A 57671-nucleotide genomic window follows, 5' to 3' on the forward strand; every position below is an offset into this window, starting at 1 on the left:
TCAAAAAACCACCTCAACCAAACCGCAAAGCCCGGTCGTCTAACTCTAAAAGCTATCCAGATGATTTCAATTGAGCGAAATCAACACTTCCTCAGAAGCGCCGCCTCGTTCGGTGAGGCGGGTTCTAAGCCTACAAACAATACAAGTCAACACGCACCGTTATAAAATTATCATATTTTAGGTAAGATTATGGTTTTAATAGAGAATATAGCAAAGCCGCGCTCCAAGGTGAATTAGCGATATGCCAGAGGGCATCCTCTCACCTAAATCCATTGCGTAGCGCACAGAGGCGGAAAACCAAACAAGGACACGCAAAGAAAAAGGAACACTTTGGGGAAGCTCGGTGGTGCTAGACCGGGAGGTGGGGAGTGAGGGGCAGAGCTTTCTGTCCACTCATGGCGAAGTTCGTCACACTTTGACCCTGCGCTGCTGGGAACCGCGAGCTACTAGGAAAGAAAAACTACAGATAATTTTTAGCCGGATATGTGATCCATCTACGCTGTTGTTGCGTATCAAAAGCCTAAGTTGTGTTTATAAGAAAGAAAAGAGCATATATTACCATGTCGCAACGCTTGACCGGTTTCGGAGATATGGCAGCGGCGCAATGAGCCGTTTTCGCCTTCTCGTCATTGGACGGAAAGATCTTTTTTCGCCCTCCATCAAAGATGCCTGGGAGAAAGAAGGTTTAGATCTGCTTGGGCCATCCGATTTTACGGAGGCAATGGAAATGCTAAAGGTGCATGGCACAACAGATGGTGTGCTGATTGACTTGGCCGAGAGCGCCGAACACATGGTGGCACTGGTTGAATACCTCGAACCTCTTTGCATCCCTTTTTTGTTTGTTGCCCGTGAAGCCGAGCAGGTGAGCCATTATTCACCCTATGAACTGAGCGCCGAGAAAGACGATATTGATACGATCTTTCTCGCCCTCATGCGACAATCCGATACTGCAACACGGCATTGATGTATTGCGCCCTGGCCCGGAGGTTGGGCAAGGCACCCACGCGCTCAAAGTCATGCTCGTCGTTTCGCCTCAATTAGGTGCTATTTTTTTAGCTTGAGCGAACGTTGTCTTTATGGGATGGATGGAGGCAGAAACGTACTGCCGACACTTCTTGGACAGGACAAAAGGGAGAATTGATTTGCAAATCACCGCCCGGCCATGTCATCTGGGCATGTTTGACGTTCAGGACGTTCGCCGGATGCGCTTAGCGGTCACGCTGGCCCGCTCAAAAGCTACAAATGCTGGCGAGGAAGACATTGCCCGCTATATCGTCAAACTTTACAATCTTGGCCTTCGCGACGAGGACAAGCTCGCCTGCGTCACCAATATGCTGGTGCGCGCCAAGTGATCTTGCTGTCGTCGAACTCGTGCGCTGTTTTCAGCGCGATTGTGGTGGCAGGATGGCTTTCCTGAAAAATTAACGTGAATGCAGCGGGGCAAACGGAAACATTTGTTGTCGACCTCGGTTCTGGATGCTTGGAAGCGTCACAAAGGAAAGAACCGAATGAAGCAAAACCAAGACGGACAGCACGATCCCATCGCAACACGGAAGCAGAGATACATAAGAGGTGCTTCGCAACGCCGCACAACAAAATTCTTGATCCTGTTTGCGATTATCGGCCTTCTTGTGCTTGGGCTATCTCTCGTGCCCTATTGATCGAAGCGACTGCATACTTCCTTGAATCAGAGTCGATTTAAGGAGGTATGCAGCAGATTTAACGGGTTAAAGCGCAGGTCTGAAAAGTCGGGCTCAAATTGCGCCCGACTGGATTGCGCCCTACTGGATTGAAAATTGTGATTTTGAGTTCGCGCAATCTGAGCTGCCGTCACTCCTCATGTTTGAAGCACAAGCTCACAGCGAACATCTTTCACGCCCTCGACCCCAAGGGCCAACTCGACGCTGCGGTCGATCTCTTCGGGCGTTTGAACCGCACCAAGCAAAGTAATGACCGATCCGGAGGCCGTGACCGTCACATAGGATGCGTCGATTGATCCTGCGCTGGCGAGAAGAGTTGCCACCTTTTCTTCCAGGCTTGCCTGCGTTGGATTAAGAACCTCAGATTCCGGCGGCCTTGCGTGAAACATTGCGCGTTTGTGAACCATATTCGGTCTCCTTTCTGGCGGGTAGCTTTCGCAAGCTCCATCCTGGTGAAGCTCGACACTCTTTCTCCGTAACCATCCAGCCAAGCGAAGGTTCCTTCATCAGACAGACAAGAGCCGAGATGTTCTAAAGGGCCATGCATCAAATATGGCTTCCAAAGGACGTTGTCGCACTTTTAATCTGCTGCCTATGCCTGGCTTTGCCGCTCCATTTGCATGTTTCGGAACAAACCTCACCCTTTCAGGTTTAGTTCCCATGCTGGCTTAAGGCCTCAGGACCACTGAAACGGGAGCACCTGCCATGGCTGAATATGAAGATCAAAAACATTCCTCGACCGAGCACGACGCAGACACACCTGAATATGGCGGCGCGACCGGTGGCTGGGGTTCGTTGAAAGGGATCTTGAGCATCTATAAGAATGGAGACACGTCTGCTGATGCTCTGAGTATATTGGCCAAACAGAACAAGGCGCATGGCGTGATGTGCACGTCATGCGCCTGGGCAAAGCCCGCCGAGCCTCACGTGTTCGAATTTTGCGAGAATGGAGCGAAAGCCACCCTCTGGGAAGCCACCACCCGTAAGGTCACGCCTGACTTTTTCAACCAACATACCGTGAGCGCGTTGCGCAATTGGCATGATCACGATCTGGAAAGTGCCGGACGTCTAACCGACCCGATGCGCTACGATGCAGCGCAAGATCGCTACATCGCGGTGAGCTGGCAGGAAGCGTTCGACGACATCGGCGGTCGTTTGAAGGCACTCGATCCAAAATCTGCCGTTTTTTATGCCTCCGGCCACGCTGGCCTCGAAGCATCCTTTCTCTATGGTCTGTTTGCGCGTGCCTACGGGCATAATAACCTGCCGCAATCATCCAACATGTGCCACGAGACTACCTCGGTTAATCTCAAGACATTCATCGGCACCCCAGTGGGCACCTGTACGCTTGAAGATTTTGACCATTGTGACGCGATTTTCTTCTTCGGCCAGAATACCGGGTCGAACAGCCCAAGATTTCTGCACAATCTTAAAGCAGCGGTCGACCGTGGTTGTCGTATTGTGACGTTTAACCCCGTGCGGGAAAAAGGGCTGCTTGAATTTGTCGACCCACAAAATCCGCTTCAGATGACCGTCGCCAAAGCCACGGCAATTTCGGAGCATTATTTTCAAGTGCGTCCGGGCGGCGATATCGCCGTCATTGCCGGGATGATCAAATGCCTGTTTGCCGCAGAAGATAAAGCGCTCGGCACCGTTCTTGATCGACAGTTCATCGAGAACCAGACAACAGGCTATGAAGAGATGGCAGCCGCTGTCAGAGCCATGGAATGGTCTGACATCGAACTGCATTCCGGTCTCAGCCGGGAGATGATCGAGACCGCCGCTGAAGTTTACATGAGCGCCAGAAATGTGATCGGCATCTATGGCATGGGCATTACCCAGCACGTGAACGGCTGGTTGAGCCTTGGCATGCTGGTCAATCTTCTGCTGCTCGGCGGCAATATGGGACGACTTGGGGCGGGCATATCGCCTGTGCGCGGCCACTCCAACGTTCAAGGGCAACGCACAGTTGGCATTTGCGAGCGGATAGAATCGGAAACCGTGCCGATCGAGAAACTGGAAAGCCTGTTTGGCATCACGGTGCCACGCGAGAACGGGCGCAATGCGGTGCACGCAGCGGAGGGCATTCTGGATGGTTCCGTCAAGGCAATGATCATGCTTGGCGGCAATCTTGTGCGGGCGCTGCCGGATCGTGAGCGGATAGAGAACGCCTGGCCATCGCTGGACCTCACCGTCTACGTTGCGACCAAGCTCAACCGGTCCCATCTCACTCCAGGCAAGGTCTCCTACATCCTGCCCTGTCTTGGCCGGACCGACAAAGATATTCAAGAAGGTGGCCCGCAGGCGGTCTCCATGGAAGATTCCCTTAGTCACATCTACGGATCTGTTGGCTCTGCCGAACCGCCCAGCAGGCATCTTCGCTCAGAAGTCGCCATTATCTGTGGTCTTGCCAAGGCGACATTGCCTGAAAATCCGCAGCTGAGATGGGATGCCTGGACAGCGCATTACAGCGAAATCCGTGATCTGATCTCGAACACCTACCCGGATAAATTCGCAGATTTCAATGAACGCCTTTTCCAGCCGGGCGGTTTCTATAAGGGCAATTCCGCCCGCGAAATGGATTGGAAGACAGAAAGTGGCAAGGCCCAATTCACGGTCCCGATGACGCTCTCCGCGCTTGGAGAAGATGCCGGACCTTCAGAGATGCAACGGGAGAAGATGACCCTCGTGACGCTGCGCTCAAATGATCAATTCAACACAACTATTTACGGTTTCGAAGACCGGCTGCGGGGTTTGCAAGGCAGCCGTGAGGTGGTTTTGATCAACCGGGAGGAAATGGCGCGGCTGGGCTTGGCGGAAGGCCAGAAAGTCAGCCTGATCAGCGCGATTCATGACGGCATTACCCGGAAAGTCTCCGATTTTGTCGTGACGGCCTTTGATCTTCCAGACGGATGTGTTGCCGGATACTATCCCGAACTGAACGGACTGGTGCCGCTCTCCTATCATGAAAAAAACTCTCAGACACCCGCCTATAAAGGCGCTCCGGTCTATGTCTGCGCGGATTGATTTTGAGAGCAAGGCATGAAAGCAGGTGCAGACATTGGCCCCCGTCTTTCGTGCAGAATGCATTTCTCATCCCATGAGAAAATAGGCCTGCAACAATCGCTTGGCCGTTTGATTGGGGAGCGATATCCGTGCGCGCAAGTGTGTTGATCTCACCCCACAACCAAACGGGCCACAACCAAACGGGCAAGCGATCTCATGCCACGTTGTTCGTGCGTTTGAATGAAGCCGCGAACAACGAGCAATAGCTTTACGCAGGACTTGCGCTTGTGCTACGGGGCACCGAAATCATATGACGAGGCCCTGCCATGCTTCCCTGGATCCAGCTCGACAGTGCCGCCATTCCCGGCGATGGCGGTGAACTGCGCTTAAAGCAGCGTGGAGCCGAATTCTCCATCATGCTTGGCCCGATTGAATTGATGAACAGCCGCCTCAAGGGCTCAGAGGAAGCGCTCGCAACCCTCTCGTGGGAACGGATTAAAGGACGCAGCAATCCCACCATGCTGATCGGCGGTCTTGGCATGGGCTTTACCCTGCGGGCAGCTCTTGCTTCTCTTCCTCAAGAGGCCCGCATTACGGTTGCGGAACTGGTCCCTGCGGTGGTTGAATGGGCGCGCGGCCCCATGGCCGATATTCATCAAGGTGGTCTGGATGATCCACGGGTGGATGTTCACATTGGTGACGTTGGCGCATTGATCCGCTCCCACACCTGCCATTATGACGCCATTCTGCTGGATGTTGACAATGGCCCGGATGGCTTAACCCGCGCCTCCAATGACAGCCTCTATGATATGGCGGGCCTGAATGCCGCAAAAATGGCTCTGCGCCCCAAAGGCGTGCTGGCCGTGTGGTCCTCGGCACCGGATGCTGCTTTTACCCGACGCTTGCGCCAGATTGGCTTTTCGGCGGAAGAAGTCAGCGTACGGGCCAATGGCAAGCGCGGCGGCGCGCGTCATACACTTTGGTTTGCGACCAACACCTGACTCCATTCAATAAGAAGGACTCCGACATTACAAAGTCTCCTGGCTTAACTGCTGCGGCGATGCAAAACGGTGAAACGTGTGTCAATCGTCAGCTTGTCCTGTGATCGGTTCCCCGCCAGATTTTCGATAATCAACCGCGCAGCTTCGCAGCCAATCAAATCGCCAGAAGGGCGAATCGTCGTCAAAGGCGGATTGCAAGCAGCGCTGAAGCTCAAATCACCAAATCCAATCACGGCCAATTGTTTCGGCACCGCAATGTGCAGCCGCTCACAGGCAAACAATGCGCCCAGCGCAATGTGATCGTTGGAGCAGAAAATGCCATCTGTCTGCGGATGCAGGCGCAACGTCTCCTGCAAAAGTGTTGAGCCAACCTCAACCGAGGCGGGGGCGGCATGCTCAACAATCTCCACCTCCACCCCGGCGGCCCGCGCGCAAGCCACAAAGCCATCGCAGCGCATCTTGGCGCGCCGATCCTCATGCATACGCGCGCCCAGAAAAACCAGATTCCGGCGACCTTGCTTGAAAAGGTGCTCGGCGGCAGCAATCCCGACCTGATCATGATGAAAACCAACAGCAGCACCAATTTGCGGGCCGCCAAGTTCCCATATTTCAATGACCGGCACCGAGGTTCTGGCCAAAAGGCGGCGCGTCACAGCGCTGTGAGAAAGACCGGTGAGAACAATGGCCGCTGGAGCCCACGACAGGGCCATACGCACCAGATCTTCTTCCTCGCGCTCATCATATTCCGTATGGCCGAGAATGACCTGAAGCCGCTCTTTGCGCAAAGCCGCCTGCATGGCCGAGACAGTTTCCGCAAAAAAAGCGTTGCGAACCGAAGGCACGAGAATGCTCACCGCACGGGATGAGGCTGCCGCCAATCCACCCGCCATGAAATTCGGAACATAGTTCAGCTTTTCAATAGCATAAGCGATCGATTGGCTGGCGGCAGGCGAGACGGCCTCAGGCTTGCGCAAGTAGAGAGAAACGGTCGAAGGAGACACGTCCGCCAACTGCGCAACATCGGTCATCGTCACACTTTGCATTTTGCGACGACGACGTGGGGCCTTTTCCTGCATCATTGCATCTCGCTCCATAGCGCTCCGATTTCATATTTCTGAAGCATAGGCAGTTTAAGTCTGGCCCATTGGCCTGTGATCGTTGCTACATCACTGTAGCAATTAAATCAGGTCGATAGCAAAGGATAATCACTTTGTGAATTTTGCAGAATTCTTCTTTTTCATCTTGCGTTCAAAAATCGTAGCGCTATGATTTATGCGAAGACGCCAGCATTCACGCGTCTGCTATGGAGGATAAGGGAATGGCATCGATCAGCCTTCGAGGCCTTGAAAAAAGCTACGGTGCAGTGCGCATTGTCAAAGGCATTGATCTGGATATTGCCGACGGTGAATTTGTTGTATTTGTCGGGCCATCGGGCTGCGGCAAGTCCACAACATTGCGCATGGTGGCTGGCCTTGAAAGTATCAGCGGCGGCGAACTGCGGATCGGCGAGAAAATCGTCAACTCACTTGCGCCGCGTGAGCGTGACATTGCCATGGTCTTTCAGGATTATGCGCTCTACCCACACAAGACCGTACGTGAGAACATGGGCTTTAGCCTGAAGGTGCGCGGCATTGCAGCCAATGAAGCGCAGACGCGCATCTCCGAGGCCGCCGAGATGCTCGGCATTTCACACCTTCTCGATCGCAAGCCCGGCCAGCTTTCTGGTGGCCAGCGCCAGCGTGTGGCCATGGGGCGTGCCATTGTGCGCCGCCCGCAGGTCTTCTTGTTTGATGAGCCACTTTCCAATCTGGATGCCAAGCTGCGCGGGCAGGTGCGTACCGAAATCAAGCGGCTGCATCAAAAAATCGGCACCACCATTGTCTATGTAACCCACGATCAGGTGGAAGCCATGACGCTTGCGGACCGCATCGTGATTTTGCGTGGCGGCGAGATCGAACAGGTTGGCACACCGGATGAGGTTTACAACACGCCGGCCAGTGTGTTCGTGGGTGGCTTTGTGGGCTCCCCTGCGATGAATTTCGTCAAAGCGACAGTGAAGAACGGTGTGCTTGCCTTTGCCAATGGCGACACCCTTCCCCTCTCCTCCCTTCAATCCGCCAGCGCGGCTGTTCAGGAAGGTGCGCAACTGATCGTCGGCATTCGCCCTGAACATTTCACCACCCTTGCTGATCACTCCATGGCTCTGAGCGCTCAGGTGCAGGTGGTTGAGCCTTTGGGGTCGGACACGCTGGTGCATTTTGCCATTGATGGCGAAACCTTGACTGCCCGCATGCCGCCCAACATGCGCCCACAGCCGGGTGAAACGCTGAAAATTGGCATTGATCCGACAAAATTGCATCTGTTCGACGCAAAGACCGAGCGCGCCATCCACTGATGCGCCGCGCGCCCTTTGGCAAACATTCACTCCGGGAGGACAATATGAAATACACAGCGATCATGGTAGCTCTGGCCGCCTCGACAATGCTTGGCGGCACCATGCCTGCCTTTGCAGACACCAATCTCAAGGTCTATATCTCCAGCCAGCATCAGCCACAATTGTGGCGCAAGGCGCTTGATAAATACGAGGCCAAGCATCCGGGCGTGAAAGTCACCATTGAAACGGGCGGCAATACATCCGAAGCACAGGCGCAATATCTCAATACCGTCATGTCGGCCAAGGATCCCTCGCTCGACGTGTTGATCCTCGATGTCATCCGCCCTGCGCAATTTGCAGCAGCCGGATGGACTTCGTCTTTTGGTGCCAAGGATATGTCGGCCTATCTGCCAGCCTATGCGGAAGCCAACACCATCAATGGCAAGGTCGTGGCCTTGCCCGCATTTGCGGACTCCATGTTCCTTTATTACCGCAAGGACCTGTTGGAAAAATACGGCATTCAGCCACCAAAGACCTGGGATGAGCTGAAGGCGGCTGCCAAGAAGATCACAGAGGGTGAGCATAACCCCGAGTTGCAAGGTCTGTCTTTCCAGGGCAAGGCGATTGAAGGCGCGGTCTGCACCTTCCTGTTGCCCTATTGGAGTCAGGGGAAAAATCTGGTCGCCAATGGCAAGCTGACCTATGACCTGCCTGCCGCCACCAAATCGCTTGAGCTTTGGAAGAGCTTCGTGGATGATGGCACGGCCAAGAAAAACATTGCCGAAGTGGCCACCGATGACACCCGCAAGGAATTTCAGGCTGGCAATGTGGTTTTTGCCGTCAATTGGTCCTATGCGTGGGCGCAGTCGCAGAGCAAAGATTCGGCCGTGGCAGGCAAGGTTGGCGTAGCCCGCCTGCCCGCCGTTGCTGGCGGAACACAAGCAACCTGCCTTGGTGGTTGGGAATGGGGTGTTTCGGCCTATTCCGCCCATCAGGATGAAGCCAAGGCGCTGGTGGAATACCTGTCCAGCAAGGACGTTTCCAAGTTCATGGCGGCCAATGGTTCGCTGCTGCCGACCTATCCCGATCTCTACAAAGACCCGGAGGTGCTGAAAAACGCACCATGGTTTGCCGATGCACTGGATGTGGTCCAGACCGCAAAGCCGCGCCCGGTGACACCACGCTATAATGAGGTCAGCGAAGTGATCCGCACCACGGTGAATGGTGTTCTGGCTGGCGTGATGACACCGAAGGACGGAGCCGCCCAGATCGAGGCCCGGCTGAAGCGCATCCTGCGCTGATCCCAACCCGTCCACCTTTGCGACTGGCCATTTTCTGGCCTGTCTCCCCCATTTTCGGAGTGGAACAGTGACACGCTCGACGCTGCCTATGACCAATGACATCGAAAAACCGCCCGCCTTCTGGATGCGGTGGCTGGATTTGAACGACAAGGCGCTGGCAGTGCTGCTGTTGGCTCCAACCGCGTTTCTGCTGGCACTGATCATTGTTTATCCCGTTCTCAAGCTTGGCTATACCAGCTTTTTCAATCTGTCGCTTACCTCCGGCCTGCCCGCCGAGTTTGTCGGCCTGGACAATTACCGGCTGATGATCAGCGATCCGGTGTTTTGGGAAACCACATGGAATACGGTGCTGATCACACTGATCACCGTGCCGGGCGCGCTGGTGGTGGGGCTTGCCTTGGCGCTGCTCGCCAATCTGCCATTCCGCACCCAATGGCCGGTGCGCCTGTCCTTGCTCATTCCATGGGCTTTGCCGCTGTCTTTTGCCGGTCTGATTTTCGCGTGGTTTTTCCATTCCGAATATGGTGTGGTCAATGATGTGCTCAACCGCTTCGGCTTTCAGGGCATCATCTGGTTCAATTCGCCAAGCTGGGCCTTTGCCGCCATCTGTCTGACAATCATCTGGAAGACATCCTCTTTCATGGCGTTGATTATTCTGGCGGGCTTACAAACCATTCCGCGCTCGCTTTATGAAGCAGCTGATGTGGACGGCGCTGGCCGCATTCGCCAGTTTTGGGAAATTACCCTGCCGCTACTCAAGCCATCCATTGCCGTGGGCCTGATTTTCAGAACCATCACCTCGCTGCAAACCTTTGACATTCCTTACATGATGACCGGCGGTGGGCCGGGCACCTCCACCCAGACACTGGCCATGTATATTCACCAGAACACCGTGTCCTTCCTCGATCTCGGTTATGGCTCGGCGCTGGCGGTGGTGATGTTTGCCCTATCCATGTGTGTCACTGCCGTTTACCTGCGCGTTATCCGCACCAAGGAGCAGAACTGATGAGCGCTGTTCATACTCGTGGCCTTTCATCGCTGCTGTCTGGCAAGCCTTTGCGCTTTGCAGCCGCCGTTTTGCTGATCGTCAATGGCATGTTTCCAGCATTATGGATCCTGTTCACCTCGCTGAAAACCGAAGCGGAACTGACGGTAAAGCCCATCACCTGGCTGCCGCATGATCCGACACTTGCCAATTACATGCGGGCCTTTTCTGATCAGCCTTTGCATCTGTTTTTGTTCAACAGTTTCATGGTGGCACTGCTCTCCACCTGCCTGACACTGTTTGTCTCGGTGCTGGGTGCCTATGCGCTGGCGCGGCTTAACTTGAAATATCGCGGACTGATCCTGTCGCTGATCATTGCGGTCTCTACCTTTCCGCTGGTGACACTGCTTGTGCCACTGTTTGAAATCATGCGGGCGCTGAACCTGCTTAATACATGGATCGCGCTGGTCTTGCCCTATACCGTGCTGTCGCTGCCGGTCTGCACGCTGATGCTGGTGTCGTTCTTTGAGAGCATTCCGCGCGATCTGGAAAATGCCGCGATGATTGATGGCTGCACCCGGCTGGGGGCCTTGTTCAAAGTGGTGGTGCCGCTCTGCGCGCCGGGCGTGTTTACGGCAGGTATTCTGGCTTTTGTGAACGCCTGGGATGAATTTCTTCTGGCCCTGTCGTTCAATTCCAGCCCAACATTGCGCACGCTGCCCGTGGGTATCCAGCTTTATCAGGGCGAATTTGCCTTTCCGTGGCCGGTGATTTCGGCAGCGCTCGTGGTGGGCATTGTGCCCGTTGCCGTACTGATCGTGATCTTTCAGGAGCGTGTTGTATCAGGCCTGACGGCTGGAGGAATCAAGGGATGAGTGAGAAAACACCAAAGCGCGACCTGAGTGAGCTGCGCAGTCAGCGCTGGTTTGCCTCCGATGACATGCGCGGCTTTGCCCATCGCCAACGCACCCAGCAAATGGGCATGCGCCGCGAGGAATTCATGGGCCGTCCGGTGATTGGCATCATCAACACATGGAGCGACATGAGTCCCTGCCATGCCCATCTGCGCGACCGCGCCGAAGCGGTGAAGCGCGGCGTCTGGCAGGCCGGAGGCTATCCTGTGGAATTGCCAGCGCTGTCGGTCGGCGAAGTGATGGTGAAGCCCACCACCATGCTCTATCGCAATTTTCTGGCCATGGAATGTGAGGAGCTGCTGCGCTGCCATCCGATTGATGGCGCGGTGCTGCTGGGCGGCTGCGACAAATCCACCCCTGCCCTTTTAATGGGGTCGATCTCGATGGATATTCCGGTGATCTTCTGCCCGGCGGGTCCAATGTCCAATGGCCAATGGCGCGGTGTCAAAACCGGGGCTGGCACCCACACCAAGAAATATTGGGATGAATTGCGCGCGGGCAACATCACCAAGGATGACTGGGTGGATCTGGAAAGCCGCATGACCCGCTCCGCAGGCACCTGCAACACCATTGGCACCGCCTCGACCATGACCTCGATTGCCGATGCCATGGGCATGACGCTTCCGGGCGCGTCGTCGATTCCCGCAACAGACTCTGGCCATCCGCGCATGGCCTCAGCCTGTGGTGTGCGCATTGTCGAGATGGTGTGGGAGGATTTGAAACCCTCAAAAATCCTCACCCGCGAGAGCTTCATGAATGGCCTTGTGGCCTATATGGCGCTCGGCGGCTCCACCAATGCTGCCGTGCATATGATTGCCATGGCCAAGCGGGCGGGTGTTGATCTGACACTGGACGATATGTCGGCGATGGCCGCCAAAGTGCCGGTTGTCACCAATGTCTTTCCATCGGGCGAATATCTGATGGAGGATTTCTATTTTGCCGGGGGTCTGAACGCCCTTCTCAACAAGATGTCGCGCCATCTGGCGCTGGATTGCCTCACCGTCAATGGCCTCACGCTTGGCGAAAATATCAAGGATGCATCTTGCTGGAATGATGATGTGATCCGCGATGAAGCCAATCCGGTGGTGCCGCTCTCCAAGGGTAAGACGCTGGAAGTGCTGCGCGGCAATCTCGCACCCAATGGTGCGGTGATGAAATCGTCAGCGGCCAATCCGAAATTCCTCAAGCATCTTGGTCCAGCCATTGTGTTTGATGACCCGGCCACCATGAACAAGACTTTGGACAATCCCGATCTCGACATTACCGAAGACACCGTGATTATCCTGCGCAATGCCGGTCCTGTGGGCGCGCCGGGCATGCCGGAATGGGGCAATCTGCCGATTCCGAAAAAGCTTTTGAAACAGGGCGTGCGCGATATGGTGCGCATCTCAGACGCGCGCATGAGCGGCACCCATTATGGCACCTGTGTTTTGCATGTCTCCCCCGAAGCGGCCATTGGTGGCCCGCTGGCTCTGGTAGAAACCGGCGACATGATCGCGCTGGACATCGCGGCTGGCACCATCAATATGCAGGTGGATGAGGCCGAACTCGAGGCCCGTCGTGCGGCGTGGAAGCCATCGGCCAAGCTATACGACCGCTCGTTTGCCGCCCTTTACCAGCGCCATGTCAGTCAGGCCGATCAGGGCTGCGACTTTGACTTTCTCAGCGGCACAGAGACCGTGCCGGACCCGGTTATTTTCTAAGGATATTCGTCATGAGCATTGTAAACCCTTTCAAATCGTGGCTGTCCGACAAAGAGCGCGCAACGCCGCTTGGCACATGGCTGATGGCCGCAGCCCCCGCCACCGCCGAAGCTTTGGGCTATGCCGGATTTGATTTTCTGGTGGTGGATATGGAGCATGTGCCGATTGAGGTCTCCGATCTTGCTCATATCCTGCGGGCCATTGGCTGCACGCCTGCGGATGCCGTGGTGCGGCTGGCGTGGAACGATCAGGTTTTGGTCAAGCGCTGCCTCGACGCAGGTGCGCGCACCGTGATGCTGCCTTTTGTGCAAAATGCTGACGAGGCCAAAGCGGCGGCCTCCTACACCCGCTACCCACCTGAAGGTATTCGCGGCGTGGCTGCCGTGCATCGTGGCTCGAAATTCGGCTCTGTGCCGGAATACTTAAAAAATGCCAACCGCGACATCTGCACCATTATCCAGCTTGAAACGCCGGAAGCCATTGAAAAATTGCCAGAGATGGCCGCCGTTGATGGCATTGACGCGCTGTTTGTCGGTCCCGGTGATCTCTCGGCGGCCATGGGCCATATTGGTAATATCGCCCATCCTGAGGTTCAGGCGTTGATCGAAAAAGCGGCCAAAGACGCACACGCCGCAGGCAAGCCGATTGGCATCGTTGGACCCAACCCTGAGATGGTCAAGCGCTTCATTGGCTATGGTTATGATTATGCGGCGATTGCCTCTGACATTGCCATGATGACCGGCCGTGCGCATGACTGGCTGGGCCAGTTGAAGGGCGAGGCAAAGCCCGCCACTCAGCCAACAGCAGCCTATTGAGGAGAGTGGCGTGGCGCAAACATTTGAGCTGGTCATTGCGGCCCAGACTGATCTTGGAGAGTGCCCGCTTTGGTCGGTGACGGAGCAGGTTCTCTATTTCGTCGACATCAAGCAAAGCCGCATTCATCGGCTGGACCCTGCCACCAACCGGCTCTCCGCGCTGTTTTTGCCTGAAGAGGTTGGCTGCATTGGCCTTGTTGAAGGTGGTGGCTTTATTGCCGGTTTGCGCTCGGGTGTTTGGTTACTTTCCGCCAAGGGCGAACTGATCCGCAAACTGGCCGACAACCCGGAAGATCAAAGCATCAGCCGCTTCAACGACGGCATGGTTGATCCGGCGGGCCGCTTTGTTGCGGGCACGGTTGATGAAACACGTGAACAGGGCATTGCCAGCCTTTACCGCTATGATGCACGAGGCCTGGAAAAGCTGGCGGGTGGGCTTCTCACCTCCAATGGCACTGCCTTTTCGCCCGATGGCAAGCGGCTCTATCATTCCGATACGCTGCGCTACACACTCTACACCTATGATTATGACGTTGTAACCGGCACAGCCTCCAACCAACAGGTGTTTGCCCGCTTCGGCAGCGAAACCGATAAGGGCCGCCCCGATGGCGGCGCTGTGGATGCCGAGGGCTGCTATTGGACAGCCCTGTTTGAAGGTGGTCGGGTGCAGCGTTACGCGCCCGACGGCACATTGCGGGCAGAATATCCCGTGCCTGCCAAATGCCCGACCATGATCACCTTCGGTGGTCCTGATCTGAAAACGCTTTACTGCACCAGTGCCCGTATTGGGCGGTCTCCAGAAGAGCTGACTGAGTATCCGCTCTCAGGTGCGATCTTTGCCCTGGAAACCGATGTAGCTGGCCTGCCAAAACCCTTCTTCAATCCCGAAATTTGAGCCTTACCATGTCCGCTTCCTATGACACCGTCCGTTATCACTCGCTTGAAAATCGCAATGTGCTGATCACCGGTGGTGCATCGGGCCTTGGTGCGGATATGGTGCGCGCCTACCGCGCCCAAGGCGCAAACGTTGCCTTTATCGATATCGATGACACCGCTGGGGCCGCAATGGCAACCGAGACCGGAGCCGCTTTTCATCATTGCGATGTCACCGACATTGCCGCTTTGCGCAGCACCATTGCCACCATTGAAAGCCAGCTTGGCAGCATTGATGTGCTGATCAACAACGCGGGCAAGGATGACCGCCACGCCATGGACACCGTGGAACCGGAATATTGGCACCGCGCCTTGGCGCTCAACCTCGATCATCAGTTTTTTGCAACCCAGGCCGTGGCCAAAGCGATGGCGGCCAAGGGCGCGGGTTCGATTATCATGCTCGGCTCGATCTCCTGGATGCGCGGACGCCCCGGCATGGTCGGCTACACCACGGCCAAAGCCGCCATCAATGGCATGACCAAAACACTGGCGCGCGAGCTCGGCCCCTCTGGCATTCGGGTCAATTGCATTGTGCCGGGGGCGATCGTCACCGAGCGGCAGTTGGCGCTGTGGACCACGCCCGAGCAAAACCAGCAGTTCATTGATCTGCAAGCTTTGAAATTCCGCCTTGATGCCAGCCATGTGGCGCGTCTCGCGCTGTTTCTCGGCTCGGATGAAAGTTCAGGCTGCACCGGGGCCAATTTCGTGGTCGATGCCGGTCTTACACAGAATTGAAAGCAAACGCTATGAACCTTGAGACCTCAGACAACGGCTTCACGCTTTCCATCGAAGGCCGCGCCATTCTCACCCACCGCCCGGAAAGTCCGTGCCTGTTTGTCGGCAAAGGCCATGAGCGGATGGATATGTATCGCGGCAATTTCGACATTGAGGATTACGTTATCGAGCGCAGCCCGCTCACCCACGCAGAAATTTCTGGCAATGCCATTGCCTTTTCCACAGCGCCCGGCCAGCCAACGCGAGTGGTCTTGACCATCAAGGACAATCACATCCTTTTTGATGCTAAGGACCCTGCCATCAACCGGGTCTGGCTGCGCCTTGTCACTGAGGAGCCGGAGCATGTCTGGGGTGGCGGCGAGCAAATGTCTTATCTCGACATGCGCGGCCGACGCTTTCCGATGTGGACCTCAGAGCCGGGCGTGGGCCGTGACAAATCCACCGAAATCACCTGGAAAGCCGATGTCACCGGCAAATCCGGCGGTGATTATTACAACACCAATTATCCGCAGCCGACCTATCTCACCTCGCGTCGCATTGCCGTGCATGTGGAAACAACCGCCTATTCAGTGTTTGATTTCCGCAATGCCGATTTCCACGAAGTCGAAATTTGGGCTGTACCGGAGCGTATTGAGCTGTTTGCAGCATCCACCTTTGTTGATCTGGTCGGCCAGCTCTCCAGCCGTTTTGGCCGCCAGCCAATACTGCCGGATTGGGTCTATGGTGGAGCGATCATCGGTCTCAAGGACGGCGAAAACTCCTTCACCCGGCTGGAAAAATTCCGCGCAGCCGGAGTCAAGGTTTCCGGCCTTTGGTGCGAGGACTGGGTGGGGCTTCGCCACACCTCTTTTGGTGCGCGCCTGTTTTGGGACTGGCAGGCCAATGAGCAGCGCTATCCGGGCTTAAAAGACAAGATCAAAGACTTGCGCGACGATGGCATCCGCTTCCTCGGCTATGTCAATCCTTACCTCTGCGTCGATGGCCCCCTCTTTCCCATTGCCGAAGCCGCTGGCTATTTCGCCACCGATAGCGAGGGCAAGACAGCGCTGGTCGATTTTGGCGAGTTTGATTGCGGTGTGGTGGATTTCACCAATCCGGCAGCAAGCGCGTGGTTTGCGGAAGAGGTCATCGGCAAAAATATGCTGGATTATGGCCTTTCCGGCTGGATGGCCGATTTTGGCGAATATCTGCCCATTGATGTGAACCTCTCCAACGGTATCGATGCAAAATTGATGCACAATGCCTGGCCAACGCTTTGGGCAGAGGTGAACGCCAAAGCGGTTGAAAGCCGCAATCTCACAGGCGATGCACTGTTTTTCATGCGCGCGGGCTTTACCGGCGTGCAGGCCCATTGCCCACTTTTGTGGGGCGGTGATCAATCGGTCGATTTTTCCCGTCATGACGGTCTGGTCACGGTGATGTCGGGCGCACTTTCGTCTGGCCTGTTGGGCAATGCCTATCACCATTCGGATATCGGCGGCTACACCAGCCTGTTTGGCAATGTCCGCACCGCAGAGCTGATCATGCGCTGGAGCGAAATGGCCGCGTTTACGCCGGTGATGCGCAGCCATGAAGGCAACAGGCCAAAAGACAATCTGCAAATTGATCAAGACCCTGAGGTGCTCGGCCATTTTGCCCGCATGACTCAGGTTTACGTGCATCTCGCGCCCTACCTGAAGGCCTTGTCTCAGGAAGCAGCAGACACGGGCCTTCCAGCACAGCGCCCGTTGTTTTTGCACTATGAATCTGACGTCACCACCTACACCATTCAGGATGCCTATCTTTACGGGGCCGATCTGTTGGTGGCCCCCGTGTGGCAAGCCGGTGAACTGGCCCGCAACCTTTATCTGCCCAAGGGTGATTGCTGGGTGCATGTCTGGAGCGGTGAGGTGTTTGACGGCGGCGCAGATGTAAGCGTCGCAGCCCCCTTCGGAAAGCCTGCTGTTTTCTATCGCCAGGGCTCGTCGTTCACCGACCTGTTTGCCGGGCTCGCCCATCTATGACCATGGATCTGGCCAGTCTTGGCGGGTTGCTGCTGCTTGCCGCAATTGCCGCCTACATGCAGACGCTCACGGGCTTTGCCTTTGGCCTGATCATGATGGGCGGCATCGGCCTCACCGGGGTTATTCCCTTGCGCGAGGCGGCCATTCTGGTCAGCGTTCTGGTTATTGTGAATGCGCTTCAGGTTTTGCGCCGTGGTTGGCGCGATATCGCAATGGCAGAATTTATCCCCATCATCCTCTCAAGCCTTGTGTTCCTGCTGGTGGGATATTGGCTGCTGGGCATTTTGCTTGCCGCATCCCTGCACTGGCTCAAGCTGGTTCTGGGCGCTGTCATTGTTTTGTCCAGCCTACAATTGCTGCTCAAGCCTGCGCCTTTGGAACAGCGCTCAAGCACGGGTTCTTTTGTGTTTTTTGGCGCAATTGCCGGCTTGATGGGCGGGCTTTTTTCCACCGCAGGACCGCCACTGGTCTATCATCTTTATCGTCAGCCCCTCAAAGCCCAAGCGGTGCGTGAAACTCTGGTGGCGGTCTTTGCCATCAATGCCCTCATTCGGCTGCTCACAGTTGCGGCAGCTGGCAATATGCCGTCAGCGAATTTCTGGTGGAGCCTGACAACCATCCCTGTGGTGATCGGCTTTACGTTTCTTGCCAAGCGGTGGCCGCCGCCGCTGTCGCCCGCCACCATGCGCAGACTGGCGTTTTTGCTGCTCTTTCTCTCAGGCGTCTCGCTTGGGGCCCCCGCATTGCTCACATTGATCGGAGACATTTCATGACCCATCCGCTGAAAACCGCATTGAAAGATCCATCGCTTCTCGTCTCGAAAGCCTTTGTTGCCGGAAAATGGGTGGATGCTAGCGACGGCAAGACCTTTGCCGTGACAGATCCGTTTGATGGTGCCTTGATTGCCAATGTGGCCTCGCTATCGCGCGAAGATGTGCATAAAGCCATCGATCAGGCCGAGATTGCACAGAAAGAATGGGCCAAGCGCACCGCCAAGGAGCGCACGAAAGCTTTGAAAGCCTGGTTTGATTTGATCATTGCCAATGCCGATGATCTGGCGCTGATCCTGACCACCGAACAGGGTAAGCCGCTGGCGGAAGCCAAGGGTGAAGTTGTCTCCAATGCCGCCTATCTCGAATGGTTTGCCGAGGAAGCCAAGCGTCTCGACGGCGATATCATTCCCGGTGCCAATCCCGGCCAACGCATCATGGTCATCAAACAGCCGGTTGGTGTGTGCGCGGCCATCACGCCTTGGAATTTCCCCAATGGCATGATCACCCGCAAGGCAGGCCCTGCCCTTGCTGCCGGATGCAGCCTGATTTTGAAGCCTGCCGCCCAGACCCCGCTGTCGGCGCTGGCCTTGGCCGTTCTCTCTGAGCGTGCGGGCATTCCCGCTGGCGTATTCTCGGTGGTACCCGGTGATGCAGAGCCAATCGGCCTCGAATTTTGTCACAATCCCAAGATCGCCAAAATCACCTTTACCGGCTCCACCCGCGTTGGCCGCTGGCTGATGCGTGAGGCATCGGACAACATAAAGCGCCTATCGCTAGAGCTTGGCGGCAATGCACCCTTTATCGTCTTTGATGATGCCGATCTGGATGCCGCCGTGGACGGTGCCATGATCTCAAAATTCCGCAATGCCGGGCAAACCTGCGTGTGCGCCAACCGCATCTATGTTCAAGACAGCGTTGTGGAAGCTTTTACCGAGAAATTGCTGGCCAAAGTCGCCACGCTGCAACTCGGTCGCGGCACGGACACTGGCACCACTCAAGGCCCGCTGATTGATGAGCGCGCCGTTGCCAAAATGGAAGAACACGTCAATGACGCCCTGCAACACGGCGCAAAATTGATGGCAGGCGGCCAGCGTAGCGCGCTCGGTGGCAATTTTTATCAGCCCACCGTGATGACCGGCGTAACACAGGCCATGAAAGTGGCGCGCGAAGAAACCTTTGCTCCCCTTGCCCCGATCATTGCCTTCAAGGATGAGGCTGAGGTGATTGCCATGGCCAATGACAGCGAATTTGGCCTTGCCTCCTATTTTTATGCCAAGGATATGGCCCGGATTTTCCGCGTTTCCGAAGCTTTGGAAGCGGGAATGGTGGGGGTCAATACCGGCATGATCGCCAATGAAATGGCACCCTTTGGTGGCGTCAAGCAATCGGGCCTTGGGCGCGAAGGCTCCAAATACGGTATCGAAGGCTTTGTGGAATTGAAATACATTTGCCTCTCAGGCATCTGATACACCAATAAGATTAGATGATGCTTTTGATAAAAAGCATCATCTAAATCACAATGCAACCAATGCGCGATAAACGATTGACGGATAAATGCGGATTGTTGCTCAGCCGCTGAGCTGGATCTTGTGACAGGGAGCGGCTTCAATCTTGCCATGCGTTGAATACCCTGACCTTAAGCATATCCAAACAATCTAATCTTCTAATACTCTGATTGTGATGGATTATTTCACTATTTTTATCCGAATGTTACCGTTTTTCAGACAAAATTAAGGCAAGCAATTTAATCGTCTTAACCGAGAAACGTGAGGATATTTTATGGTTTTTCGGGCCTTATTTTTCACCATTATAGCGGCTTTAAGCGGAGCGACTGCGGCCAGCGCACAAGAGCCAAAAGTCATCTATTACAACTCCAGCGGCAACAAAGAGAAGACGCTGGGATTCAAGGCTCTTAAACTGGCGTTTGAAAAAATTGGCAATCCTTACGTTTTGAAACCGTCGTCTATTGGTTTCAATACAACCAATGCCATGATTGAAGCCCTTGTGAACGGCGACAAGCTGGATATTCTGTGGGCTTCGGCATCCAACAAGACCTCAGAGAAACTGTTGGCGGTTCCTTTTCCCATCGACCGCGGCTTGCTGGGCATGCGCATTATGCTGATTGACGGTGCCCGTCAAAATGAATTTAACCAGGTTAAAACCCTCGATGATTTGAAGAAATTCATAGCACTTCAGGGGCTTGGCTGGGCAGATGTTGATGTTCTGCGCAAGGCAGGTCTGACGGTTAGAACAGGATCTCCCAAAAATCTCTACAGGATGACGGTGGGAGGACGGGGCGATCATTTTGCCCGTGGCGCTTTCGAAGCCTTTAATGAGCAAGAGCGCGAAGTTGCAAATGTACCCGGTCTTGCTGTCGAAAAGACCATCCTGTTGCAGTACGAATCCAGCAATACATTTTACGTGAAAAAAACGAACACAAAGCTTCGCGACGACATTCTTCGCGGACTTGAGATCGCTTGGAAGGATGGCAGTTACAACGCGCTGTTCTTTGACGATCCGGACGTGAAAACAGCGCTCAGCAAGGGCGACCTCAAAAATCGCACCCTCATCAAAATCAACAATCCGAACTTCCCTGCGGACCTCGCAAAAGCGGATGCCCCCTATTGGTATGATCCAAAACAGTAAGATGAAACAAACACAACCGGGCCGCGGAGCACACGTGCTTTTTTGAACTCGGTCCAATGGCAGCAACACTCTTTGGCATCGTGCTTGTTTGATGACTGTCACGACGCTCTATTCGAACATTTTCGGGATGTGGCAAGATGATGAAAAGCAGATCAATTCGAACCAAAGTCATGGTGCCGTCTCTGGCGCTGATTGTCATCGGCCTTGGCGCTGTGACGGCCTATTCCGGCTGGTCGCGAACCTCCAGCATGGCGGAATCCTTCGAGCAGAAGGTTAAACTGACCTCGGCCATGGCATCATCCGGCGCGGCAACAGCCATGTGGCAATTCGACAAGGAATTGGCCAAAGACACGTTCCTGCCAGCTGCAACAGACCGCGATTTCAGAGCGGCTGTGATTTTGAATGATCAGGGCAAGCCGTTTTTCACAACCGGTCAAGCCGATATCATAAGCGCCGCCACTCTTGCTGCCAACCGCAACCCCGATGACAGCGCTGACCAGACGATCAGTTTTGAGACCGCCCCGCTTAAACATACCGAAGAAGGCAAGGAAATGACCATCGGTACCATGGTCATCGCCTTTGATAAAGCCGCCATTGCTGCGGACGCCAACAAGTCGCTGGCAACCCTTGCTCTGATTGCTCTTTTTGTTCTGCTGCTGGTCGGAGCTGCACTCTATGCCCTGATGCGCACCATCACCGGCCCGATCACGTCACTCTCCGAGGTTATGGAAAAGCTGTCGTCCGGCAAACTGGAAACAATTGTGCCCAATCAGGATCGTGGCGATGAAATCGGCGCCATGTCTCGTGCCGTTGAATATTTCAAGGAGAGCGTCTATTCGGCCTCGAGCCTGCAAAAAGAAGCAGATGAAAGCCGCCGCGCGCAAGAAGAACGCCGCCGCCTGCGCGAAGAAGCCGAGCAGGCCCGTCTCGCCCAGATGACAGCCGCCACAACCAGCCTCGCGAAGGGCTTGCAAACCTTGGCAAACGGCGATTTGACCGCAAGCATCTCCGAGCCATTGCCGGAAGAGTTTGAAGGCTTGCGCCAGAATTTCAATAATGCCGTAGCGCAATTGCGTGAAACATTGTCCATGGTGGTCATTACTGCCAACAACATTGATGCAGGTACCCGCGATATTGCCAGCAACACCAACGATCTGGCCCGCCGCACCGAGCAGCAGGCTGCATCACTGGAAGAAACCGCAGCCGCCTTGAACGAGATCACCACCAATATTACGTCTTCCTTGAAGCTGACGGAAGAAGCCCGCCACGTGGCAATTGAGGCCAGCAGCGGCGCCGACAAATCTGGCGATGTGATGGAAAATGCCGTTGCCGCCATGAGCCGGATTGAAACAAGCGCCGCCCAAATTGCCAATATCATTGGCGTCATTGATGAAATCGCTTTCCAAACCAACCTGCTTGCCTTGAACGCGGGTGTGGAAGCCGCCCGTGCGGGCGAGGCAGGCAAGGGCTTTGCTGTGGTGGCACAGGAGGTCCGTGAACTGGCCCAGCGCTCGGCCAATGCCGCCCGCGAAATCAAGGGACTTATCGAAAACTCCACCCGCGAAGTATCGATTGGTGTCGATCTGGTCTCCACCACCGGCACGGCTCTCAACCAGATTGGCGGATTGATTGGTGAGGTGAACCAGCGAATTGCTTCCATTGCCACCGCAACCCGCGAACAATCCTCGGGTCTCAGCGAAATCAACACTGCGGTCAACCACATGGATCAAAACACCCAGCATAACGCTGCTATGGTTGAAGAAACCAGTGCCGCATCCGGCGCACTCGCCTCCGAAGCCGACAAGTTGCGCATGCTGGTGTCCAAATTCGTGATTGAGCGGTCTGGCCAGACACGAAATTACAGAAGTGCGGCCTAAACCAGAAAGAACGCGCGCCTGACACAATCAGCGTCAGGCGCGCGTAATGGATCATCCTTTGACCCCGGATGAAATCATGATCGCGTCTGTAACCCGGCGCTGGAAAATCAAATAGGCGGCAATCACCGGCAGAGCCGCCAGCATGGCAACAGCCATCAGCTTGGCAAAGTGCAGGCCAAATGTGTCGTGCACTTGCGTAATGCCGACCGGCACGGTCATCATATCTTCCGACGTAATCACCAGAAACGGCCAGAAGAAACTGTTCCACACGCCGATAAAGGTGACAATGGCAAGAGCCGTGGTGATGCCCCAGTTTAGCGGCAGATAGACTTTAAACAGAATGGTAAATTCACCGCCGCCATCCAGCACCACGGCCTCGCGCATTTCTTTGGGCACAGCATCGAAAAACTGCTTGTAGACAATAATCACCACCGGCGCGACCAGTTGTGGCAGGATGATCCCGGCCCATGTGTTGATCAGGTCCAGATTTTTCATCAGGATAAACTGGGTGACAACGAGGGCCTGTGTGGGCACCATAAAGCTGGCCAGCACAACGCCATATAACAGGCCGCGGCCGGGAAATCTGATCTGCGAGAGTGCATAGGCGCACATGACCGAAATCAGCAGCACAACCGCAGTGGCAATAACCGCCGTGCCAATAGAATTGACATACCAAAGCATCAATTTGGTATCGAACAGGGCGCTGGAATAGGCGTGCAGGTCAATCTCGTTTGGCCAGAGGGTGGCGTTGCCAACCACATTTTGCTCAGAGCGGATGGATGTCAAAAAGGCCCAGTACAGCGGAAAAATCCAGATAAGGCCAACACCCAGCGTGGCCAGCGTCAGAATGAGCGTTTCAATTCGCTTCACCAAATTCATGACGATCTCCTGATGCGCAACAGTTGAAATTGCAAGACCGAGATAACCGCGATCAGCAAAAACAGCACGGTGGATACCGCAGAGGCATAGCCGCCCTTGTTGAGCTGAAAGGCGTCACGATAAACCTGCATGAGCAGAACATAGGAAGAGTTGAAAGGCCCGCCTTTGCTCAAAAGATAGACCTGATCAAAAATCTTGAGCTGCAAAATCAGTTGCAGCGTCAAAACCAGTGCCGTCACCGGCCACAGCAGCGGCCATGTTATCTTTGAGAATTTTTGCCACGTCGTGGCACCGTCCAACGATGCGGCCTCATACAGTTCAGGCGGCACATTGCGAAGACCGGCGATGAACAACAGCACATTAAAGCCATTGGTCCACCAGATGGTGACAACGGCAATCATCGGCATCACCCAATAAGGATGTTTGAAAACCGCAATGGGCTTGCCTGCAAAAAACGAAAGCAATGGCTCGGCAATGCCAAATTGCAGATCGGTCATCCACATCCAGATTTGCGTCACAACCGACACCGGCAATACATAGGGCAGAAAAAACAGCGACATTGCCAGCGCCTGCTTGAACCCGGAAAGCCGGTTGACCGAAAGCGCGATCAACAGCGCAATCACCGTTGTTGGCACAACCGTCAGAAGCACGAAATAACCGTTGTTTTTCAGAGATGTGACAAACAGCTTATCGCTCAACAGCCGGGTGTAGTTGTCGATACCGACCCAGTTGCCCTTGCCCACCAGCGGTGCATCGGTAAAGCTCAGATGCACCATTTCCAAGGTGGGATAGAGAAAGAACAGCGTGAATATCGTCAAAAAAGGTGCAACCATCACCAGAGCCGCAAAGCCCTTTTTGCGCCGGTTTTCCAGCATTGCCATCGGGCAATCCTCCCCTGTTTCTTACCGCCCTATTGCCTCTGCATGTGCATGTCTCCCGGCAGGGCAGCCCACCAGGAGACATCCGCTTACTTCAGCATGCCTTGAAGCTCGCTTTTCATCTGCTCGACAGCATCTTCAGGCGTCATATAGCCCTGAACAGCGGGTGCCAGCAGATTGAGCGCCGCGTCATAGGTGGGCGATGCCACGCCGGTGATGACTGATTTCGGATCAAAAGCCGCGGTTTTGACCAAGGGAGCATAGGTCGCATTCGGCTCCAGCTTCTTGTAAGCTTCGCCCTCTGTCACCGGCTTGTAGGCAGGAATATGACCTGCATCAGCCCATTGGAGCGCGTGCTTTTCAATCCACCCAATGGCTTTCATCACCGCAGCACGCTTTTCGCCAGAGATTGTCTTGTCGCCTTGATTGGGGATGGCAAAGGCGTGGGAGTCAGCCCAGGTGGCTGGCTTTCCCATCCACGGTGGAATTTCAATTGCCCCCCATTTGAAACCAAGCTTGTCCTTGTTGACCAGATCCTTATAGGTCGGCACTTCCCACACGCCGTTGATCTGGAACGCTGCCTTGCCGGATGTGTAAAGTGCGACAGAGGATTCATAATCCGCCTGCTCTGGTGCCCAGCCTTTTTCACGCCAATCCGACATGATCTGAACAGCCTTCACCGCCTTTGCGGTGTTATCGCCGGGCAAAACCTGACCATTTTCGATAAAACTGCCGCCTTGTTGTGCTAGAAGCGTATAGAAAACCCGCCAGATACCGGAGGCTGCGCCCGTCTCATAGGTCACAGGGGTTTTAACACCATGCTCCTTTGCCCAGGCCAAGGCTGCCTCAAAATCCTTCATGGTGTTGATGCCGGTCAGCTTGCCATTGCTATCAATATAGGGCGAGCCTTTCAGCAGGTCGGCGTTGTAGTAAAGCACAATGGCATGAATATCGAGCGGCACAGCATAGAGCTTGCCATTTTCGGTGGCCGCCGCCATGGGGGCATCAAAAAAGTCGCTTTTGCTTAAGCCCGCGTCCTTCAGATCCTGATCAGTGATCGGGCTTAGAATGTTCTCCGAGACGGCCAAAGGCACACGCGAGAGGTGATAAGACATGATATCGGGCGCTTCGCCAACAGATGCCGAGGTGCGAACCTTGGTGTAAAACGGCACCCCCCATTCCAGTGTTGTGCCATTGATCTTGATGTCCGGGTGCTCGTCATTAAAGGCCTTGATCAGCGCCTTCATCCGCACGCCATCGCCACCGCTGAAGAAATCCCACCAGGTAATCTCCTGCTGCGCCCATGCCGGAACAGCTGTCAACGCGACAACAGAGCCTAAAAGTAAAGCTTTGATAAATTTCATCTCTTCCTCCTTTTTCTGCCTGACTGTTCCAGCTTGGCAGACCTCCCAGTTTTATGTGGTCCTATCGCAGTCTTTGGCCTTCGCTATCGAAAACCAGTATCTTGCTGGCATCCGCCGTGAGACACACCGTGGTGCCATCCAGCCGTTGGCGTGAGCCCTGGCGTTGCACAATCACCTCACGGCCTCCCACCGTGCGGGCGTACAAATAGGAGACGTCGCCAAGTTCCTCTGCCACCTCGACATTGACCTTGATACCGCTGTCGCTGAGCCGAAAATGCTCTGGCCGAATGCCAATCTCCACCTCTTGCCCGATCTCAAGGGCCTGAGAAATTGGAGCCTCAAGGGTGTGCTCCCCTTCCGAAAGGGTCAGAGTGGCCATTCCATCCGTCTGCCCGCTGATCCGTGCGGGAAGAAAGTTCATGGCGGGCGAGCCGATGAAACCGGCAACAAAGCGGTTGTCGGGATTGTCATACAAATCCAGTGGTGCGCCCGCCTGCTGCAAGATTCCGCCCTTGAGCACAAAAATCTTGTCTGCCAAGGTCATCGCTTCCACCTGATCATGGGTGACATAGATCATGGTCGCGCCCAGTTGACGGTGCAGGCGGGTCAGTTCCAGCCGCATCTGCACCCGCAATTCGGCATCAAGATTGGAAAGCGGTTCATCAAACAGGAAAACCTTGGGCTGACGCACAATGGCCCTGCCAATTGCCACCCGCTGGCGCTGGCCACCGGAAAGCTGCGATGGCTTTTTCTGCAACTGCTCATCAAGCTGCAAAATCCGCGAGGCCTCGCCAACCCGGCGGAGCACATCCTCTTTGGGCGCCCGCGCCAGCCGCAAACTGAAGGCCATGTTTTCAAACACGCTCAAGTGCGGATAGAGCGCATAGTTTTGGAAAACCATGGCCACGCCGCGCTTGGCTGGCTCCATCTGCGTAACATCTTGCCCTTCAATCGAAATTGTGCCGGAACTGGTCTCCTCAAGACCGGCAATCATCCGCAGCAGGGTCGATTTTCCGCAGCCGGAAGGCCCGACGAAGACCGCAAAGCCACCGTCGGGAATATCCATGGATACGTCCTTGATCACGTTAAACGCACCAAAGGACTTGGCGACATTGGTGAGACGGACACTCATGATCTCACCCTACGCTGAAGCGCAGAACATGATAGGAAACAGCCGCCAATGTGCCCTTCACCGCTCCGTCTTCGATGCCAACACCGCTGCCTTGGGTGGGAACAATGTGTTCGGGCCGCTCTGGCGAGTTTACCGCGCGCAAATCATGCCCTTGCATCACCAGATGTTCGTTCAGACGGGCCTTGGGGAAACCGCCGAGCGAGACATCTAGCTCGGCACTTTCCGTCAGATGGCGATTGACGATAAACAGGGTGAGCGTATTGCCTTCGCGATCATGCACACCAGCAACATCGAGATAGCTCACATCATTGGCGGCATCGCAATCATAGGTGAGGCAATCCACCGTGATGTTCAGAGCATCCCCACGCCCGTAAAGCGATGCAAATTGATAGGGGTAATAGATTGTCTGCCGCCATGCTGGCCCGCCCTTTTCCGCGCGAATTGGCGCAATCACGTTCACCAACTGGGCGATACAGGCAATTCTGACCCGATCAGAGCGGCGAATAAACTCGTTCATCAGGCAGGCAACAAACAATGCGTCTTCGAAATTATAGGTTTCTTCCAGCAGTTCAGGTGCTTCCGGCCAATCCCAGGATTTCCAGCGGCGTCCATCCTCTTCAATATTGTGATACCAGACATTCCACTCGTCAAAGCAGATGTAGACGTCATTTTTGGCGCGTTTCTTGGCCTTCACATAATCAATCGTGCCGCCAATGGCCTGAATATAGCGGCCGGTCTCTTCGATCTTGCCGAAGAAATTCAGGGTGTCGCCGCTTTTATTGTCGAAATATTTGTGCAGGGAAATGTAATCAACATTCTCATAGCACTCTTCCAGCACCTGACGCTCCCATTCGGGATAGGTCGGCATTCTGTCATTCGAGCTGCCACACACCACGGCTTCGATGGATTTATCAAACAGCTTGAACGCTTTGGCGGTTTCATTGGCGAGCCTGCCATATTCCACTGCGGTTTTATGGCCAACCTGCCACGGACCGTCCATTTCATTGCCAAGGCACCACATTTTCACATCATGGGGCTTTTCAGCGCCGTGGCTACGGCGAAGATCGCTCAAATGGGTGCCACCCGGAAAATTCACATATTCCAGAAAATCGCGGGCATCCTCCAACCCGCGCGAGCCGAGATTGACAGCAAGCATCATATCAATGCCCGCTTTTTCAGCCCAGATTGCAAATTCGTTGATGCCAACCTGATTGGTTTCCTTGGAGCGCCAGGCGAGATCAAGGCGAACAGGCCGCTGATCTTTCGGACCAATCCCGTCTTCCCAACGGTAAGCAGATACGAAATTGCCACCCGGATAGCGGATCGCCGGTATTTTCAAATCCTGAACGAATTTCAAAACGTCCGTGCGAAAGCCATTGGCATCAGCGCTGGGATGGCCCGGCTCATATATGCCCGAGTAAATGGCCCGGCCCATATGTTCGATAAATGCTGAATAGAGACGATCATCAATCAGCCCGATGCGAAAATCCCGGTGAACCGTGACGCGCGCTTTCATGCAACTTCCTCCCATTGCATTAATACCCGTAAATTCGATATAAATCTATTTATTGGATATTAATGGCAAAGCAACGACTCATTGTCAACGCCGTTATGCTGCTCTGGAAAAGGAAGATCAGGCTTTCGTATGCAAGCGCAGGACAATGTCCTGCGCGTAATTGCCAAAGCCCCGGCCAAAAATATTCAAGCCACCGGGATGTCGAGCGTCCTGCTTCACCTCGATGCGAAGCCGGATGGAGCGATGCGACGACACATCGAGGTCGCGCAAATTGACGTTTGAAATCTTGATTCCATCAACAAAAGCGCCAGCCTCATTGACGCGCCACGTCTTCAACATACCGTATTGAGAACCGGACAATTTCCACCAATCGGGCGTATAGGTGCCGCGTTTATCACCAAAATCGCCGGGCGATGTCCAATCGCCAAGCTCAATTCCGTTCACAGAAATAGTGATATCCGAAGGCCAATTGGTATGGGTGCCAGGTACTTCAGAACTGACTTCCATCGAGAACTCAATTTCCTCAATTTGCCGGCCTTGAATACGGGCGTTATTGGGGAATTGATACTCAACATAGCCGGATGTGAACCACAAAAGCGCGGTTTTCATGCGCTCAGGGTCCATAAATGTCTCCGGCACATCCAAAAGCCCGATGATCCCCTCGGGTGAACAGATGCCGCAAGGGCCGGTTACCGAGCTATGGGTATAGAGCCCAAGCGGCATGGAGACCTCAATCATATTGGCGGCCGCCACCTGCTCACTCTTGTGAAACGTCACAATCAATTCATCGAAGGTCGCAAAACAGATTTTCTGGCTGCCCTTGCGGGCCTTGCGGGTTTCGGTGCGCAAAAGCCCGGCCGCCTCCAGCGAAGCGACATTGGACGACACGGAGGATTGCGGAAGCGAGAGCCTCTCGGCAATTTCATTCACATTGAGACCATCGGACTCATGCAGAATTTTCAAAATCTGAACCCGAACTGGCGATGCCGCCGCCCTCAATATCTCGAAGTCCTTCTCCGCATCAATCAAAAGAAAATTCTGCCGCATCCAGCCCCCGGAAGCCATTTTTGTTATATATCTATATTTTGGATATACATGACAAAAGGATGAATGTCGACAGGAATGCGGATCACGATCAATGCTGATTGGCTCAGTTCAGGTCATTGCCCTTCCGCATGCTGAGCACACCGCGGCAAAATCCGCCAAGCTTTGCTCTGCGGCGGCTGGAGAACCAATTGAACGGCAGAAGGCTCGATACAAAACAATGCCAGGCAGCACTCAAAAGAGGCGCAGGCCGGTGATGCTTTTTGCCCGTATAAATCCGGGACTGGGCCATATGAAACGCCTTGAAAGCGGCTACAGTGGGCGATCGCCCGGAGGAATAGCCCTTGGCGTGAACCACCCCGGAATCGCGCACAAACATCAACGGGCCGAGCGCTTTAAGCCGCAAAGACAGATCATCATCCTCGTGGTAGAGGAAAATTTTCGGATCAAACCCACCGATACTGTCGAACAGCTGTTTCCTGACGAAAATTGCAGCCCCACTCAGCACCGGCACCTGGCAATCCGTATCCGGCCAGCCTCTTTTAAGATGTTGCGCGCGCGGAAGCAGGTAAGAGCGACGTTTGAAATAGGCGCTGCCATCCGAATTGATCAGCCGCGGATTATAGGCCGACGCCTCAGGATAGGCGTGGGCGGCGCGCAACAAAGCCTCAATCGCCCCCTCTTCCACCCGCACATCGGGATTGAGAAAAAGCAGGTAAGGTGTTGTGGCCTCTGCCGCCCCGGCGTTGCAGCCGCGTCCAAACCCTTCATTTTGTGCCAAGCGGACAATTTTCACGCGGCGGTCAGGTGCAAACTCTGGAAATTTATTGGTTCCACCATTGTCAACCAGAACAATGGAGACACCCAGCGGCAGGCTATCAATGAGACCGCCAATGATCTCGCTGCTATTGTAGCAGACCGACACCACCGTCACATCCTCAAGGCGGAATTCATTCTTCATCATAGGCATCCATTGAACGGTCTAAATAAGGTCTGTGGACGGTGAAATGACATCCACTGTATATCCTGCATTCTGAACGAAGACACAGAACATGCGCTCAAATGCATGCTGCAATGTGCTGCGTTTCTTGCCATTCTCCGCATCGAAATCGCCCAGACCAATTCCCATTTTTTGCACCCCGGAAAGAGCGGGCGGGCGAAACCAGAACATCGTTCCGACGAAAAACTGAATATCCTTTGGATCGATCTCAAGGTGCGCGCGTGCAAAAACGCGCTGCATAATCGGCCACTCACTCTTGATATAGCTTTTGATGCTGCCGCCGCTGGACGGCAACAGCAGGTTTTTCGGCCCGAGCAGACCAAGCTCCGGCTGTGCTGCAAAAGCCTTTGCCGCTTGGTGAAAATTGCCATTGGCCAGCAACGATGCCAAAATATAACGGCGAACCCGCAAACCAAACGCGGTTTCCTTGCCATCCTTTTTTGACAGCTTTCCATGAATTTTGCAGACTGCCGTATATCGATCAAAGGTGCCTTTGGAGAGAAGCTCCAGAAATGGCCCGACATCCCGGCCACGATTTTCGGTTGCAATCAATTGCGCCTGAGGGAAACGCTCGGCAATTTGGGGGAAATGCTCGCCAGCATCGGCGCTTGCCGTCACAATCAGATCAGCACCCGCGCAGTCATGGCGAAGAATGGCTTCAATCTCCGGCCAGGTCTCCCAATAATGCATGTGGACATAGACACAGAACCGACCTGAAACCTCAGAATGCACGGGCTGTTTTGAGCCTGTCAAAGGCCGCTCGGCGTCCGAAAGCCATTCCCATCCACACCCATCAATAGAACGATCATCAAGACCGTAGAGACGCAGGTAACGAAACTCGACATTCTGGGTGGCAAACCGTGTCAGATCCGGCAAGGCTCCGCCCCGCACCACAAGCTTTTCCCCCGGACCAAATCGCTGCAATCGGCGAGGCTTTATGGCGGCTGCCAAGCCAGCCCCATAAAAAACGGCCTTCGTGATTTTAGCGCAATGCAAAGACATGGGTGTTGCATTGGACGCTGCTTCGCCAGCTTGAGGGGTTACTGTGATCATGCCTGCGGAAAGCGGGCGTTTCAGCTTCAGGAGATAGGTCTGACCAATCTGGCTGGAAAACAGCACGCAGCCGCGCGCGGGATTATCACAATCGACAAGCTGTACAACACTGGCAGGGGTGCCTCCGCGCAACGTCAGGCGATAAAAGCCTTTGTCGAGGCGAAAGGATGCAGTTGGCACGGAAATATCGACCATTTTCTTCCACCAACAACGACAGGATGGCGGCACCCGCCACGGCGTTTACGACATTGAGCCTTTGGGCACCCAAAGGATGCGCAAAGGCTCGTTATACTCTTTCAGAAGTGCTGCATGACGGTGCGCGAACCTATCCCGGCTTGCACAATCATAAAGCGTTTAGCAGACACGCTTTCGCTTCGTCCTTACAGCAGCATTGCCTGCTCTGCGGTTGGCAAAAGCTGCAATTCATACAAACGCCGGTAAGGTCCGTCGCGTGAGAGCAACTCTGCCGGGCGACCTTGCTCTGCCACAGCACCATTTTCCATCACCACGATATTATCCGCAAATGTGATGGTTGAAAGGCGGTGGGCAATCATCACCGTGGTGCGATCTCGGGTCAGGCGCGTCAATGCTTCACGGATCAGATGTTCCGACTCGGAATCCAGCGCACTTGTGGCCTCGTCGAGGATCAGGATTTCAGCATTGCGCAGCATGGCGCGCGCAATGGAAATCCGCTGTTTTTGGCCGCCCGACATATTGCCGCCGTTTTCGCCCACGTCACTGTCATAGCCATGTGGCATGCGCATAATGAAATCATGCGCATTGGCAGCCTTGGCGGCCGCAATGATCTCTTCATCGGAGGCACCTTCACGACCAAGCCCGATATTGTGCTTGACGGTTCCAGCAAACAGGAACGTGTCCTGACCGACATAGGCAATTCGATTGCGCAAGGACTCAAACGTCACATCGCGCAGATCCTGACCGTCAATCATCACAGAACCGCTCTCCGGATCGTAAAGACGCATGGCCAGATTGATGATGGAGGATTTGCCACCGCCCGAAGGACCAACCAGCGCCGTGGTCTTGCCCGCTGGAAAATCCAGATTCAGATTATCAAACAGACGGTGATTTTCCTTGTAGGAGAAATTCACATTGCGGAAACTGATTTCGCCCTTGCCAGCAGCAAGCTCGACCGCATTGTCTTTTTGGCTGAGATCAATCGGATGATCGGCAAGCTCATACATCATCCTCACACCAATAAGGCCTGTTTCCAGACTGATGCGCATTCTGGCCAGACGCTTGGCGGGCTCATAGGCCAAAAGAAGTGCCGTGATGAAGGACATCAACTCACCAGGCGTATTGCCCTCCTGCAACACCCAAATGCCGCTCAGCGCCACAACGCCCGCGATTGCGAAGCCAGACAGAGTTTCCATAATCGGGCTGGAGGCAGCTTCCAGCTTGGCGATGCTGTTTGAGCGCTGCTCGACCTCGCCAACATATTTTTCCATCCGTGCATTCATGTAATCTTCAAGACCAAAGGCCTTGATGACCCGAATACCTGTGGCGGTTTCCTGCACATTCTGGATAATCATCCCCAGCGATGCCAGTTCCTGCTCCATGATCTTTCTCACCTTTTTGGTGAGATGGCGCACGCCATAGATGGCACCCGGCACAATAATGGCAGAAAACAGCGTCAGCGATGGCTGCTGGATGACCATAACGGCCGCAAGCCCGATCAAGGAAAACAGATCGCGCACAAAAGACGTGACGATAAGATCGATAACCGAGCGGGCGGCTTGCGCATTGGTGGTGATCCGCATCAACAATTCTGACGACGGATATTTGGAATAGAACGAAATGCCTTGCTTGAGAATGCGCGAGAACAGCATTTTCTGGGTTTTGGCAATGATGTTATTGCCAGCGCGGCTCAGAAAGACCGATTGAATGTAGCCCGCGATGCCTTTGATGAAGAAGATGACCGCAACCATGATTGCGACCTCAAACACCCTGTTGATGTCTTTCGAAACCACAGAGCTGTTGACAATATCGCGCATGATCCACGCACTGGCAGATGTCATGGCGGCAACAACAATCATTGCAAGAATGGCAATGCCGTACCACGGGGCCTGACTCTTGAAGTTCTCAGACAAGAGCCTGAAAAGCAGGGTCTTGTTTGCATTTGAAATAAACTTAGCGAACATACAGTTTCAGTCCTTCAATGCGGCAATCAGCAAGTTGCGCATTTCAAAGTTCAATGCCTGCTCTTGACGAGCAACACATTCCAACGGAGCCACCCGCATATCGGGCTTTAATGGCCCGTCTTCGGCGGAAATTCAAGTGGTATCAAATTTTGCCAACTTGAACTGTGGTCGCTGAGCACGCTTCTGAGCCCTATTAAGCCAAGATTTAAGGACTGCGGGGAAAATCAATCGCCATTTGGACGTCATGCTCAATCGTTGCGGTCATGGCCAGGCCCGCCTCAAGCGCGAGACCCCGTTCAATTGCGCCCACCAATTGATAGTGTTTCTGGAAGACAGGCGTCAGGTCCACCACCTGTTGCTCATGCACAATGGTGCGATACGCCAAAGCATGGGATAGCTCAATCACACCTTGCAAGGCGCGGATAAACGGATTGCGCGCCGCTTCCGCAATAATGCGATGCAATTCGAAATCCGCCAGACAAAAGCTCTGGGGCTCGTTGAGCGCAAGCTCCATCTGGCGCAGCCAGTAATGCATCAAGCGAATCTGATCGCCGGAATGATGGGTCGCCGCATCACTCGCCGCCTGGGGTTCCAATGCATGGCGCACATTGTGCAGCCCGCGAAGAAATTCTTCGTCTGGCCCGGCTTCAAGACACCATGCCAGCACTTGCGCATCATAGAGGCTCCATCGGCTTTGCTTGACAACTTTTGTGCCCACTTTGGGTCGGGCTTCAACCAGCCCTTTAGCCTCCAGTGTTTTCAGCGCTTCGCGCAGCACCGTGCGCGAAACGGCAAATTCATCCATCAAGGCAGCATCATTGGGCAGGATGGAGCCAACCGGAAACCGGCCAGAGATGACACCGGCACCCAGCTCATTGATGACATGAGAATGAAAATTGCGCGCTGTGACCCGTCCGGACAGGGAGCGCAGAAGGCTCCCCGGCTCAATCATACCGCAGCCTTTTTCTGCCGCGAGCGTCCGCCCGCGTGAAAGACCAGCTTTTGCAGCAGGATGAACATGAACAACAGGGCACCGATTGCAATTTTTGTCCACCAGCTCGAAAGTGTTCCGTCGAACACGATATAGGTCTGCACCAGCCCCTGTAACATCACGCCGATCAGGGTTCCAAAAATAAACCCGTAACCGCCGGTGAGCAGCGTGCCGCCTATCACCACGGCCGCGATGGCGTCAAGCTCGATGCCAACGGCTGCAAGAGGATAGCCCGCCGATGTATAGAGCGAATAGACAATGCCTGCCAAGCCGGAAAGCATGGCGGACAGCGCATAGATACCCACCGTGACCGGCCCGGTGGGAACCCCCATCAAAGCCGCAGATGTTGGATTGCCCCCCAGAGCGTAGATGTAAGAGCCAAAGCGCGTGCGGTGGGCAATGAAGCCGCAGACAACGAACACAGCCAGCATCAAAAGCCCGATCGCGCTCAGGCGACCACCGCCGGGCAGGTGAATATACATGGAGGAAATGGTCTCGTAGAATGGACTGTTGATCGGCAGGGAGTCTTGTGTCAGCACCGAGGCAATGCCACGCGCCAAAAACATGCCCGCGAGCGTGACAATGAAAGACGGCACTTTCAGAAAATAAATCACCGCTCCCATGATTGCGCCAAAGCAGGCGGCCATCACCAGCACCAGAGAAAACACGATCAGTGGATCAATGCCCTTGTTGATCAGCATGGCCGCAACCACGCCGGTGAGGCCAATCACGGCACCGATGGAAAGATCAATACCGCCGGAGAGAATGACAAAGGTTGCCCCCACCGCCGCAATGCCCAAAAACGCATTATCGGTGAGGAAGTTGCCAAACACCCGGGTTGAAAACATCGCCGGATAGCGCATGACACACAGCGTATAGGCGACAATGAAAATAAGAGTGGTGGCTGCCAAAGGCCGATAGCGCGGGTTCATCCTGCCTTCTCCGAAGTCTGAATTTTTTCCGAAGTCTGAATTTTTTGAGGTGCGACAGGCATTTTACGCTGGGCCCAAAAGCCTATCAGCGTGGCCACGCGATCAGATTGCAGCACAAGAATGACGATGATCACCATGGCCTTGACGATCAGGTTGAACTCTGGCGGCAGACCCGAGACGAGAATGCCGGTGTTCATGGCTTGAATAATCACCGCCCCCAGCACAGACATGGGGATGGAAAAGCGCCCGCCCAGCAGCGAGGTTCCGCCAATCACCACGGCCAGAATGGCGTCCAGCTCCAACCACAAACCCGCGTTGTTGGCATCGGCACCGCGAATGTCTGCCGCAGCAATGGTTCCGGCAATGCCCGCACACAGGCCGCCAAAAGCATAAACGGCGACAATCAGGGTGCGACTGCGCAAGCCTGTATAATTGGCGGCGGAAAGATTGGTGCCAATGGCCTCAATAAACAGGCCAACAGCGCTGCGGCGCATGAAAATATGGGTTGCCAGCATCAACACAAAGGCAATCACCACCGGCATAGGCAAGCCCAATACCGAGCCTGTGCCGACAAAAACAAGGGCAGGATCGGTGAAGGTAACAATTGAGCCAGAGGTGATCAATTGCGCAAGGCCCCTGCCCGCCACCATCAACACCAGCGTTGCCACAAACGGCTGGATACCGAGATAGGCCACCAAAGCGCCATTCCACAACCCACACAACACCCCAACCGACAAGGACGCCAAAAGCGTGACCACCAATGGCTGACCAGCCACCGCACAGGTGGCGGCAACGGCACCGGCCACGGCCATCACCGCACCCACGGACAAATCAATGCCACGGGTGGCAATAATGGCTGTCATGCCAATGGCCAGAATGGCCACGGGTGCTCCGCGATTTAACACGTCAACCAGGCTGCCAAACAGGCGGCCGTCACGCCAGGCAATGTCAAAAAAGCCCGGAAACACGAGCCAATTGAGCAAAAGCACGGTCGCCAATGCTGCAAATTGCGGCTTCATGAAAACGGAAAGTGATGAGATTTTCATGCAACAGCCCCTTCTGGCTGGGTGGCCCCGTCTGGCTGGGCAGCAATGGTTTGCACAATGACGTCGGGTGTAATGTCGGCCCCGTGAAGCTCGGCCACCATTTTGCGATCCCTCATCACCACAATGCGCGATGAATAGCCAACCACCTCATCCAGCTCCGAGGAAATAACAATCAGTGCTAAGCCATCTTCGCGCAATCGGCTGATCATGCGGACAATTTCAGCATGCGCTCCCACATCAATGCCGCGTGTCGGCTCGTCCAGAATGAGAAAGCGTGGATCCGTTGCCAGCCAGCGCGCCAGAATAACCTTTTGCTGGTTGCCGCCCGAGAGCAGTTTGATCGGCAATTCAGCAGACGCTGTGCGAATGTCCAGCGCTTCGATAAACTGTCCGGCGATTTCCATCTGCTCGTCGCGGCTCAGAGCGCGAAACCAGCCAAGCTTACCTTGCATGGCAATAATAATGTTCTCGCGCACCGAAAGATCACCGAAAATACCGTCGGCACGTCGGTCTTCAGGGCAAAAGCCGAAACCGAGATCAATGGCATCGCGCGGAGAGCGCACCCGCAAGGCCTTGCCATCCACTTTCAATTCGCCGGTGCTGGCAACATCGATGCCAAACATCAGCCGCGCCATTTCCGTGCGCCCGGAGCCAAGCAGACCGGCCACGCCAATCACTTCGCCTTTGCGGATGTTCAGCGCAAAGGGCGCGACTTTGCCATCCAGTCCGTAATGCTCAAACTGCATCATGCTTTCGCCAGCCTCGGCCTCAACACCAGCCACAGCATCGAAGTGCAAGGAGACATCCTTGCCCAGCATCATGCGCACCACCTTGGTACGATCGAGACCATTGATGACTTCACTGCCAACAAGGCAGCCATTGCGCAGCACAGTCACCCGGTCACACAATTCAAAAACCTGATCGAGAAAATGGGTGATAAAAACAATCGCCAAGCCTCTGGCCTTGAGGCTGCGCACAATTTCAAACAGCTTCAGCACTTCAGAGCGATCAAGGCTGGCGGTTGGCTCGTCCAGAATAAGCACTTTGCCCGACAGCTCCACCGCGCGTGCAATGGCGATGATTTGTTGAACGGCTACGGAAAATGTCGAAAGCTCGGCCCGCACGTCAATATCAAGACCATAACCGGCAAGAATGGTGCGCGCCTGACGCTCCATGCTGCGCGTATCCACCAATCCAAACCGGCGCGGCTGGCGGCCAATGAACAGATTGTCGGCCACCGTCATATTGGGCAGAAGATTGACTTCCTGATAGACCGTGCCAATACCGGCACTTTGCGCCTGCTGCGGTGTTGAAAAGCTCATGGCCTCGCCATTGACCAACACCAAACCACCATCGGGCGAATAGGCCCCGGTGAGAATCTTGATCAGCGTGGATTTACCAGCGCCATTTTCACCCAGCAGGGCATGAACCTCGCCCCGTTGAAACTGGATATCGACATTGTTCAGCGCCACCTGACTTCCGAAGGTCTTGGTGATGCCCTTTGCCGCAAGCACGGCAGTTTCACTTTGCGTCATCTCGCCACTCAATCATCTTCAGGCATCTTCAGGAAGCATTATCGAAAAAAAGGAACCGCGCTGGCGCAAAAGCCAACGCGGTTCCTTTAACAACGCTTAGTAGCCAAGACCCTTGCGGCGCTCATATTCGCCCTTTGGATCATCCGCAGGGGTGTAGAGCTTGGACTCGGTGATGATGAATTTCTCAGGCTTTTTGCCGTCCTTCAGATAGGCAGCAAGCGCATCAAAGGCTGGACCCGCCATGTTAGGCGTCAGCTCTACCGTGGCATTGGCTTCGCCTGCCGCCATGGCCGAGAAAATATCCGGCACGCCATCGATGGAGACCACCTTGATGTCTTTGCCCGGCTTCAAGCCGGCATCCTTGATGGCCTGAATGCCGCCCACGGCCATATCGTCGTTGTGGGCATACATGGCGCAAATGTCTTTGCCGCCATTTTCGGCCTTCAAGAAGCCTTCCATCACTTCCTTACCCTTGGCGCGGGTGAAATCACCTGTCTGGCTGCGCACAATGGTAATGTTGGGGTGCTTGGCAATGGCTTCTTCAAAGCCCTTCTTGCGGTTAATGGCAGGCGTTGAGCCAACCGTGCCCTGTAGCTCGACCACTTTGCAGGCCTTATCCCCAACAGTCTTGACCAGCCAGTCACCTGCAACACGGCCTTCCTTGACCTGATCGGATGCAACCGATGTCAGATAAAGATCCTGTGGCGCATCAATACCGCGGTCGAGAAGAATAACCGGAATTTTCGCTTCCTTGGCTTCGTTCAGCACGGATTCCCAGCCGGTCGCAACAACTGGTGCCACCAAAATCGCATCAACACCTTGCGCGATAAAGCCACGGATGGCCTTGATCTGGTTTTCCTGCTTTTGCTGCGCATCGGCAAACTTCAAGGTGATGCCGCGCTTTTCAGCCTCCATTTTGGTGACCGATGTTTCGGCTGCGCGCCAACCGGATTCTGAGCCGATTTGCGAAAAACCAACCGTCAGACTGGCCGCCATTGCTGTCGAGCAGGTAAGCGCCATCATGCTCACGCCAAGCGCGAGTTTGCAGATCATATTCATTGAAACCCTCCCAAAAAAGACACCACCTCCAATGGCATCTTCACTATTCATAAGCAGATTTCAAAATCGTGTAAAGGGCATTAGTAGTATTATATGTGCTGCACTGCAACATGCGTTATTTTTAATCTTTTTGCAGCACTGGCCGCAGCATTTTCCGCCGCATCGCACAAAAAACTCGCAACCCTCCAGGATGCACAGAAAGAGCGCATATTTTCCTTGATTGATCTAAAAATATCTATACTGGTTTCATTATGATATTTTTAGATCAATCCTCACCCCCTCAGTCCAAGACGTGTTCATGACCTCACCGCAAGACCGCATGTCGATTTCCCAGAGGATAATCCACGCCACATTGTCGCCTGCCCATCGGCAGATCGCAGATTATGTGCTGGATTACCCTTTGCGGGTTGCCGCCATGCCAGCTGAAGATCTTGCCGAGATTGTTGGGGTCTCTGTCCCGACGGTCAATCGGTTTGCCCGCGCGCTTGGCTTTTCGGGCTATGCCCAATTTCGCGCCGATCTGGTGCTCGGCTATGAATCGGCCTTGGCACCGGTGGAAAAGCTGCGCGCAAAGCCGCAGCAATCCGTAGTCCCCGCCGACGTGTTTGCTGACACGCTGGCCACCATGGCGCGCAATGTGGAACGCACCCGCCAGGCACTGGACCTTGATATTCTGGCGCAGGCGGTTGATGCCATTTTGTCCGCGCGGCGCATCTATATTATCGGGCTTGGCAGCAGCGCATGGCATGGCGGCCTGCTGCTGCGGCGGCTCGATCTTTTTTCCGATGATGTGCGGCTTTTGGCCAATATTGAAGGAGCCTCTTTCTCGGCCCGGTCGCTGCGTGGCATTAAGCCCGGTGATCTGGTCGTGGCCATCGCCTTTCCGCGCTATATGGCCGACACGATCACCCTGTCAAAGCGCATGGCTGATGCGGGCGCGCAGGTGCTGGCCCTCACCGACAATGCCAGCTCACCGCTGGTTTCTCACGCCACCATGACGCTGTTTGCCCATGTGGAAAGCGCCTATTTTGCCAATTGCGAGGCGAGTGCGCTGGCGCTGATTGAGGCGTTGACGGCGGCCGTCGCCCACGCATCAGGCCGGTCCATGCAAGCGGCAACAGAGCTTGCCGATACCGTGCTTCCCTATCTGCATGGAGGGCATTCAAACGCCTTTCGAGCCTCTGCCAAGCCTGCATTGATCGATGACATCCCAGATGATGACGCCGATCTCAGCTGATCTTTTCTCTGCCAATTTCTGACCGAGCATATCGCCCATGACCTCTCCTGCTTCTTTGCTTCAAGCCGCGCCTTCACTGCTGGACAATCAGGTCTTGGCTGTCGATGATCTGACGGTGTCCTTCGCCACATCCGAGGGGCGGGTTCGCGCCGTGCGCAATGTGAGTTTTGATGTCGGCCGTGGCGAAACCCTGGCCATTGTTGGTGAATCCGGTTCCGGTAAATCGGTGACCTCCTTGGCTTTAATGCGCCTGATCGAACATGGTGGCGGGCGCATTGACAGCGGCTCGATGCTGTTTCGCCCGGCAAAAGGCCCGGTGCTGGATCTGGCAACGGCAAATGCGCCGACCATGCGCAACATCCGCGGTGCCGATATTGCCATGATTTTTCAAGAGCCGATGACCTCGCTGAACCCGGTGTTTACCGCAGGCGAACAGATTGCAGAATCCCTTCGCCTGCATCAGAACATGAGCGATGCGAGCGCCAAGGCCGAAGCCCTGCGCATGCTGGATCTGGTGCGTATTCCGGAAGCAAACCATGTGTTTGGCCGCTTCCCCCATCAACTTTCGGGCGGCATGCGCCAAAGGGTGATGATTGCCATGGCGCTCGCGTGCCGCCCCTCGCTGCTGATTGCCGATGAGCCAACAACCGCCCTCGATGTGACGGTGCAGGCGCAAATTTTGCAAATGATCCGCCAGTTGCAAGACGATATGAACATGGGTGTGTTGTTCATTACCCATGACATGGGCGTGGTGGCCGAAATTGCTGATCGGGTTCTGGTGATGTGTCAGGGCGAAAAGGTCGAGCACGGCGCATCCTATGACGTGTTTGAACAGCCAAGCCACCCTTATACCAAAGCACTTCTGGCCGCAGTTCCGCGCCTTGGGGCCATGGAAGGCACCGAGGGGCCGCGCGCCTTTGATCTGGTTGGCGCAGACACAACAACTGTGACCGCAGACCAACCACCAGCGCGCTTTGATCTGCCGCCGATTTTGAAAGTGCGTGATCTCGTCACCCGTTTTCCGGTCCGCCGTGGCTTTCTCAATCGGATTGATCGCTATGTGCATGCCGTCGAAAAGGTCAGTTTTGATCTCTATCCCGGCGAGACATTGGCGCTTGTGGGAGAATCGGGCTGTGGCAAATCCACCACCGGCCGGTCCTTGTTGCGTCTGGTCGATAGCCAGAGCGGCAATGTCGAATTTGATGGCCGCAATGTGCTCGAATTGCCCGCAACCGAATTGCGCGGTCTTCGCCGCAATATTCAGCTGGTGTTTCAAGACCCTTTCGCCTCGCTTGATCCACGCCTCACGGTTGGCTTTTCCATTATGGAGCCGCTTTTGATCCACGGCATTGCCAAGGGTGAGGAAGCACGCAAGCGAGTGGCGTGGCTTTTGGAACGGGTGGGCCTCACGGCCGCCCATGCCGAGCGCTATCCGCATGAATTTTCAGGCGGTCAGCGCCAGCGCGTCGCCATAGCCCGCGCTCTCGCTCTCAATCCCAAAGTGGTGGTGGCCGATGAATCGGTCTCGGCGCTGGACGTGTCCATCCAGGCGCAGATTGTCAATCTTTTGCTGGAATTGCAGCGCGACCTTGGCATTTCCTATCTGTTCATCAGCCATGACATGGCCGTGGTCGAGCGCGTCAGCCACCGTGTGGCTGTGATGTATCTGGGCCAGATTGTCGAAATTGGCCCGCGCCGCGCCATCTTTGAAAACCCGCAGCATCCCTACACCAAAAAGCTGATGGCTGCCGTGCCGATCGCCGATCCGGCCCGCCGTCATCTGAAACGTGAATTTGCCGTGGAAGACCTGCCAAGCCCGGTTCGCAAAAAAGGCGATGAGCCGGTTGTGGAAGCGCTGCAGGAAGTGTCACCCGGCCATTTCGTAGCAAGGCACGCCGTTGGCGTGTTCAAAATGTAATTCTACGCTTACCAATCCAGACCCACCAGAACAGGAGATATTGATGACGCACAGGTTCTCTTCCAGGCTCGCTCTTGCCACAGCGCTTGCAGGATTTCTATCATTGGGCGCAGGCCAGACGTTTGCGGCCAGCCATGTGGTTCTGGCTCTGGGTGGACAGGCTGAAACGCTCGACCCCTACAACACCAACACCACGCTGACCACGGCTGTGACCAAGTCTTTCTATGAGGGCCTGTTTGGCTTCGATAAGGATTTGAAGGTGCAGCCCGTGCTGGCAACCGGCTATAGCGTGTCTGATGATGGTCTGGTCTATGACATCAAGCTGCGTGAAGGCGTGAAATTTCAAGACGGCACCGATTTCAATGCAGAGGCCGTGAAGGTCAATTTTGATCGCGTTCGCAACCCTGAAAACAAGCTGGCACGCTTCAACCAGTTTAACCAGATCGACAAGGTCGAAGTTGTTTCGCCATCTGAGGTGCGTATCACGCTGAAACAGCCGTTTGGCCCCTTCATCAATTCGCTGGCTCACGCATCTGCTGCGATGATCTCGCCTGCTGCCCTGACCAAATGGGGTAACAAGGAAATCGCCTTCCATCCCGTCGGCACCGGCCCGTTTGAATTTGTCGAATGGAAGCAGACCGATTTCGTCAAGGTCAAGAAATTCGATGGTTACTGGCGCAAGGGCTTCCCAAAGGTGGATGACATCACCTGGAAGCCAGTGACGGATAACAACACCCGTGCAGCCATGCTGCAAACCGGCGAAGCTGATTTTGCCTATCCTATGCCTTATGAGCAGGTTGCAACGCTTGAGAAGAACGACAAGCTCAATGTCACGGTGTCTCCATCGATCATCGAGCGTTATTTGAGCTTCAACATGCTGCAAAAGCCTTTTGATGATCTGCGTGTGCGTCAGGCCATCAACTATGCGATCAACAAGGAAGCGCTGGCCAAGGTGGCGTTCAGCGGCTTTGCCAAGCCTGCCGAAGGCATCGTGCCAGAGGGCGTGCTCTATGCCCATAAATTGCCAACATGGCCCTATGATCCAGCCAAAGCGCGCGAATTGCTCAAAGAAGCCGGATATCCCAACGGTTTCGAATCCACCCTGTGGAGCGCCTACACCACCACGACCGCGCAAAAGAGCATCCAGTTTGTCCAGCAACAGTTGCAACAGGTTGGTATCAAGCTGAAGCTGCAGGCGCTGGAGCCCGGTCAGCGCACCGAGTGGGTGCAGACGGCACCCGATCCAAAGACCGCGAAAGTGCGCATGTATTATGCGGGCTGGTCTTCCTCGACCGGTGAAGCCGACTGGGCCTTGCGCCCGCTGCTTGCCACCGAGGCATGGCCGCCAAAGCTGAACAACACCGCCTATTACAGCAACAAGACCGTGGATGATCTGATTGCCAAGGCCATGAAGAGCACCAAGGACGATGAGAAAAAGACGCTCTATGCCGAAGCACAAGAGCAGATCATGAAGGATCTGCCTTGGGCACCGCTGGTGGTCGAGAAGAACGTCTCGGCATCCGCCAAGCGCTTGAGCGGCGTCTATGTCATGCCAGATGGTAATATCGACACGTCTGAGATTGCGGTCAGCCAGTAATCGCCCTTGAGAGAGGCGAAGCCCTCTCTTGCACATCTGTCCCGGCGCGTCCTGCGGCGGGACACCTCATCACCACCCTGAAGGCTTATTGCGGCTGTTGCCATGTTCAATTATTTTCTGAAGCGCGTGTTTGGCCTCCTGCCAACACTTCTCATCGTTGCCGTGCTGGTTTTCCTGTTCGTGCATATGCTGCCGGGCGATCCGGCACGCCTTGCCGCAGGTCAGGATGCCGATGAGCAGACGGTTGCGCTGGTGCGCAGCGAACTGGGCCTCGACAAGCCCCTGCCCGAGCAATTCGTGAGCTATTTTACCCGCATGGTGCATGGTGATCTGGGCGTTTCCATGCGCACGCATCGGCCTGTCTCGGTTGAAATTGGCGAGCGGTTCATGCCCACCATGCTGCTCACCCTGACCAGCATGCTCTGGTCCGTCACCTTTGGCATGGGCATCGGCATTCTCTCGGCTGTTTTTCGCAATCAATGGCCAGACCGCCTCGGCATGACGCTTGCCGTCTCCGGCATTTCTTTTCCGGCCTTTGCTTTGGGCATGTTGCTCATGCAGATTTTCTCTGTCTGGCTGGGATGGTTGCCCACGGTGGGAGCCGATAGCTGGAAGCACTATATCCTGCCATCGCTGACCCTGGGTGCCGGTGTTGCAGCCGTGATGGCCCGCTTCACCCGTGCGGCCTTCGTTGATGTCATTCAGGAAGATTTTGTACGCACCGCCCGCGCCAAGGGACTGAATGAAAAAGTGGTGATTGCCAAACATTGCCTGCGCAATGCCCTGATCCCGATTGTCACCATGATGGGTCTGCAATTTGGCTTTTTGCTGGGCGGCTCCATCGTTGTGGAAGCGGTGTTCAACTGGCCGGGTGTTGGCCGCCTGCTGGTCGATGCCGTGACCCAGCGCGATTATCCTGTCATTCAGGCCCTGGTCTTGATGTTCTCGCTCGAATTCATCTTGATCAATCTTGTCGTGGACCTGCTCTACGGCGTCATCAATCCGACAATCCGTTATAAATGAGCAGGCCATGAGCGACATCCAATCTGCCCCCATTGCCATCATCCCCGAGGCAAATCGCGCCGTCTGCACACCGTGGAGCGAATTCTGGCGCAAGTTCAAGCGTCAGCCGGTCGCTCTTGCCGCCCTGGCCTTCATTGCGCTGTTGATGGTGCTGGCCATTGCAGCCCCCTATATCGTGCCTTTTGATGCCGAGAATTTCTTTGACTATGACATGATCAACGCAGGCCCCTCGCTGACCCATTGGTTTGGTGTTGACCCATTGGGCCGCGATATTTTCAGCCGCATCCTGATGGGTGCGCGCATCTCGCTGGCCACCGGCATTCTCTCTGTCACTCTGGGCGGGCTGATCGGCACCATCTTTGGGCTTCTGGCTGGCTATTATGAAGGCTGGTGGGATCGCATTGTCATGCGCATTTGCGATGTTCTGTTTGCCTTTCCCGGCATTCTGCTGGCCTTGGGCATCGTTGCCATTCTTGGCAGTTCCATGGTCAATGTTGTGGCCGCCGTTGCCGTGTTTTCGGTTCCGGCTTTCGCGCGTTTGGTGCGTGGCAGCACGCTGGTGCTCAAGAACATGACCTATATCGAGGCCGCACGAAGTGTGGGGGCTTCCGATTTCATCATTCTGTTTCGCCACATTCTGCCCGGTGCCTTTTCCTCCATCGTTGTCTATTTCACCATGCGCCTTGGCACCTCGATCATCACCGCCGCCAGCCTTTCCTTTCTGGGCCTCGGCGCACAGCCGCCAACGCCAGAGTGGGGTGCCATGCTCAATGATGCTCGCGCCGATATGGTCAATGCACCGCATGTGGCACTGTTTCCAAGCCTTGCGATTTTTGTCACGGTTTTGGCCTTTAACCTTTTGGGCGATGGTCTTCGCGATGCGATTGATCCGAAAATCGACCGAAAATAATTGCCGTTCGTTCTTTTTACATCTCGGAGAAATCCATGAAAATTCTTCTGTCTGTCGACATTGAAGGTGTCGCTGGCGTCTACCACACAGAGCAGGTGCGCGCTGGCAATGGTGAATATGAGCGCGCCCGCCTTTTGATGACCGATGAAGCCAATGCCGCCATTGCCGGAGCGTTTGACGCAGGTGCAACCGAGGTGTTCGTCAATGATTCCCACGGCTCGTTTCGCAATATGCCGCCGGATCGGCTTGATCCGCGCGCACGCGCCATTCAGGGCAAGCCGCGCTATCTCAGCATGATGTCCGGCGTTGATCTCGGTGTCGATGGCGTTTGCCTGATTGGTCATCATTCGCGCGGCCAGGGCTATGGCATATTGGCCCATACCATCAACAGCTTCGCCTTTTCGCGCATCTTCCTCAACGGTCAGGAACTGGGGGAAGCGGGCATTTATGGCGCACTGGCTGGCGAATATGGTGTGCCGGTGATCATGGCCAGCGGCGATGATGTATTTATTGACGAAAACAAAGATCTCTTTCCCAAGACCACCTTTGTCGAAACCAAAAAAGCGGGCGGTGCGATCTGCGGCGTCAGTCTGTCGCCGGAGCAATCGTGCCAAGCCATTCGCGAAGGCGTGCGGATCGCCGTTGGCGCAGCCCACCAAACGCCCGTTTTTGCCTTAAATGGTCCCATTACGGTAGAGATCGAAACCCAATCCACCAGACTTGCCGATCTGTTTTGCCAATGGCCAACGCTTTCCCGCATTGGCGGCAACCGCATTTCGTTTGAAGCGCCAAAGGTTGAACATGCCGTGCGCATGATCAACTCTCTCTCGGCCATGTCGACAATGCTGCGATAACATCCAAACTCATTTGAGGCATCTATGAAAAACGCTCAGCAAAATCCGATTGCCTTGGCCATTCACGGCGGGTGCGGCGTGATGAACAAGGCCGATATGCCGGAAGGCGAGTGGGAGGCCGCCCGCGCCGACCTCACGCGGGCGTTAAAGGCCGGTTGGGCCTTGCTCACGCAAGGGGGATCAGCACTCGATGCCGTGGAAGCCGCTGTGGTGGTCATGGAAAATTCCGAGCATTTCAACGCGGGCCATGGTGCGGCCCTCAACACCGATGGCGCGCATGAACTGGACGCCTCGATTATGGATGGCAGCACCGGAGAGGCAGGAGCGGTGGCGATGACACGCGCGATCCGCAACCCTATCACCGCCGCCCGCGCCCTGATGCACAGCGGCGAAACCGTGATGCTGGGTGGTGCAGCTGCCGATGCTTTCGCGAAAAAAGCAGGTCTTCCCATGGTGAAACAGGCCTATTTCACCACCGAACGGCGCTTAAAAGCGCTGGCGTCTCTCAAAGAACACGCCAAAGCAGGCACGGACGCAAAAGCCAGCGAGGCTGAAAAGCATGGCACCGTTGGCGCGGTGGCACTTGATGCGCAGGGCCATCTGGCCGCCGCCACCTCCACCGGCGGCTTTAACAACAAGCCCGCCGGCCGCATTGGCGATTCTGCCATTATTGGTGCCGGAACCTATGCCCGTGACGGCGTGGTCGCCATATCAGGCACCGGCAAAGGCGAGTTTTTCATCCGCCATGCGGTGGGCCATGAAATCGCCAGTCGAATGCGCTATCTGGGTGAGACTCTGACCGGTGCTTGCCAGCACGTTGTCTTTACCGATCTCGCCCCCCACGACATTGGAGCTGGCCTTGTGGCTGTTGGTGCCGATGGTTCCATCACCGCTCCTTACAACACCGCAGGCATGTTTCGCGGCTGGATTGACACAGACGGGCGGATGTTTGTCGCCACCCATGACGAAATATTCGAGACGCAAGCCTGAAAATATAGGCACCGAATAACCACACATTCTTTTTGCTTAGGAGAGATTCTTCTCCACATGGTTGCATCAACATCTGCAATCTTTTCGCTCACCAGCGCCTTGCACAGCTCCTGCATAATTCCTTCGATCGATCGGGATTGAAGGAATTATGCAGGAGGGGTGTAGTACCAATTGTCATTGAAAATAGCTCTGGGCATGCCTCTTTCGAATGTCTCAAGCCTCTGATGCAATTGAGAGATTTGAAATATCTTGAAGGCGACGATGCGTGAGCATCATTGAGCTTTTGTACAAGGCGTTGTCATGATTGCAGCCTCCTTTTCCTCGCCCGCCGCGAACTTGTCAACTTAAGGTTCGGACAAGCCAGAGACCCCATAATCAAACCGCTGGCTGGAAAACCGTCTTGCGTGGAAGTGCGTTGCCCTTTGGGAGCAAATGCGCGTGCCGCACAAGAAAGGCAAATCCAGAACTTTTATTGCATCCATAACGATTTCGTTCGTCTCATGTCCGTGCAGTTTAAGTTGGTTTTTGTATCGCGAGAATACTTGGGGTTTTGACGCATGACATCGATAGTACCTTCCCTGAGCATTAGCCAGATCAAGTCCCTTTCGACTGCGGAAGTGAAGGCCTGGACAACCGAGGATGCAAAATCGCTCTCGACCCAGCAGGTCAATGCACTGTCCTCTGAGCAGATTGCTGCTCTGGACGATGAAGATGTCAATGTTCTGAGCACAGATCAAATCAGCGCCATTTCGCGCAACGCCATTGTCGGGCTGACGCTTTCGCAAATTGCGGTTTTGGATAAACAGGATGTCGGCAGCCTCACAGTGGGGCAGATCAGTTCGCTCACCACCACGCAACTTGGCGCTTTTTCAACCGATCAAGCCGAAGCACTGAATTCGACGCAGGTCAGTGCACTGAGTTCTGTGCAGATGGCGGCGCTGAGTGCTGCGGATCTTGCGACATTTTCAACCGACGACATGGCAGCCATCAGCAGTTCTGGTATTCAGGGCCTCTCCACTGCGGTCATTGCCTCCCTTTCCACAGCCCAGATGGCGGCTTTGAGCATTCGTGCTGTTTCCAACCTGACAACCGCGCAGCTGGCCGCTTTGTCAACGGCACAGGTCGCCGCTCTTGACCCATCAACCATCTCGAGCCTGTCTTCGACCCAGGTCAATCATCTCAGCACCGGCCAGATTGCGGCTTTGACCACTGCGCAGATCTCCGCTCTCACACCTGTGCAAATCGGCGCTTTTGGCACAGATGACATTGCCGCGCTGTCGAGCGGCCAGATTGCCGCCTTCAGCACATGGGGCATGTCCGCCTTGTCGGTCGATATCATGGCGACGTTCAGCACGGTTCAGGCACAGGCCCTGACCAACAGCCAGGTGCAGGTGTTAAGCGCGGCACAGCTTGCAGCGCTCGGCAGTGACGATATCGCCACCTTCTCGACGGATGACATTGCCGCCATCACCAATCGTGCCATCTCTGGCCTTTCAACAGCGGCAATTGCCGCCCTGACAACCGACCAGATTGCGGCCCTGAGCACCAGCGCGGTTGCCTATTTGAGCAGCAGTCAAATCAATGCCCTGAGCACACAGCAGGTTTCAGCTCTTACAGCCGCGCAGATGTCTGTGTTGACTTGGTCGCAAATCTCGACATTGACCACAGCGCAGGTCAGCGTCCTGAGCACCAATCAGGTTTCGGCATTGGATTCACGGTCGGTTAGCGGATTGACCGCCGATCAAATCAATATCTTCACAACGCTTCAGATCGGAGCGCTGACCCCGAGCCAGATTGCCTCCCTTGGCTCCACGCAATTGGCCGCTCTGGGAACGGATGACGTCGCGGCGATGTCGACCGCCGGTATCGCTGCCATCAGCCGAAACGGTATGCCCGGTTTGGCGACGACAACCATCGCATCCCTTTCAACCGATCAAATTGCGGTTCTGGACGTGAATGCTGTCTCCAGCATGACCAGCAACCAGATTCAGGCCTTGAGCACGGCGCAGGTGAGCGCGCTGACATCGGCGCAGATCTCCATGTTCAGCTCTGTGCAAATGACTGCATTGAACGCAGGCGGCATTGCAACATTCAGCACCAGCGACATTGCTGCCATTTCAGGCCAAGCCATATCGGGCATGTCGACATCCACACTTGCTGCTCTGTCAACCGCGCAGATGGCTGCCCTGACTGCCGACGCCGTCAGCCGCTTGAGCACCAACCAGATCAGTGCCTTGAGCACCAGCCAGGTCCAGGCGCTGTCTTCCCTTCAAATTTCTGTCCTCAACGCAGCCCAGATGTCAGCGCTCGGTGCAGACGATCTGCAAACCTTTACGACAGCCGAGATTGCGGCGATCTCGCCCTACTCCGTACGGGGATTGTCGACAGACGCTGTCGCAGCGCTTTCGAGCGCGCAAATCGCGTCATTTTCAACCGATGCAATTGCCAACCTGACCAGCACGCAAATCGCCAGTCTCAACGCGACGCAGATTTCAACCTTTTCAACCGCACAAATTGCAGCGCTCAGCGCGATGCAGTCCGGGGCTATAAACGCCAGCAACGTTTCAGCCCTGTCGACAAGTCAGATTGCCGCCATGAGCACAGGCGCTATCGCTCGCCTCACCACACAGCAAATCGCGGCTCTGTCCACCAGTCAGGTTGCGGCGCTTACCTCTCCTCAGGTTGGCGCTCTCAGCTCCTCCCAGCTTGCGGCAATGGACGCAGATGATATTGCAACCTTCTCAACCGCTGATATGGCAGCAATTGCCAACAGCGCAATCTGGGGCCTGGCAACAGATGTGATTGCACAACTGACCACCGCACAAGTCGCCGCTTTTAACACTGTTGCTGTCGCGCTTCTGACAACAACGCAAATTGACGCTTTCAGCACCGGCCAGATCGCGGCATTCAAAACCGATCAGATTGCCGCACTCAATGCCTCTCAGGTTTATACATTGGGCATCGATGATGTCGCCCAATTGTCAACGGCGCAAGTGGCTGCCTTCAGCTACTATGCAATGCAACAGCTCACGACCGATCAGATTGCAATCCTTTCAACGGCTCAGGTCGAGGCCCTGTCCTCCGCCCAGATTTCCGCGTTGAATTCCGCACAGCTTTCGGCCCTCAGTTCAGATGCCGTCGCGAAACTCTCGACCGCCAACATCGCCGCCATTAACTTCAACTCGATTACCGGCCTTTCAAAGGAGGTTATCGCAAACCTGACAACCGATCAGGTGGCAGCCTTGAGCAGTTACTCGGTCTTTCGCCTGACGACAGAGCAGTTTGCGGCATTGTCACCAGCGCAGGTGGAAGCACTGAGCCCAACGCAGATTGCCGTTCTCACTTCGCAGCATTTCGCTGTGCTTGGCACGGATGATATTGCGCGCTTTTCCACCGCAGATATGGCCGCCATCCAATACAGTGCCATTCAGGGCCTGACACTGGACGCGGTTGCATCTTTGACCACCGCCCAAATAGCGGCCGTGGATGCCTCGACCCTGAGCAATATGTCAACCGATCAGTTTGATGCCTTGTCACCTGATCAAATCGCCAGTTTGTCCACCCGGCAAATCGCCTGGCTGGATTCCGTAGACGTCTCCGCCTTGACGTCAGACGACATTGCAGCTCTGAGCACAGCTCAAATCGCCTCATTAAGCGCCAGTGGCATTTCAGGTTTGAACTCTGTTCAGATTGATGCCTTGTCCTCAGCACAAATCAGCGCGTTTACACCAAATCAGGTTGGCGTGTTCAGTTCCAGCCAGTTGTCAGCGTTCGAGCCTGACGACATTGCGAATTTTTCAACCAAAAGCATCGCCATGATTGGCCCGGCGGCCATTGTTGGATTTAAAACCAGCGCAATCGCGGCTCTATCAAGCGCACAGATTGGCGCGCTGTATGTGTCGAGCGTATCCGGTCTCACCACAGACCAGATCGATGCCATGTCCACCGCGCAGATCAACGCCTTTACCACAAAGCAGATCACCTACCTGACCAGTACGCAGCTCGCTGCTTTTAACGCAGACGATCTGGCAACATTCTCGACCGCTGACATTGCTGCCATCTATGCGGGTTCCATTCCAGGATTGTCGACGGGTGTTCTCACAAGCCTGTCTTCCGAGCAGATTTCGGCGCTCACCACGCTGAGTGTTGCATGGTTGACGACAGATCAGATCCAGGCCATCACGACCAGTCAGATCAAGGCTTTGAGCACGCTTCAGGTTGCTGCGCTCTCCTGGGTTCAGGTGCCGGCACTGACAAACGACGACATCGCGGCCCTATCGACGGCACAATTGGCCGCCATGAGCACTTCCGGCATTTGGGGATTGACCTCTGATCAGGTCCGGGTTCTAAGCACCGACCAGATCAATGTGCTGACGACCAAACAGATTGCCACACTCAAATCTGATCAGGTCGCCGCCCTGACCACGGGCAGCATCGCAACCTTGACGACCAAACAACTGACGGCGCTGGGAGCCAATGCGGTTGCGGGACTGTCGAGCGATCAGCTCAACACACTCAGCACAAGCCAGTTGAGTGCCCTGAGCACATTGACCGTGTCGCGTTTGACGAGCGATCAGATGAACGCTCTCAGCACGATGCAGATCAGCAATTTGACCACGGCGCAGATTGCATCTCTGACATCCACTCAGGTTGCAGCCCTGAGCACCTATAGTGTCGCGGCTCTGACCACCGCACAAATCAAGGCCCTGAGCCTGAACGGTATCAGCGGATTGAGCAGCGATCAGGTTTCGACCCTGAGCAACAGCCAGATCGGCGCTCTCGACACCGCACAAATTGCGACCCTGAGTTCAACACAGATTGCCGCCCTGACGACAGACAATATTGCGGCTTTGTCCACCACGCAGGTGGCAAAACTCAGCACCAGCGCCATAGCCGGACTGTCAACCAATCAAATCAACGCCTTCAGCGCCAACCAGATGAATGCGTTGACAACGCAACAGATCGCCACCCTGAACTCGGCGCAGGTTGGGGCTCTTGACGCCGCCGATATTGCACAGTTCTCCACCAGCGATCTGGCGGCCCTGAATGCAGCGGCAATTGTGGGCCTGTCGACAGACGTTCTTGCCGCCCTCACCTCCACCCAGATTGCCGCTCTCAGCACATCTGCGGTTAATATGCTGACCACCAGGCAGATTGACAGCCTCAGCACCAACCAGTTTGCCGCCCTGTCCACAAAGCAGATTGCCGCCCTGACGTCGGCGCAGGTGTCCATACTTGGCACCAACGATGTGGCCGCCTTATCGACCGACCAGATTGCGGCTTTGAGCACAAATGGCGTCTCAGGCTTGTCGAGCACGCACATCAATGTTTTGAGCACAGCGCAAGCCAAGGCATTGGCACCTATTCAGGTGGCCGCACTTACCTCCGCCCAGATTGCCGCGCTGACCACAGGCGACTTGCAGCAATTCTCGACCGCAGATATCGCGGCCATTACCACAGATGCTATTGCGGGTCTGACAGCAAGTCTTATTGCAGCACTTACAACCGCTCAGGTTGCAGCCTTGAGCAGTGACAGCATTGCCCAATTGAGCACAAAGCAGATCAATGCATTGAGCGCCGTGCAATTGGCGGCACTGTCCACCAAACAGGTCAGCGCGTTGACAGCGGCCCAACTGGCCGCCCTTGATACGAGCAGTATCGCTGGCTTGTCGACCAAGGACATCGCGGCCATTGGCGGGTCGATGATTGGACAAATCTCGACTGATGTGATTGCAGCGCTCTCGACCAGCCAGATTGCCGCTCTCAGCACATCCGGCATCAGCGGCTTGAGCACAAAGCAGCTGGATGCCCTGAGCGCCGCACAGACAAGCGCTTTGACCGCCAAACAGATTGCCGCCTTGAGCTCTGATCAGCTCACCGCTTTGCGCACGGCCAATGTTGCAGCACTTTCAAACAGCCAGATCCAGGCATTGAGCACTGACAGCATTGCAGGCCTGTCGACCGCGCAGATTGCCGCCTTGAACGCACAACAATTTGCAGCATTGACCACCTCGCAGGCGGCAGCTCTCACCTCACGGCAGACAGCAGTGCTTGATTCAGGTGATTTGGCCGCCTTTACAACCGCCAACATCGCAGCACTCAGCGCAAGCGCGGTATCGGCCATCGACACCAGCGCTCTCGCCAGCCTGTCCAACGATCAGATTACCTCGCTCACGACAGCGGCCATCAGTGGCATGACAACCAAGCAGGTTTCAGCGCTTACCTCAAATCAGGTTGCAGCTCTTGCCACCAGCCAGGTGGCGGCGTTGACATCCATGCAGATCAACGCGCTGGAAACCGGCGATCTTGCCGCCTTCTCGGCAACGCAGATAGCCGCTCTGAATGCCGGCGGCATTTCGGCCATGTCCACCAGCCAAATCAATACGCTGAGCACAGCCCAATTGGCAGCGTTTACCGCGGCACAGATTGCGGCTTTGACATCGCGCCAGATTGCCGTGCTTGAGACCAATGATCTGATGGCCTTGTCCACCACCAGCATTGCCGCGCTGAGCGCCGATGGCGTATCAGGTCTGGCAACGGGTGTCCTTGCCGCGTTCACGAGTGACCAGATTGCTGCCCTCAGTGCCAGCAGCGTTGGTGCCCTTTCAACCAGACAAATTGCAGCTCTCAGCTTGAGCCAGATTGCCGGATTGTCGACAAGTCAGGTGGGGGCGCTCGCCTCCAACCAAATCGAAGCCCTCTCCGCAGACAAGATCGCTGCGCTGACAACAGCACAGATTGCCGCCATCAGCTTTGATGGCATTGCGGGGCTGACGACCGCAGATCTCGCCATGTTCACCACCACCCAGATGGAGGCACTGACCGCAAGCCAGGTGGCCGCGTTGAGCTCCAGCCAGATCTCGGTGCTGCGCACAGAACATTTGGCAACATTTACCACAGCAGACATCGCAGCCCTGACACCAAGCACGATTGCAGGCTTGTCGACAGGGTTGATCGCAGCGCTCACACCCGTTCAGATCTCCATGTTGACGACAGACAGCGTAAGCAGCCTGTCGACCGCACAAATTGCAGCTCTCACCTCGACACAGATTGCCGCTCTGGTAACCAACCAGATCAATGCACTGACATCAAAGCAATTGGCTGTGCTGACAACCGCCAATGTTGCCGCTCTCTCGACCCGTGACATTGCCGCCCTTAATCCTGTGGCCGTCGTTGGACTTTCAACGGACGTGATTGCATCGCTGTCGCAGGATCAGGTCAAAGCATTGACAACAAACGGAATTGCTGGCTTCTCCACCAAGCAGATCACCGCATTGCAAGCCACGCAGGTGAGCGCGCTCTCGACAAGCCAAATGGCAGCTCTCAGCTCCGCACAGATCGCGGCGCTCGATACAGCGGATATCGCCGTTTTGAGCGAAGACCAGATCGGAGCCGTCAGCACGGCTGGCATTATCGGCCTGTCTACGGCGCAGGTTGGTATTTTGACCACAGCCCAGATCGGCGCACTCTCCACCCAGCAGATCAGTGCTCTCACGTCTAACCAGCTTGCAGCACTTGACACGATGGATATGACGGCCTTCACAACGTCCGATCTGGCGGCGATCAATGCGAGCGCCATCACCGGTCTGACGACAGCCGTCATTGCCAGCCTGTCGACGGAACAGATTTCAGCGCTCAACACAGCTGCGGTTGCCGCACTGACCACCAACCAGATTGGCGCGTTGAGCATCGCCCAAGTGGGCGCTCTGCAAACCAACCAGATTAACGCCCTGACCTCCAAGCAGGTCGCCGTGCTTGGCACCGATGACATCGCAATTCTCTCGACAAAGCAGATTGCTGCTCTGAGCACCGCCGGTGTGATTGGCCTCACCACCGATGACATTGCCGTTTTGAACACCGCTCAGGTACAAGCGCTGACGCCAACGCAAGTCGCCGTTCTCTCTTCTAGCCAAATCGCCATGCTGAGTGCTGACGATCTCGGCGCATTTTCGACCGCAGATATTGCCGCCATCAGTTCAAGCGCCATTGCTGGCCTGTCAACAGCCATCATTGCCGCCTTTACCACTGAGCAAATTGCAGCCTTGCAAACAGGCAGCATTGCGGCACTCTCGACGGATCAAATCAATGCCTTGTCCACAGACGACGTGGCCGTTCTGACCACCCAACAGATTGCGGCTTTGACATCGAAGCAGCTATCGGTGCTGGGCACAGACGATATCGTCGCTCTGTCAACCAATCAGATTGCAGCTCTGAACCCGACCAGCGTGAAAGGTCTCTCTACGGCTCAAATTGCAACGCTGAGCGTCTATCAGGCCGCAGCATTGACCTCCAACCAGATTGCAATGCTTGAATCGGCCCAGATTGCCACATTCGGCACCGACGATCTCGCCGCATTCTCGGCCGCCGACCTCGCGGCAATCAACTCCTCCGCCATTGCCGGATTGTCGACAAGCACCATTGCAGCACTGACAACCGCACAGATCGCAGCACTCGGCGCTGCCGGTATCCCCGGCCTGTCCACCGATCAGATCAATGCAATGGCTTCGGATCAGATCGAGGCTCTGACCACGGCACAGATTGCGGCCCTGAACTCGAAACAGATTGCGGTGCTGGATTCTTCGGACCTCGCAGCCTTTTCAACGGCCGATATCGCAGCCATCAATCTGGAAGCCAGCGTCGGACTATCAACATCCGCTTTGGCCGCGTTTACCACAGACCAGATCGCAGCCTTAAGCTCGAAGGCGATTTCGGGCCTGTCTTCAACCCAGCTGAACGCGCTGAGTGCCGACCAACTGCAAGCTCTGACCACAGATCAGGTCAAAGGACTGGTTTCCAGACAGGTCACAACGCTCAAGACAGACGTGCTTGCCGCCCTGTCAACCGCACAAATCGCAGCGATGAGCACAAGCGGGATTTCGGGATTGACAAGCAGCCAGGTGGCAGCCCTGAAGCTGGCACAGATCGCGGCCATGTCCAGCGCGCAACTTGCGGCTCTCAGCTCCGACGCCGTGGGTGGTCTTACCGCCGAAGATCTTCAGGCATTCTCCACCGAAGACCTTGCAGCGCTGAGCTCAAAGGGTATCTCCGGCCTTCCGACAGCCTTCGTTGCAGCCCTCTCCACGGCTGCACTGGCATCACTTAGCCCGGAAAACGTCAAGGGTCTGACCAGCAATCAAATTGCCGCCCTGACGCCCGCCCAGGTTGACGCCTTCTCAACCGCCCAAATTGCCGCCTTGAGCGCCGATGGCCTGGCAGGCATGTCAGTCGAAGACATGGATACCTTCACAGTTGATGAACTCAAGCTGATCAGTTCGTCGTCGATCAAGGGCTTGTCCACGGCCGTCATCGCTTCTCTGACCACCACAGAAATCGCCGCTCTTACCACCTATCAGATTGGCAATCTGACCTATAATCAGGTGGCCGCGCTGTCCACTGCGCAGTTTGCAGCACTGTCAACGGCCCAGCTTGGAACCCTCAATGGCATTCAGGCCGCGGCACTGGGGACCGATGATATCGCCCTTTTGTCGACAAGCCAGATCGCCTTGTTGAGCACCAACGCAATTTCTGGTTTGAGCACGCGCGTCATCGCCTCTTTGACCACAGACCAGGCCCAGGCGTTGACCTCAGGCCAGGTGGCAGCCCTGACCTCTGCACAGGTGGCAGCCCTGACGAAGGAAGAGCTGGCAACATTCTCGACCGAAGATATTGCCTCGTTTAACTCGACTGGCATTGCTGGCCTGTCAACCAGTGACATCGCCAACCTGTCAAGCGAGCAGTTGGGCACCTTGATGGCAACGCAGATGGGTGCTCTGAACCCGGATCAAATT

General features: G+C 55.3%; 41 protein-coding genes (1 of these 41 running past the window's edge). 25 read left to right on the forward strand and 16 right to left on the reverse strand.

Annotated features, from left to right (window positions below; translation table 11 throughout):
* Window positions 1-343: 343 nt before the first annotated feature.
* Window positions 344-964, forward strand: a complete 621-nt coding sequence (locus E6C51_RS17940) for a hypothetical protein (RefSeq protein WP_190237005.1) — start codon at window positions 344-346, stop codon at window positions 962-964.
* Between the two features lie 178 nt (window positions 965-1142).
* Window positions 1143-1352: a hypothetical protein gene (locus tag E6C51_RS17945; protein ID WP_190237006.1), complete on the forward strand. Its 210-nt coding sequence runs from the start codon at window positions 1143-1145 to the stop codon at window positions 1350-1352.
* A 485-nt stretch (window positions 1353-1837) separates the two neighbouring features.
* Here the strand turns inward: E6C51_RS17945 and E6C51_RS17950 are convergent, their stop codons facing one another.
* Window positions 1838-2107, reverse strand: a complete 270-nt coding sequence (locus E6C51_RS17950; protein WP_190237007.1) for a BON domain-containing protein — start codon at window positions 2105-2107, stop codon at window positions 1838-1840.
* 298 nt (window positions 2108-2405) lie between these two features.
* On the opposite strand from E6C51_RS17950, the gene E6C51_RS17955 reads away from it, so the two are divergent.
* Window positions 2406-4727 carry an FdhF/YdeP family oxidoreductase gene (locus E6C51_RS17955; RefSeq protein WP_190237008.1) on the forward strand — a complete coding sequence of 774 codons (2322 nt, stop codon included), beginning with the start codon at window positions 2406-2408 and terminating at the stop codon, window positions 4725-4727.
* 305 nt (window positions 4728-5032) lie between these two features.
* Complete coding sequence (locus E6C51_RS17960) at window positions 5033-5707, forward strand: spermidine synthase (protein ID WP_146937522.1); 675 nt, start codon at window positions 5033-5035, stop codon at window positions 5705-5707.
* Between the two features lie 44 nt (window positions 5708-5751).
* Here E6C51_RS17960 and E6C51_RS17965 read toward each other — a convergent pair whose 3' ends face one another.
* Window positions 5752-6786, reverse strand: a complete 1035-nt coding sequence (locus tag E6C51_RS17965) for a LacI family DNA-binding transcriptional regulator (RefSeq protein WP_230987435.1) — start codon at window positions 6784-6786, stop codon at window positions 5752-5754.
* A gap of 239 nt (window positions 6787-7025) precedes the next feature.
* Between E6C51_RS17965 and E6C51_RS17970 the strand changes: the two genes are divergently transcribed.
* From E6C51_RS17970 to E6C51_RS18030, 13 genes are all read left to right on the forward strand, one after another.
* Window positions 7026-8102, forward strand: coding sequence for an ABC transporter ATP-binding protein (locus E6C51_RS17970; RefSeq protein ID WP_190237009.1), 1077 nt, complete (start codon window positions 7026-7028; stop codon window positions 8100-8102).
* Window positions 8103-8146: 44 nt separating this feature from the next.
* Window positions 8147-9382: an ABC transporter substrate-binding protein gene (locus tag E6C51_RS17975; RefSeq protein WP_190237010.1), complete on the forward strand. Its 1236-nt coding sequence runs from the start codon at window positions 8147-8149 to the stop codon at window positions 9380-9382.
* 88 nt (window positions 9383-9470) lie between these two features.
* Window positions 9471-10388 (forward strand): carbohydrate ABC transporter permease, encoded by a 918-nt coding sequence (locus E6C51_RS17980; RefSeq protein WP_190237063.1) that lies wholly within the window; start codon window positions 9471-9473, stop codon window positions 10386-10388.
* Entirely contained in the window at window positions 10388-11242 is an 855-nt protein-coding gene (locus E6C51_RS17985) for a carbohydrate ABC transporter permease (protein ID WP_190237011.1), read from the forward strand. Before E6C51_RS17980 ends, E6C51_RS17985 begins: the two co-directional genes overlap by 1 nt.
* The gene (araD, locus tag E6C51_RS17990) at window positions 11239-12984 is read left to right on the forward strand and encodes an L-arabinonate dehydratase (protein ID WP_190237012.1); all 1746 of its coding nucleotides are present in this window, start codon (window positions 11239-11241) and stop codon (window positions 12982-12984) included. The genes E6C51_RS17985 and araD overlap by 4 nt, the downstream gene beginning before the upstream one ends.
* An 11-nt stretch (window positions 12985-12995) precedes the next feature.
* Complete coding sequence (locus tag E6C51_RS17995; RefSeq protein WP_190237013.1) at window positions 12996-13799, forward strand: HpcH/HpaI aldolase family protein; 804 nt, start codon at window positions 12996-12998, stop codon at window positions 13797-13799.
* Window positions 13800-13809: 10 nt separating this feature from the next.
* Window positions 13810-14694: an SMP-30/gluconolactonase/LRE family protein gene (locus tag E6C51_RS18000; RefSeq protein ID WP_190237014.1), complete on the forward strand. Its 885-nt coding sequence runs from the start codon at window positions 13810-13812 to the stop codon at window positions 14692-14694.
* Between the two features lie 8 nt (window positions 14695-14702).
* A complete protein-coding gene (locus tag E6C51_RS18005) occupies window positions 14703-15467 on the forward strand; it encodes an SDR family NAD(P)-dependent oxidoreductase (RefSeq protein ID WP_190237015.1) in 765 nt (254 codons plus the stop codon).
* Window positions 15468-15478: 11 nt separating this feature from the next.
* Window positions 15479-17470, forward strand: coding sequence for an alpha-glucosidase (locus tag E6C51_RS18010; protein WP_190237016.1), 1992 nt, complete (start codon window positions 15479-15481; stop codon window positions 17468-17470).
* Window positions 17467-18243, forward strand: coding sequence for a sulfite exporter TauE/SafE family protein (locus tag E6C51_RS18015; protein ID WP_230987437.1), 777 nt, complete (start codon window positions 17467-17469; stop codon window positions 18241-18243). Before E6C51_RS18010 ends, E6C51_RS18015 begins: the two co-directional genes overlap by 4 nt.
* Window positions 18240-19709 carry an NAD-dependent succinate-semialdehyde dehydrogenase gene (locus E6C51_RS18020; protein ID WP_190237017.1) on the forward strand — a complete coding sequence of 490 codons (1470 nt, stop codon included), beginning with the start codon at window positions 18240-18242 and terminating at the stop codon, window positions 19707-19709. The genes E6C51_RS18015 and E6C51_RS18020 overlap by 4 nt, the downstream gene beginning before the upstream one ends.
* 313 nt (window positions 19710-20022) lie before the next feature.
* The gene (locus E6C51_RS18025) at window positions 20023-20889 is read left to right on the forward strand and encodes a type 2 periplasmic-binding domain-containing protein (protein WP_190237018.1); all 867 of its coding nucleotides are present in this window, start codon (window positions 20023-20025) and stop codon (window positions 20887-20889) included.
* 137 nt (window positions 20890-21026) lie between these two features.
* Window positions 21027-22766 (forward strand): methyl-accepting chemotaxis protein, encoded by a 1740-nt coding sequence (locus tag E6C51_RS18030; RefSeq protein ID WP_146937501.1) that lies wholly within the window; start codon window positions 21027-21029, stop codon window positions 22764-22766.
* A gap of 51 nt (window positions 22767-22817) precedes the next feature.
* Here the strand turns inward: E6C51_RS18030 and E6C51_RS18035 are convergent, their stop codons facing one another.
* The 14 genes from E6C51_RS18035 to ytfQ form a co-directional block, all read right to left on the reverse strand.
* Window positions 22818-23645: a carbohydrate ABC transporter permease gene (locus E6C51_RS18035; protein ID WP_190237019.1), complete on the reverse strand. Its 828-nt coding sequence runs from the start codon at window positions 23643-23645 to the stop codon at window positions 22818-22820.
* A complete protein-coding gene (locus E6C51_RS18040) occupies window positions 23642-24520 on the reverse strand; it encodes a carbohydrate ABC transporter permease (protein ID WP_146937533.1) in 879 nt (292 codons plus the stop codon). Before E6C51_RS18040 ends, E6C51_RS18035 begins: the two co-directional genes overlap by 4 nt.
* A 92-nt stretch (window positions 24521-24612) precedes the next feature.
* The gene (locus tag E6C51_RS18045; RefSeq protein ID WP_190237020.1) at window positions 24613-25887 is read right to left on the reverse strand and encodes an extracellular solute-binding protein; all 1275 of its coding nucleotides are present in this window, start codon (window positions 25885-25887) and stop codon (window positions 24613-24615) included.
* A 61-nt stretch (window positions 25888-25948) separates the two neighbouring features.
* Complete coding sequence (locus E6C51_RS18050; protein WP_190237021.1) at window positions 25949-27019, reverse strand: ABC transporter ATP-binding protein; 1071 nt, start codon at window positions 27017-27019, stop codon at window positions 25949-25951.
* 4 nt (window positions 27020-27023) lie between these two features.
* Window positions 27024-28535: an arabinosylfuranosidase ArfA gene (gene arfA, locus E6C51_RS18055; RefSeq protein WP_190237022.1), complete on the reverse strand. Its 1512-nt coding sequence runs from the start codon at window positions 28533-28535 to the stop codon at window positions 27024-27026.
* A gap of 117 nt (window positions 28536-28652) precedes the next feature.
* Window positions 28653-29582, reverse strand: coding sequence for an ArsR/SmtB family transcription factor (locus E6C51_RS18060; RefSeq protein WP_190237023.1), 930 nt, complete (start codon window positions 29580-29582; stop codon window positions 28653-28655).
* Window positions 29583-29685: 103 nt separating this feature from the next.
* A complete protein-coding gene (locus E6C51_RS18065) occupies window positions 29686-30540 on the reverse strand; it encodes a glycosyltransferase family 2 protein (RefSeq protein ID WP_190237024.1) in 855 nt (284 codons plus the stop codon).
* A 21-nt stretch (window positions 30541-30561) separates the two neighbouring features.
* Window positions 30562-31827 (reverse strand): rhamnan synthesis F family protein, encoded by a 1266-nt coding sequence (locus E6C51_RS18070; protein ID WP_190237025.1) that lies wholly within the window; start codon window positions 31825-31827, stop codon window positions 30562-30564.
* A gap of 185 nt (window positions 31828-32012) precedes the next feature.
* Entirely contained in the window at window positions 32013-33791 is a 1779-nt protein-coding gene (locus E6C51_RS18075) for an ABC transporter ATP-binding protein (RefSeq protein WP_146937485.1), read from the reverse strand.
* Window positions 33792-33996: 205 nt separating this feature from the next.
* Complete coding sequence (locus E6C51_RS18080; protein WP_190237026.1) at window positions 33997-34743, reverse strand: FadR/GntR family transcriptional regulator; 747 nt, start codon at window positions 34741-34743, stop codon at window positions 33997-33999.
* Complete coding sequence (gene yjfF, locus E6C51_RS18085; protein WP_190237027.1) at window positions 34740-35714, reverse strand: galactofuranose ABC transporter, permease protein YjfF; 975 nt, start codon at window positions 35712-35714, stop codon at window positions 34740-34742. Before yjfF ends, E6C51_RS18080 begins: the two co-directional genes overlap by 4 nt.
* On the reverse strand, window positions 35711-36760 hold the full coding sequence (locus tag E6C51_RS18090) for an ABC transporter permease (protein ID WP_190237028.1): 1050 nt from the start codon (window positions 36758-36760) through the stop codon (window positions 35711-35713). The genes yjfF and E6C51_RS18090 overlap by 4 nt, the downstream gene beginning before the upstream one ends.
* The gene (locus E6C51_RS18095) at window positions 36757-38295 is read right to left on the reverse strand and encodes a sugar ABC transporter ATP-binding protein (protein WP_190237029.1); all 1539 of its coding nucleotides are present in this window, start codon (window positions 38293-38295) and stop codon (window positions 36757-36759) included. The genes E6C51_RS18090 and E6C51_RS18095 overlap by 4 nt, the downstream gene beginning before the upstream one ends.
* Window positions 38296-38391: 96 nt before the next feature.
* A complete protein-coding gene (gene ytfQ, locus E6C51_RS18100) occupies window positions 38392-39348 on the reverse strand; it encodes a galactofuranose ABC transporter, galactofuranose-binding protein YtfQ (protein WP_186827839.1) in 957 nt (318 codons plus the stop codon).
* A gap of 304 nt (window positions 39349-39652) precedes the next feature.
* Here ytfQ and E6C51_RS18105 point away from each other — a divergent pair, with 304 nt between their 5' ends.
* From E6C51_RS18105 to E6C51_RS18140, 8 genes are all read left to right on the forward strand, one after another.
* Window positions 39653-40591: a MurR/RpiR family transcriptional regulator gene (locus E6C51_RS18105; protein ID WP_190237030.1), complete on the forward strand. Its 939-nt coding sequence runs from the start codon at window positions 39653-39655 to the stop codon at window positions 40589-40591.
* 37 nt (window positions 40592-40628) lie between these two features.
* Window positions 40629-42509 (forward strand): dipeptide ABC transporter ATP-binding protein, encoded by a 1881-nt coding sequence (locus E6C51_RS18110; protein WP_190237031.1) that lies wholly within the window; start codon window positions 40629-40631, stop codon window positions 42507-42509.
* A 43-nt stretch (window positions 42510-42552) separates the two neighbouring features.
* Complete coding sequence (gsiB, locus tag E6C51_RS18115; RefSeq protein ID WP_146937469.1) at window positions 42553-44106, forward strand: glutathione ABC transporter substrate-binding protein GsiB; 1554 nt, start codon at window positions 42553-42555, stop codon at window positions 44104-44106.
* A 102-nt stretch (window positions 44107-44208) separates the two neighbouring features.
* Entirely contained in the window at window positions 44209-45129 is a 921-nt protein-coding gene (gene gsiC, locus E6C51_RS18120) for a glutathione ABC transporter permease GsiC (RefSeq protein ID WP_190237032.1), read from the forward strand.
* A gap of 7 nt (window positions 45130-45136) precedes the next feature.
* A complete protein-coding gene (gene gsiD, locus E6C51_RS18125; RefSeq protein WP_190237033.1) occupies window positions 45137-46039 on the forward strand; it encodes a glutathione ABC transporter permease GsiD in 903 nt (300 codons plus the stop codon).
* Window positions 46040-46074: 35 nt separating this feature from the next.
* Complete coding sequence (locus tag E6C51_RS18130; RefSeq protein WP_190237034.1) at window positions 46075-46893, forward strand: M55 family metallopeptidase; 819 nt, start codon at window positions 46075-46077, stop codon at window positions 46891-46893.
* A gap of 24 nt (window positions 46894-46917) precedes the next feature.
* Entirely contained in the window at window positions 46918-47883 is a 966-nt protein-coding gene (locus E6C51_RS18135) for an isoaspartyl peptidase/L-asparaginase family protein (protein ID WP_190237035.1), read from the forward strand.
* Window positions 47884-48440: 557 nt separating this feature from the next.
* Window positions 48441-57671: the 5' portion of a beta strand repeat-containing protein gene (locus E6C51_RS18140; RefSeq protein ID WP_190237036.1), read on the forward strand. 30 nt of this gene lie beyond the right edge of the window; 9231 of the gene's 9261 nt are visible here — the first part of the coding sequence; the start codon lies at window positions 48441-48443; its stop codon lies beyond the right edge, outside the window.

It is taken from the genome of Gillisella terrae (assembly GCF_004801395.1).
Classification (GTDB): domain Bacteria; phylum Pseudomonadota; class Alphaproteobacteria; order Rhizobiales; family Rhizobiaceae; genus Allorhizobium; species Allorhizobium terrae.

What these genes read in the sequence shown, in the direction of transcription:
- E6C51_RS18050 (WP_190237021.1), bottom strand. Translation starts at nt 27,019, where the DNA reads ATGAGTGTCCGTCTCACCAATGTCGCCAAGTCCTTTGGTGCGTTTAAC.
- E6C51_RS18045 (WP_190237020.1), bottom strand. Translation starts at nt 25,887, where the DNA reads ATGAAATTTATCAAAGCTTTACTTTTAGGCTCTGTTGTCGCGTTGACA.
- E6C51_RS18075 (WP_146937485.1), bottom strand. Translation starts at nt 33,791, where the DNA reads ATGTTCGCTAAGTTTATTTCAAATGCAAACAAGACCCTGCTTTTCAGG.
- E6C51_RS18110 (WP_190237031.1), top strand. Translation starts at nt 40,629, where the DNA reads ATGACCTCTCCTGCTTCTTTGCTTCAAGCCGCGCCTTCACTGCTGGAC.
- E6C51_RS17975 (WP_190237010.1), top strand. Translation starts at nt 8,147, where the DNA reads ATGAAATACACAGCGATCATGGTAGCTCTGGCCGCCTCGACAATGCTT.
- E6C51_RS18065 (WP_190237024.1), bottom strand. Translation starts at nt 30,540, where the DNA reads ATGAAGAATGAATTCCGCCTTGAGGATGTGACGGTGGTGTCGGTCTGC.
- araD (WP_190237012.1), top strand. Translation starts at nt 11,239, where the DNA reads ATGAGTGAGAAAACACCAAAGCGCGACCTGAGTGAGCTGCGCAGTCAG.
- arfA (WP_190237022.1), bottom strand. Translation starts at nt 28,535, where the DNA reads ATGAAAGCGCGCGTCACGGTTCACCGGGATTTTCGCATCGGGCTGATT.
- E6C51_RS17985 (WP_190237011.1), top strand. Translation starts at nt 10,388, where the DNA reads ATGAGCGCTGTTCATACTCGTGGCCTTTCATCGCTGCTGTCTGGCAAG.
- E6C51_RS18130 (WP_190237034.1), top strand. Translation starts at nt 46,075, where the DNA reads ATGAAAATTCTTCTGTCTGTCGACATTGAAGGTGTCGCTGGCGTCTAC.
- E6C51_RS17970 (WP_190237009.1), top strand. Translation starts at nt 7,026, where the DNA reads ATGGCATCGATCAGCCTTCGAGGCCTTGAAAAAAGCTACGGTGCAGTG.
- gsiD (WP_190237033.1), top strand. Translation starts at nt 45,137, where the DNA reads ATGAGCGACATCCAATCTGCCCCCATTGCCATCATCCCCGAGGCAAAT.
- E6C51_RS18025 (WP_190237018.1), top strand. Translation starts at nt 20,023, where the DNA reads ATGGTTTTTCGGGCCTTATTTTTCACCATTATAGCGGCTTTAAGCGGA.
- E6C51_RS18010 (WP_190237016.1), top strand. Translation starts at nt 15,479, where the DNA reads ATGAACCTTGAGACCTCAGACAACGGCTTCACGCTTTCCATCGAAGGC.
- E6C51_RS18005 (WP_190237015.1), top strand. Translation starts at nt 14,703, where the DNA reads ATGTCCGCTTCCTATGACACCGTCCGTTATCACTCGCTTGAAAATCGC.
- E6C51_RS18070 (WP_190237025.1), bottom strand. Translation starts at nt 31,827, where the DNA reads ATGGTCGATATTTCCGTGCCAACTGCATCCTTTCGCCTCGACAAAGGC.
- E6C51_RS18090 (WP_190237028.1), bottom strand. Translation starts at nt 36,760, where the DNA reads ATGAAAATCTCATCACTTTCCGTTTTCATGAAGCCGCAATTTGCAGCA.
- E6C51_RS17995 (WP_190237013.1), top strand. Translation starts at nt 12,996, where the DNA reads ATGAGCATTGTAAACCCTTTCAAATCGTGGCTGTCCGACAAAGAGCGC.
- E6C51_RS18135 (WP_190237035.1), top strand. Translation starts at nt 46,918, where the DNA reads ATGAAAAACGCTCAGCAAAATCCGATTGCCTTGGCCATTCACGGCGGG.
- gsiB (WP_146937469.1), top strand. Translation starts at nt 42,553, where the DNA reads ATGACGCACAGGTTCTCTTCCAGGCTCGCTCTTGCCACAGCGCTTGCA.
- E6C51_RS18060 (WP_190237023.1), bottom strand. Translation starts at nt 29,582, where the DNA reads ATGCGGCAGAATTTTCTTTTGATTGATGCGGAGAAGGACTTCGAGATA.
- E6C51_RS18030 (WP_146937501.1), top strand. Translation starts at nt 21,027, where the DNA reads ATGATGAAAAGCAGATCAATTCGAACCAAAGTCATGGTGCCGTCTCTG.
- E6C51_RS17950 (WP_190237007.1), bottom strand. Translation starts at nt 2,107, where the DNA reads ATGGTTCACAAACGCGCAATGTTTCACGCAAGGCCGCCGGAATCTGAG.
- E6C51_RS18020 (WP_190237017.1), top strand. Translation starts at nt 18,240, where the DNA reads ATGACCCATCCGCTGAAAACCGCATTGAAAGATCCATCGCTTCTCGTC.
- ytfQ (WP_186827839.1), bottom strand. Translation starts at nt 39,348, where the DNA reads ATGATCTGCAAACTCGCGCTTGGCGTGAGCATGATGGCGCTTACCTGC.
- E6C51_RS17980 (WP_190237063.1), top strand. Translation starts at nt 9,471, where the DNA reads ATGACCAATGACATCGAAAAACCGCCCGCCTTCTGGATGCGGTGGCTG.
- E6C51_RS18035 (WP_190237019.1), bottom strand. Translation starts at nt 23,645, where the DNA reads ATGAATTTGGTGAAGCGAATTGAAACGCTCATTCTGACGCTGGCCACG.
- gsiC (WP_190237032.1), top strand. Translation starts at nt 44,209, where the DNA reads ATGTTCAATTATTTTCTGAAGCGCGTGTTTGGCCTCCTGCCAACACTT.
- E6C51_RS17960 (WP_146937522.1), top strand. Translation starts at nt 5,033, where the DNA reads ATGCTTCCCTGGATCCAGCTCGACAGTGCCGCCATTCCCGGCGATGGC.
- E6C51_RS18080 (WP_190237026.1), bottom strand. Translation starts at nt 34,743, where the DNA reads ATGATTGAGCCGGGGAGCCTTCTGCGCTCCCTGTCCGGACGGGTCACA.
- E6C51_RS18015 (WP_230987437.1), top strand. Translation starts at nt 17,467, where the DNA reads ATGACCATGGATCTGGCCAGTCTTGGCGGGTTGCTGCTGCTTGCCGCA.
- E6C51_RS18040 (WP_146937533.1), bottom strand. Translation starts at nt 24,520, where the DNA reads ATGCTGGAAAACCGGCGCAAAAAGGGCTTTGCGGCTCTGGTGATGGTT.
- E6C51_RS18105 (WP_190237030.1), top strand. Translation starts at nt 39,653, where the DNA reads ATGACCTCACCGCAAGACCGCATGTCGATTTCCCAGAGGATAATCCAC.
- yjfF (WP_190237027.1), bottom strand. Translation starts at nt 35,714, where the DNA reads ATGAACCCGCGCTATCGGCCTTTGGCAGCCACCACTCTTATTTTCATT.
- E6C51_RS18095 (WP_190237029.1), bottom strand. Translation starts at nt 38,295, where the DNA reads ATGACGCAAAGTGAAACTGCCGTGCTTGCGGCAAAGGGCATCACCAAG.
- E6C51_RS17955 (WP_190237008.1), top strand. Translation starts at nt 2,406, where the DNA reads ATGGCTGAATATGAAGATCAAAAACATTCCTCGACCGAGCACGACGCA.
- E6C51_RS17965 (WP_230987435.1), bottom strand. Translation starts at nt 6,786, where the DNA reads ATGATGCAGGAAAAGGCCCCACGTCGTCGTCGCAAAATGCAAAGTGTG.